General features: G+C 72.6%; 47 protein-coding genes (1 of these 47 only partly in view). 22 read left to right on the forward strand and 25 right to left on the reverse strand.

Annotated features, from left to right (window positions below):
• Window positions 1–555: 555 nt before the first annotated feature.
• From AB0F98_RS01820 to AB0F98_RS01840, 5 genes are all read left to right on the forward strand, one after another.
• Window positions 556–3,489, forward strand: a complete 2,934-nt coding sequence (locus AB0F98_RS01820) for a M36 family metallopeptidase (RefSeq protein ID WP_357727108.1) — start codon at window positions 556–558, stop codon at window positions 3,487–3,489.
• 160 nt (window positions 3,490–3,649) lie between these two features.
• Window positions 3,650–4,318 (forward strand): 50S ribosomal protein L11 methyltransferase, encoded by a 669-nt coding sequence (locus AB0F98_RS01825; protein ID WP_357727112.1) that lies wholly within the window; start codon window positions 3,650–3,652, stop codon window positions 4,316–4,318.
• Between the two features lie 177 nt (window positions 4,319–4,495).
• Window positions 4,496–5,431, forward strand: coding sequence for an ATP-binding cassette domain-containing protein (locus AB0F98_RS01830; protein WP_357727115.1), 936 nt, complete (start codon window positions 4,496–4,498; stop codon window positions 5,429–5,431).
• Window positions 5,428–6,225: an ABC transporter permease subunit gene (locus AB0F98_RS01835; RefSeq protein ID WP_357727118.1), complete on the forward strand. Its 798-nt coding sequence runs from the start codon at window positions 5,428–5,430 to the stop codon at window positions 6,223–6,225. The genes AB0F98_RS01830 and AB0F98_RS01835 overlap by 4 nt, the downstream gene beginning before the upstream one ends.
• A 102-nt stretch (window positions 6,226–6,327) precedes the next feature.
• Window positions 6,328–7,185, forward strand: a complete 858-nt coding sequence (locus tag AB0F98_RS01840; protein ID WP_357727121.1) for a polysaccharide deacetylase family protein — start codon at window positions 6,328–6,330, stop codon at window positions 7,183–7,185.
• A gap of 19 nt (window positions 7,186–7,204) precedes the next feature.
• On the opposite strand, the gene AB0F98_RS01845 is transcribed toward AB0F98_RS01840, so the two are convergent.
• Genes AB0F98_RS01845 through bioD form a run of 3 tightly spaced genes read right to left on the reverse strand, consistent with a single transcriptional unit; the run spans window position 7,205 to window position 10,311 of the window.
• Window positions 7,205–7,882, reverse strand: coding sequence for a response regulator transcription factor (locus AB0F98_RS01845; protein WP_357727124.1), 678 nt, complete (start codon window positions 7,880–7,882; stop codon window positions 7,205–7,207).
• Entirely contained in the window at window positions 7,879–9,552 is a 1,674-nt protein-coding gene (locus AB0F98_RS01850; RefSeq protein ID WP_357727127.1) for a histidine kinase, read from the reverse strand. Before AB0F98_RS01850 ends, AB0F98_RS01845 begins: the two co-directional genes overlap by 4 nt.
• Window positions 9,553–9,606: 54 nt before the next feature.
• Complete coding sequence (gene bioD, locus AB0F98_RS01855) at window positions 9,607–10,311, reverse strand: dethiobiotin synthase (RefSeq protein WP_357728987.1); 705 nt, start codon at window positions 10,309–10,311, stop codon at window positions 9,607–9,609.
• Between the two features lie 472 nt (window positions 10,312–10,783).
• On the opposite strand from bioD, the gene AB0F98_RS01860 reads away from it, so the two are divergent.
• Window positions 10,784–11,272 (forward strand): GNAT family protein, encoded by a 489-nt coding sequence (locus tag AB0F98_RS01860; protein ID WP_357727130.1) that lies wholly within the window; start codon window positions 10,784–10,786, stop codon window positions 11,270–11,272.
• Between the two features lie 149 nt (window positions 11,273–11,421).
• The gene (locus tag AB0F98_RS01865; protein WP_357727133.1) at window positions 11,422–12,987 is read left to right on the forward strand and encodes an aldehyde dehydrogenase family protein; all 1,566 of its coding nucleotides are present in this window, start codon (window positions 11,422–11,424) and stop codon (window positions 12,985–12,987) included.
• A gap of 232 nt (window positions 12,988–13,219) precedes the next feature.
• On the opposite strand, the gene AB0F98_RS01870 is transcribed toward AB0F98_RS01865, so the two are convergent.
• Window positions 13,220–13,906, reverse strand: coding sequence for an amino acid-binding protein (locus AB0F98_RS01870; protein ID WP_357727136.1), 687 nt, complete (start codon window positions 13,904–13,906; stop codon window positions 13,220–13,222).
• Window positions 13,907–14,055: 149 nt separating this feature from the next.
• Here AB0F98_RS01870 and AB0F98_RS01875 point away from each other — a divergent pair, with 149 nt between their 5' ends.
• Complete coding sequence (locus AB0F98_RS01875; protein ID WP_357727139.1) at window positions 14,056–15,180, forward strand: phosphotransferase family protein; 1,125 nt, start codon at window positions 14,056–14,058, stop codon at window positions 15,178–15,180.
• Window positions 15,180–16,409 carry an acyl-CoA dehydrogenase family protein gene (locus AB0F98_RS01880; protein ID WP_357727142.1) on the forward strand — a complete coding sequence of 410 codons (1,230 nt, stop codon included), beginning with the start codon at window positions 15,180–15,182 and terminating at the stop codon, window positions 16,407–16,409. The genes AB0F98_RS01875 and AB0F98_RS01880 overlap by 1 nt, the downstream gene beginning before the upstream one ends.
• A gap of 156 nt (window positions 16,410–16,565) precedes the next feature.
• On the opposite strand, the gene AB0F98_RS01885 is transcribed toward AB0F98_RS01880, so the two are convergent.
• The 3 genes from AB0F98_RS01885 to AB0F98_RS01895 form a co-directional block, all read right to left on the reverse strand.
• Window positions 16,566–17,612 carry a LacI family DNA-binding transcriptional regulator gene (locus tag AB0F98_RS01885; protein ID WP_357727145.1) on the reverse strand — a complete coding sequence of 349 codons (1,047 nt, stop codon included), beginning with the start codon at window positions 17,610–17,612 and terminating at the stop codon, window positions 16,566–16,568.
• A gap of 249 nt (window positions 17,613–17,861) precedes the next feature.
• The gene (locus AB0F98_RS01890; protein ID WP_357727148.1) at window positions 17,862–19,151 is read right to left on the reverse strand and encodes an extracellular solute-binding protein; all 1,290 of its coding nucleotides are present in this window, start codon (window positions 19,149–19,151) and stop codon (window positions 17,862–17,864) included.
• A gap of 357 nt (window positions 19,152–19,508) precedes the next feature.
• Complete coding sequence (locus tag AB0F98_RS01895; protein ID WP_357727151.1) at window positions 19,509–20,054, reverse strand: plasmid pRiA4b ORF-3 family protein; 546 nt, start codon at window positions 20,052–20,054, stop codon at window positions 19,509–19,511.
• Window positions 20,055–20,203: 149 nt separating this feature from the next.
• Between AB0F98_RS01895 and AB0F98_RS01900 the strand changes: the two genes are divergently transcribed.
• The 6 genes from AB0F98_RS01900 (at window position 20,204) to AB0F98_RS01925 (ending at window position 29,012) form a co-directional block, all read left to right on the forward strand.
• Complete coding sequence (locus AB0F98_RS01900) at window positions 20,204–20,989, forward strand: pyrimidine reductase family protein (protein ID WP_357727154.1); 786 nt, start codon at window positions 20,204–20,206, stop codon at window positions 20,987–20,989.
• A 258-nt stretch (window positions 20,990–21,247) separates the two neighbouring features.
• The gene (locus AB0F98_RS01905) at window positions 21,248–22,999 is read left to right on the forward strand and encodes an ATP-binding protein (RefSeq protein ID WP_357727157.1); all 1,752 of its coding nucleotides are present in this window, start codon (window positions 21,248–21,250) and stop codon (window positions 22,997–22,999) included.
• An 8-nt stretch (window positions 23,000–23,007) separates the two neighbouring features.
• Window positions 23,008–24,156, forward strand: a complete 1,149-nt coding sequence (locus AB0F98_RS01910; protein WP_357727160.1) for an exonuclease SbcCD subunit D — start codon at window positions 23,008–23,010, stop codon at window positions 24,154–24,156.
• Complete coding sequence (locus tag AB0F98_RS01915) at window positions 24,156–26,630, forward strand: SMC family ATPase (RefSeq protein ID WP_357727163.1); 2,475 nt, start codon at window positions 24,156–24,158, stop codon at window positions 26,628–26,630. Before AB0F98_RS01910 ends, AB0F98_RS01915 begins: the two co-directional genes overlap by 1 nt.
• Window positions 26,627–27,601, forward strand: coding sequence for a hypothetical protein (locus AB0F98_RS01920; RefSeq protein WP_357727166.1), 975 nt, complete (start codon window positions 26,627–26,629; stop codon window positions 27,599–27,601). Before AB0F98_RS01915 ends, AB0F98_RS01920 begins: the two co-directional genes overlap by 4 nt.
• A 553-nt stretch (window positions 27,602–28,154) precedes the next feature.
• Window positions 28,155–29,012, forward strand: a complete 858-nt coding sequence (locus AB0F98_RS01925; protein ID WP_357727169.1) for a fused MFS/spermidine synthase — start codon at window positions 28,155–28,157, stop codon at window positions 29,010–29,012.
• A 201-nt stretch (window positions 29,013–29,213) separates the two neighbouring features.
• Here AB0F98_RS01925 and AB0F98_RS01930 read toward each other — a convergent pair whose 3' ends face one another.
• On the reverse strand, window positions 29,214–30,164 hold the full coding sequence (locus tag AB0F98_RS01930; RefSeq protein ID WP_357727172.1) for a CDP-alcohol phosphatidyltransferase family protein: 951 nt from the start codon (window positions 30,162–30,164) through the stop codon (window positions 29,214–29,216).
• A gap of 438 nt (window positions 30,165–30,602) precedes the next feature.
• On the opposite strand from AB0F98_RS01930, the gene AB0F98_RS01935 reads away from it, so the two are divergent.
• Window positions 30,603–34,115 (forward strand): CDP-glycerol glycerophosphotransferase family protein, encoded by a 3,513-nt coding sequence (locus AB0F98_RS01935; protein ID WP_357727175.1) that lies wholly within the window; start codon window positions 30,603–30,605, stop codon window positions 34,113–34,115.
• A gap of 151 nt (window positions 34,116–34,266) precedes the next feature.
• Complete coding sequence (locus tag AB0F98_RS01940; RefSeq protein ID WP_357728990.1) at window positions 34,267–35,184, forward strand: DNA-3-methyladenine glycosylase 2 family protein; 918 nt, start codon at window positions 34,267–34,269, stop codon at window positions 35,182–35,184.
• Between the two features lie 84 nt (window positions 35,185–35,268).
• Here the strand turns inward: AB0F98_RS01940 and AB0F98_RS01945 are convergent, their stop codons facing one another.
• A complete protein-coding gene (locus AB0F98_RS01945; RefSeq protein WP_357727178.1) occupies window positions 35,269–35,481 on the reverse strand; it encodes a hypothetical protein in 213 nt (70 codons plus the stop codon).
• A 136-nt stretch (window positions 35,482–35,617) separates the two neighbouring features.
• Between AB0F98_RS01945 and AB0F98_RS01950 the strand changes: the two genes are divergently transcribed.
• From AB0F98_RS01950 to AB0F98_RS01960, 3 genes are all read left to right on the forward strand, one after another.
• Window positions 35,618–36,730 carry an ATP-dependent DNA ligase gene (locus tag AB0F98_RS01950; RefSeq protein ID WP_357727181.1) on the forward strand — a complete coding sequence of 371 codons (1,113 nt, stop codon included), beginning with the start codon at window positions 35,618–35,620 and terminating at the stop codon, window positions 36,728–36,730.
• 69 nt (window positions 36,731–36,799) lie between these two features.
• A complete protein-coding gene (locus AB0F98_RS01955; RefSeq protein ID WP_357728993.1) occupies window positions 36,800–38,359 on the forward strand; it encodes an alpha/beta hydrolase in 1,560 nt (519 codons plus the stop codon).
• 172 nt (window positions 38,360–38,531) lie between these two features.
• The gene (locus tag AB0F98_RS01960) at window positions 38,532–38,984 is read left to right on the forward strand and encodes a GNAT family N-acetyltransferase (protein WP_357727184.1); all 453 of its coding nucleotides are present in this window, start codon (window positions 38,532–38,534) and stop codon (window positions 38,982–38,984) included.
• 108 nt (window positions 38,985–39,092) lie between these two features.
• Here the strand turns inward: AB0F98_RS01960 and AB0F98_RS01965 are convergent, their stop codons facing one another.
• From AB0F98_RS01965 to AB0F98_RS01980, 4 genes are read right to left on the reverse strand one after another with little or no spacing between them, the layout of a single operon-like run.
• Window positions 39,093–39,872 (reverse strand): ABC transporter ATP-binding protein, encoded by a 780-nt coding sequence (locus AB0F98_RS01965; RefSeq protein WP_357727187.1) that lies wholly within the window; start codon window positions 39,870–39,872, stop codon window positions 39,093–39,095.
• Window positions 39,869–40,864 carry an ABC transporter ATP-binding protein gene (locus tag AB0F98_RS01970; RefSeq protein WP_357727190.1) on the reverse strand — a complete coding sequence of 332 codons (996 nt, stop codon included), beginning with the start codon at window positions 40,862–40,864 and terminating at the stop codon, window positions 39,869–39,871. The genes AB0F98_RS01965 and AB0F98_RS01970 overlap by 4 nt, the downstream gene beginning before the upstream one ends.
• A gap of 1 nt (window position 40,865) precedes the next feature.
• Window positions 40,866–43,559: an FtsX-like permease family protein gene (locus tag AB0F98_RS01975; RefSeq protein ID WP_357727193.1), complete on the reverse strand. Its 2,694-nt coding sequence runs from the start codon at window positions 43,557–43,559 to the stop codon at window positions 40,866–40,868.
• Window positions 43,556–46,762 (reverse strand): FtsX-like permease family protein, encoded by a 3,207-nt coding sequence (locus tag AB0F98_RS01980; RefSeq protein ID WP_357727196.1) that lies wholly within the window; start codon window positions 46,760–46,762, stop codon window positions 43,556–43,558. The genes AB0F98_RS01975 and AB0F98_RS01980 overlap by 4 nt, the downstream gene beginning before the upstream one ends.
• A 544-nt stretch (window positions 46,763–47,306) precedes the next feature.
• On the opposite strand from AB0F98_RS01980, the gene AB0F98_RS01985 reads away from it, so the two are divergent.
• Both AB0F98_RS01985 and AB0F98_RS01990 read left to right on the forward strand, forming a co-directional pair.
• On the forward strand, window positions 47,307–47,510 hold the full coding sequence (locus AB0F98_RS01985; RefSeq protein WP_357727199.1) for a hypothetical protein: 204 nt from the start codon (window positions 47,307–47,309) through the stop codon (window positions 47,508–47,510).
• Window positions 47,507–47,989, forward strand: a complete 483-nt coding sequence (locus AB0F98_RS01990; protein WP_357727202.1) for a hypothetical protein — start codon at window positions 47,507–47,509, stop codon at window positions 47,987–47,989. Before AB0F98_RS01985 ends, AB0F98_RS01990 begins: the two co-directional genes overlap by 4 nt.
• 108 nt (window positions 47,990–48,097) lie before the next feature.
• Here AB0F98_RS01990 and AB0F98_RS01995 read toward each other — a convergent pair whose 3' ends face one another.
• From AB0F98_RS01995 to AB0F98_RS02050, 12 genes are all read right to left on the reverse strand, one after another.
• Window positions 48,098–48,274 (reverse strand): hypothetical protein, encoded by a 177-nt coding sequence (locus tag AB0F98_RS01995; protein ID WP_357727204.1) that lies wholly within the window; start codon window positions 48,272–48,274, stop codon window positions 48,098–48,100.
• Window positions 48,275–48,282: 8 nt separating this feature from the next.
• Window positions 48,283–48,522, reverse strand: a complete 240-nt coding sequence (locus AB0F98_RS02000) for a hypothetical protein (protein WP_357727207.1) — start codon at window positions 48,520–48,522, stop codon at window positions 48,283–48,285.
• Window positions 48,519–49,226 carry a hypothetical protein gene (locus AB0F98_RS02005; protein ID WP_357727210.1) on the reverse strand — a complete coding sequence of 236 codons (708 nt, stop codon included), beginning with the start codon at window positions 49,224–49,226 and terminating at the stop codon, window positions 48,519–48,521. Before AB0F98_RS02005 ends, AB0F98_RS02000 begins: the two co-directional genes overlap by 4 nt.
• The gene (locus AB0F98_RS02010) at window positions 49,223–49,513 is read right to left on the reverse strand and encodes a hypothetical protein (protein WP_357727213.1); all 291 of its coding nucleotides are present in this window, start codon (window positions 49,511–49,513) and stop codon (window positions 49,223–49,225) included. The genes AB0F98_RS02005 and AB0F98_RS02010 overlap by 4 nt, the downstream gene beginning before the upstream one ends.
• Window positions 49,514–49,525: 12 nt before the next feature.
• On the reverse strand, window positions 49,526–53,530 hold the full coding sequence (locus AB0F98_RS02015) for a hypothetical protein (RefSeq protein WP_357727216.1): 4,005 nt from the start codon (window positions 53,528–53,530) through the stop codon (window positions 49,526–49,528).
• Window positions 53,531–53,535: 5 nt separating this feature from the next.
• A complete protein-coding gene (locus AB0F98_RS02020; protein WP_357727219.1) occupies window positions 53,536–54,582 on the reverse strand; it encodes a hypothetical protein in 1,047 nt (348 codons plus the stop codon).
• Complete coding sequence (locus AB0F98_RS02025) at window positions 54,582–54,998, reverse strand: HK97 gp10 family phage protein (protein ID WP_357727222.1); 417 nt, start codon at window positions 54,996–54,998, stop codon at window positions 54,582–54,584. Before AB0F98_RS02025 ends, AB0F98_RS02020 begins: the two co-directional genes overlap by 1 nt.
• Window positions 54,999–55,081: 83 nt before the next feature.
• Window positions 55,082–55,480 (reverse strand): hypothetical protein, encoded by a 399-nt coding sequence (locus AB0F98_RS02030; protein ID WP_357727225.1) that lies wholly within the window; start codon window positions 55,478–55,480, stop codon window positions 55,082–55,084.
• Window positions 55,480–55,887, reverse strand: a complete 408-nt coding sequence (locus AB0F98_RS02035) for a hypothetical protein (protein WP_357727228.1) — start codon at window positions 55,885–55,887, stop codon at window positions 55,480–55,482. Before AB0F98_RS02035 ends, AB0F98_RS02030 begins: the two co-directional genes overlap by 1 nt.
• Window positions 55,887–56,231 (reverse strand): hypothetical protein, encoded by a 345-nt coding sequence (locus tag AB0F98_RS02040; protein ID WP_357727231.1) that lies wholly within the window; start codon window positions 56,229–56,231, stop codon window positions 55,887–55,889. The genes AB0F98_RS02035 and AB0F98_RS02040 overlap by 1 nt, the downstream gene beginning before the upstream one ends.
• Entirely contained in the window at window positions 56,228–56,827 is a 600-nt protein-coding gene (locus tag AB0F98_RS02045) for a hypothetical protein (RefSeq protein WP_357727234.1), read from the reverse strand. Before AB0F98_RS02045 ends, AB0F98_RS02040 begins: the two co-directional genes overlap by 4 nt.
• Window positions 56,828–56,863: 36 nt before the next feature.
• A protein-coding gene (locus tag AB0F98_RS02050; RefSeq protein ID WP_357728996.1) for a phage portal protein crosses the window boundary here: on the reverse strand, window positions 56,864–57,671 show its 3' end. The gene runs 2,129 nt beyond the window's last position; the window shows 808 of its 2,937 coding nt (coding positions 2,130–2,937); the start codon falls outside the window, past its right edge; the stop codon is at window positions 56,864–56,866.

Consider the following 57,671-nt stretch of genomic DNA (forward strand, 5'->3'; position numbering starts at 1 on the left):
CACCGGGCCACCGGGCCACCGGGCCACCGGGCCACCGGGCCACCGGGCCACCGGGCCACCGGGCCACCGGGCCACCGGGCCACCGGGCCACCGGGCCACCGGGCCGATTATCACCATGAGGTTGATACCTCAGAGGCATATTTATGCCTCTGAGGTATCAACCTCATCGACGCGATGTCCGCCCACGGTGGCGGCTCGTCAGAGGCACGATCCGCCCGCCGCGTCGGGCCCCACGCCGAGTCACTCGCGCGACGCCCGCCGCCGCCGCCGGACACCACCTCGCCAGCGCCGCCGGAGACCGGCCGAACAGCCGCCGGCGCCGTCGCCGTTCCGGCGGGCGCTCCCGCCGTCGCCGGCCGACGGACCGGGCACGGGCGCACCGGGGACAGGTTCACTGCACGGGAGCGCTGCCACCCGTAGGCCGGATGGGCTGAAAGGACCGACTAGCTGCCTCGGGCCTTGCCGGGCGGCACACCTCCTGGTATCCACAGATGCGCATGTTTCAGCATGCGCGGCCGGCGGGGTGCCGGCCATGTCGCTCCACGAGGAGGTCCCGTGCCACACCCGGAGTGGTCACCTTGGATGAGCCGGCGGCGCCGCCGGCTCGTCCCCGTCCTGGCGGCGACCGCAGTGGTCGCCGCGCTGCTGCCCACCGGCGTCAGCTCCGCCGCGCCGGCCGGCGGCGACGCCGCCGCGGAGCGCCGCTCCGGTCCCTTCACCGAGGGATACCAGCACGCCGACGTGGACAACCGCGCCGGCAGCGCCGCGCCCGACGCCCGCCAGCGCGGACTCGCCCGCAAGGCCGACCCGGACGTACGGTGGAACAAGCTGGGCACTCCGCACTCGCTCGGCCCCGGCGCCGCCCCGCTCGCCACCGGCCTGCCCGCCGAGCCGGAGGCCGCCGCCCGGGCGTACCTCGCCGACAACCGTGACCTGTTCGGGCTGGACGCCGCGGCGGTGGCCGACCTGGAGCGCGTGCTGGTCCGCCCGATCGGCAGCGGCGCGGTGGTCACCCTCCGGCAACGCTTCGGCGACCTTCCCGCCGGGTACGACGGCCTGGTCACGCTCGCCGTCAGCAAGGGCAAGGTGCTCTCGGTCAGCTCGTCGCTGTCCCGGGACGCCGCGGCGCCCACCCCGGCCACCCTCAGCGAGGAGCAGGCGTACAAGGCCGCGCTCGCCGACGCCGGCCTGGACGCCTCGGCGGTGGCCAGCCACAGCGTCCGCACGGTCGCGGTGCCGACGCCTTTGGAGGGCCCGCGCAGCGCGTACGAGGTGACGCTCATCGGGTCGGACTCCGACCACCCGGCGGCGTTCACCACCTACATCGACGGCATCACCGGGAAGGTGCTGGTCCGGGAGGACCTGGTCGACTTCGACTCGGAGAACCCCAGCTGGGCGGTCTTCCCGGCCACCCCGCCGCGCAACCTCGGCCCGGGGCAGGACCCGCGGGTGCGCTGGTGCGCCGACCCGGCGCCGGGCTGCAAGGCGTCCTACCGTGACCCGGCCACCGGCAACGCGTGGGACGTCGACGCGGCAACCGACACGCCGACGTTCACCTCGCGCGGCAACTCGGCCAACACGGTGGTCTCCTGGGGCGCCGGCAACCCGATGGTGCCCGCCACGACCAGCCCGGAGCGGCGGTACGAGTACCCGTTCACCGACCAGTGGCACCAGGCGAAGTGCAACCCGGAGGTGTTCACCTCGGCTCAGCGCAACGACACCGACGCCGCGATCGGCAACCTCTTCGCCATGCACAACCGGATGCACGACTGGGCGTACCAGCTGGGCTTCACCGAGTCGGCGTGGAACCTGCAGGCGGTCAACCTGACCCCGGAGGGTCTGGGCGGCGACGCCGAGCAGGGCCGGGCCCAGCAGGGCGCGCTGAGCGGCAACCGCAACAACGCCAACCAGGGCACCCCGCGCGACGGCCTGCCGCCGACCACAAACATGTACCTGTGGCAGCCGCAGGCCGGCGGTCCGTACCCGCCCTGCGTCGACGGCGACTACGACATGACCGTGATCGGTCACGAGTACACCCACGCCATCAGCAACCGGATGATCGCCGGCCCGGACAGCGGGATCGGCGGACACCAGGGTGGATCGATGGGCGAGTCGTGGAGCGACCTGCTGGCGACCGAGTTCCTGTTCCAGCACGGCCTCCGCGCGCCCGGCGAGACGCCGTTCATCGTCGGCGGATACGTCACCGGCAACCTGGTGAGCGGCATCCGCAACTACGACCTCAGCCGCAGCCCGCTGAACTACTCCGACGTGGGCTACAACACCGGCGGCCCGGCCGTGCACGCCGACGGGGAGATCTGGGGTGCCACCAACTACCGGGTCCGCTCCGCGATGGTCAAGCGGTACGGCCTCGGCACGCCGAAGCTCCAGCTGGAGTGCGCGCAGGGCAAGGTGCCCGCGGACCGCTGCCCGGGCAACCGACGCTGGTCGCAGCTGGTCTTCGACTCGTTCCTGCTTCAGGCGGCGAGCCAGGTGAGCATGCTCGACATGCGCGACAACATGCTCACCGCCGACCTGCTGCGCTTCGACGGGGCGAACCAGGACCTGATCTGGGCCGAGTTCGCCCGCTCCGGCATGGGCCGGGACGCCGTCACCAACGGCGCCTCCGACACCGACCCCACGCCGAGCTTCGCCTCGCCGTCCGGCGGCAACGCGACGTTCACGCTGCGTCCGCGTGGGGAGAGCGCCGACGCGCCGATCCGGCTCTACGTCGGGGAGTACGAGGCACGGGCCACGCCGATCGCGGACACCGACCCGGCGACCCCGCTGGGGAACACCGTCGAGTTGGTGGCCGGCACGTACGACCTGATCGCGGTGGCGCCCGGCTTCGGGCACCAGCGGATGCGCGTGACCGCCAAGGCCGGCCACAAGGCGCAACACCTCGACCTGAAGCTCGACCGCAACCTCGCGTCCACGACGTCCGGCGCCACGGTCAGCGGTGACGGAGTCAACCTCGACCGGATCGCCGACGACACCGAGGCGACGAACTGGGCCTCGCTCGACGGGGTGGCCGGCAAGCAGGTCACCGTGGCGCTGCCCGGCGACAAGCCGCACGTGGTGAAGCGGGTGAACGTCAGCGCCATGCTGCGCCCGGGCATCAGCGGGGACGCCGACGCCGGCAGCCAGAACGCGCTCAGCTCGCTGCGCTCGTTCGCGGTGCTGGCCTGCAACGCGAAGAAGGCCGACTGCACGAACTCGGCGAACTTCAAGCGCGTCTACACGAGCAAGAACGACGCGTTCCCGGGCGGGGCGTACCGGGCGTACACCCGGGACATCAACCTCCGCGAGTTCCGGGTGCCCACCACCCTCGCCACCCATCTGCGGCTGGAGGTCCTGGCGAGCCAGTGCACGGGCGGGCCGGCATACGCCGGTGAGCAGGACAACGACCCGGCGACCACGACCGACTGCGCGACCGCGAGCCCGGCGCGCGACCAGGTCCGGATCGCCGAGTTCCAGGTGTTCTCGAAGTGACCGCCGCCGGGGCCGGCGCCACGCGCCGGCCCCGGCCAACCACACCAACCCGTCGGCCCCGCCCCGGTCAGGGCGGGGCCGATCGGGTGCCGCCCGTCCGTCAGGGGCTTCCCTGGCCGTCCCGGACGGCAGTCGTCGTCGGTGAGGCAGAATCGGGCGGGTGTCCGAGCTCAACAGCACCTTCGTCCGGCTGCACGCGCGTTTAACCCCGGTGCCGTTCGTTCCCGAGGTGCGGCTGCACCAGGCGGACGAGCCGATCGGGCTCTGGGAGCTGACCGAGGGTGAGTTCCGCAGCGACCAGCCGCCGCCCTTCTGGGCCTTCGCCTGGGCCGGCGGGCAGGCGCTCGCCCGCTACGTGACCGACCATCCCGAGCTGGTCGCCGGCCGCCGGGTGCTCGACCTCGCGTCCGGCTCCGGGCTGGTCGCGATCGCCGCCGCGCGGGCGGGCGCGACCGCCGTCCGCGCGGTCGAGGTGGACGAACTGGCGGTCGCGGCGGTCGCGCTCAACGCCGAAGCCAATGCGGTCCGCGTCGACGCCGAGTTCGGCGACATCCTCGACGGCGACGCCGGAGGGGCGGAGGTGGTGCTCGCCGGTGACGTCTTCTACAGCGAGGCGATGGCCCGGCGGATGCTGCGGTTCCTGCTCCGCGCCGCCCGGGCCGGGGCGCGGGTGCTGGTCGGCGACCCCGGGCGGGCGTTCCTGCCTCGCGACCGCTTCGACGAGCTCGCCGCGTACGACGTCCCGGTGCCACCGGCGCTGGAGAGCGTCTCGGTCAAGCGCACTACGGTGTGGGAGCTGCGGCCCGGCCTGCCGAAGACCGAGGGCTAGCCTGCACCCGACTTCCGGCCAGCGGCCACCGGCGCGGGACCGGCGACTCGCGGCGATTCGCTGCGGGGAGCCGGGTAGTCGGGTAGTCGGGCGGCATCGCCTGCCTGACGAAAGTCAGGTGCGGGTGGTGCCGTTCGGGCGCGGCTGACCGAGCACCCGAACGCCTAGCGTCGGCGCATGATCACATTACGTGGGTTGACGAAGCGGTTCGGGCGTACCACCGCCGTCGACGCCCTGACCGTCGACATCGCACCCGGCCGGGTCACCGGGTTCCTCGGACCGAACGGTGCCGGCAAGTCCACCACCATGCGGATGATCCTCGGACTCGACCGGCCCACCGCCGGTCAGGCGCTGATCGGCGGGTGCGCGTACCGGGACCTCCGGCACCCGCTGTTCGAGGTCGGTGCGTTGCTGGACGCCAAGGCCATCCACCCGGCACGCTCCGGGCGGGCGCACCTGCTGGCCATGGCGCGCAGCAACGGCATCCCGGCGCGCCGGGTCGACGAGGTGCTCGCCACCGTCGGGTTGGACGACCGCGCGGCCGCCAAGCCCGGGCGTACCCTCTCGCTCGGCATGGGCCAGCGGCTCGGCATCGCCGCCGCGCTGCTCGGCGACCCGCCGGTGCTGATGTTCGACGAGCCGGTCAACGGGCTCGACCCGGACGGGGTGCGCTGGGTACGGCAGCTCATGCGCCTCCTCGCCGAGCAGGGACGGACGGTCTTCGTCTCCAGCCACCTCATGACCGAGATGCAGCTCACCGCCGACCAGTTGGTCGTGATCGGGCGCGGACGGTTGCTCGCCGACGCGCCGATCGACGAGGTCATCGCGGGAAGCGCGGGCGCGGTGCGCGTACGAAGCCCGCAGCCGGAAGGCCTGGCCACGCTGGCCGACCGGCTCACGGCGGCCGGCGCCACCGTCGAAGCGGCCGGGCCCGCCGAACTGACCGTCACCGGCTCCACCGTCGATCGGGTCGGCGACCTGGCGTACGAGTTGGGCGTGCGGCTGCACGAACTGAGCCCGCACGGCGCGTCACTGGAGCGGGCGTTCATGGAACTGACCGCCGACAGCGTCGAGTACGCCGGCGTCCCCAGCACGGCAGGAGAGACCCGATGACCGCCACCCGGATCCGTCCCACCGCCCGCTCGGCCGGGTTCGGCGGCACCGTCGCCGCCGAGTGGACCAAACTCTGGTCGGTACGCAGCACCTGGTGGACGCTGCTCGGCGCGGTGCTGGTGACCGCGGCGACCGCCGGACAGCTGGCCATCTACGCGGCCAACGCGAACACCAACGACGATCCGGCCGACGATCGCGGGATCGTCACCGTCGGCAGCATCGTCATCGGCTCGATGGAGCTCACCCAGTACGCCGTGCTCGCGCTCGGACTGCTCGTCGTCACCAGCGAGTTCACCAGCGGGACCATCCGTACGACGTTGCAGTGCACGCCGTCGCGCGGCCGCGTACTGCTGGCGAAGGCCGTGGTGACCGCGGCGGTGACCTTCCCGTTCGGCCTGCTGCTCGGCGGGGTCGGCGCGCTGGTGGCCGGGCCGGTGCTCGGCGAATGGGGCAGCGCTCCGGTGGCGGGCACCCTGCGCGACCTGCTGGCGGTCTCCGCCTACCTGGCGCTGGTCGGGGTGCTGGCCCTCGGGCTGGGCGCGGCGCTACGCAGCGCGGTGCTCAGCCTGATCGTGCTCGTCGCCACCCTGATGATCGTGCCGCTGTCGCTTCAGGAGCCGGACATCACCCTCCTCAACCGGATCGCGGACGGCTTCCCCGGCGTCGCGGGTGGGCACTTCATGGCAGGCGACACCGAGCCCTACCGGGCAGCGTGGGGGTTGCTGCTGCTGGCCGGCTGGGCGGCCGCCGCGCTCGTGCTCGGCCGGGCCGCGCTGCGCCGCCGCGACGCCTGACCCGGCGGACCGGCCGGGTCGCGCTGGGCCGCCTGCGGACGGGCCGGAAAACCGGTTTCGCGCGGACGGCAACCTTTTGGTTCGTGAGTACCGTTCAACCGCGTGTCGTCACACCGCGTTCGTCGCTTCCTCGCCGCCCTCTCGTTACTGGCGCTCTCCGCATCGACCGCCTGCGCGGACGGGGCTCGGCCCGCCGCCGGCAGCCCGCCGGCCTCCGGTGGGCCGAGCCAGTCCGCCTCGCCGTCGCCCGCGACAACGCGCTCCGGTCCGCCCACGACCCCGTCCGCCCCGCCCGCACCCAAGACGTTGGCCTGGTACCTCGCCCAGGTGCCGGACTTCCCCCCGGCGCCGCCGCCGCAGCGGGTGCCGCCGACCCCGGGCCCGTCGGTTCCTCTCTGGTTCCGGGTGCCCACCGACCAGAAGGTCGCCTTCATCACCATCGACGACGGCGCGCTGGCCCGCCCACCCGCGGTGATCGACTTCATCCGGGAGGCGCACATCCCGGTCACGATGTTCCTGAACTCGCCCGCCGCGGCCGCGCACCCCGACTACTTCAAGCAGATCGAGGCGGCGGGCGGGGTGATCGAGAATCACACGATCACGCACACGTCGCTGCCCGGCCGGTCGTACGCCTACCAGAAGCACGAGATCTGCGGAGCGGCCGACAAGCTGGAGCAACTGTTCGGCAAGCGGCCGACGCTGTTCCGCCCGCCGTTCGGCAGCCGCGACGCGAACACCCTGAAGGCCGCCCGCGACTGCGGGATGATCGCGGCCCTGCACTGGCGCGAGACCGTCGACAAGGGGAAGGTGCGTTACCAGACCCCGACGAAGGTGGTGAAGCCCGGCGACATCCTGCTGATGCACTTCCGGCCGGCGCTCATGGACGACCTGCTCGGAGCGCTGCGGGCGATCTACAAGTCCGGGCTCACCCCGGCGTTGCTGACGGACTACATCCAGTAGCGGACCCGGCCGCCGCCGCTCACTGCCCGACGAGCCCCGCCTCGTAGGCGATGATCGCGGCCTGCACCCGGTTGCGTACCTCGAGTCGGGTGAAGATGCTGGTCAGGTACGTCTTCACCGTCCCCTCGACCAGGTGGAGCCGACGGGCGATCTCCGCGTTGGACAGGCCGGCCCCGACCAGTCCCAGCACCTCCCGCTCCCGCTCGGTGAGCGCGGCGGTCCGGTCCCGGGCGGCCGGACGCCGGGCCAACCGCCCGCCGCCCAGCTCGATCACCCGGCGCGCCACCCGCGGCGACAGGTACGCCCCGCCGTCGGCGACCGCGTGCACCCCGGCGATCAGCTCGCGCGGGTCACCGGCCTTCAGCAGGAAGCCGCTCGCCCCGTGCCCGAGCGCCCGGGCGATGTGGTCGTCCTCGCCGAACGTGGTGAGCATGACCGCCGCCGTCTGCGGCACCAGGCGGCGGATCTCCGCTGCCGCGCTCAGCCCGTCCAGCTTCGGCATCCGGATGTCCAGCAGGACGACGTGGGGCCGGTGCGCGCGGACCAGCTCGACGGCGACGCGGCCGTCACCCGCCTCGGCGACCACCTCGATGCTCGGGTCGGTGGCCAGGATCGCCCGTACGCCGGCGCGGATCATCGCCTCGTCGTCGGCGAGCACCACCCGGACCGGTGTCGCCCCGGTCACGTCAGTTGTCACTGGTCGATCCGCTCCTTGCTGGCCAGCCGATTCCCGGCGAAGCAGAGCCGCCAGGTCGGCTGGGCGAGAGGAAAGTTTCCGTCCGTGTAGTACTCGCACCCGTCCCGGTCGGCGCCGGTCGGCCGGTCGAGCTGCCGGTGCGGCAGCCCCGGCAGGTCGGTGCGCGACGCACCCACCCGCAACTCGTCGAACGTCGCCTGGTCGAGCACCGTACCGGCCGTCGCCACCGGGTAGTAGACGAGCGAGAGCACCAGCGCGAAACCGGCCGGAGCGCCCAGCGCCGCAAGCAGACTGCGCCGGACCCGCCGGCGGGCGGCCTGGAGCCGCCGCTCCGCGTCGGCCGGCGCCTCCGCCGGCCGCGCACGGCCCGGCGCGAGGCCGTCGCCGTCGGTCGGCCACGTCGACGGGGGCATCCGGCCCGCCACGTCGACGGGGTCACCGGCCGGCTCCGGACCTTGCCCGTCCCGCGGCCGCACAGGCAGCCGGGCCCGCACTGCGAAGCCACCGTCGTCGCGGGGACCGGCGTCGAGCGTGCCGCCGGCGAGGCGTACCCGCTCGGCGAGCGCCAGCAGGCCGCTGCCGTGCGACGGCGGACCGGACAGCGGGCCGGCCGGTGGCGGGGCGTTGACCACGGTCACCTCGATCCGGTCACCCGCCCGGGCGAGGCTGACCGTCACCGCTGCGCCCGGCGCGTACCGGGCCGCGTTCGTCAGCGCCTCGCGGACCACCCGGTGCGCGGCGTGGCCGACCACCGTCGGCAGCTCATCCGCGTCGAACTCGGCGTCCAGCCGTACCGCGATCCCCGCCTCGCGTGCGCCGTCGACCAGCTCGGCGACGTTCTCGTCGGCGGGCCGGGTGCCGGCGCCCTCCTCCCGGAGCAACCCGATGATCTCGTGCAGCCGCTCCGTCGCGGTGGCGACGCTGGCCCGCAGCTCGCCCGCCGCGACCCGGTGCCGGTCGTCGAGGTCCGTCGCGACCTCCAGGGTGGCCGCGCGCAGCGCGATCAGGCTGAGATGGTGACCCAGCGAGTCGTGCATCTCCTGCGCGATACGGGCCCGCTCCCGCAGCCGGATCCGCTCGGCCGCGCCGCGCTCCTCCCGGGCCGCCGCCTCCGCGTGCCGGCGACCGGCCTCCACCAGCTCCTGCTGCTGCCGCCGGTACCGACCGACCAGCCACGGGAAGACCCCGGCGAAGAGCAGCACCGAGGCGAGCAGGAACCAGGTCGCGGCCGCGGTGCCGAGCAACGCCAGGTTCAGCACCGTGCCGCCCGCCGCGATCAGCGCGAAGACGACGGCGGCCGGAGCGGCGGCGGCGCTACGCCGGCCGACGAGGTAACTGAACACCGGGATGGCGAAGACGAAGTTGCCGTCGACCAGCGAACCGAGCACCACCAGGACCAGGGCGGCCAGCGGTCGACGCCGGCTCACGGCCACCGCCGTCGCGAGCATCAGCAGCTTGACCGCCAGCAACGGCAGCTCGTACCGGGGATGGGGCGGTGTGGCGCCGGCGTAACCGACCGGTGCGGCGAGCACCACGAAGAGCAGCACGTCGCGCAGGACGGCAGTCCACCCCGCCACCGCGTGCCGGGCCGTACGCTCCCATGGTCGGGGCCGGTGGCCCGGCGGGCCGCCTTCCCCGCGGCGGTCCCGGACACCTCGCCAGCTGGTCACGGCGGCCAGGCTACCCACCGCCGACCTGCCCGGACACCGACGAAAGTCAAGTGTTCAGCCGATCTCCTCGGCCCAGGCACGCCAGTCGTCCAGCACCCCGTGCAGCGCCGGGGTGAGCCAGCCCGGCGCCGACCGCCGGAACACGCCCGGGTCCATCGCGCCGGCACCGGCCGGCAGCGCGCCGAGCAGCTTCGGCACCAGATCGCTGAGGTTCGTCCAGTGGACCAGCTCGGGCGCGGTGGGCCACGCGCCGACGACCACGCCGGCCGGCACCGCACGGCGGTCCAACGCCTCCAGGGTGAGCGCGCTGTGGTTGAGCGTCCCCAGCCCGGCCCGGGCCACCACCACCGCCGGTGCGCCCAGCGAGACGGCCAGGTCCGCCACCGTCCACGGCTCGCCCGACGGGCGCAGCCCCATCGGTACGAGCAGCCCGCCGGCCCCCTCAACGAGCACCAGGTCGTGTTTCTCGGCCTCCTCGCGGACCGCGTCGACGGCCGTGTACAGCTCCAGCGGCTCCAGCTCGGCCACCCGGGCGGCGGTGAGCGGAGCGAGCGGATCCGGGTAGCTCGCCAGCGTCCGTCCGGTGAGCGGGGCAGCCAGCCGCTGCACCGCGTCCACGTCACCGGGCCCCCCGGGAGCCGTACCCGACTGACCAGGCTTGACGACCGCCACCCGCAGGCCTGCGGCCTGGGCCGCGGCGGTGATCGCCGCGGTCACCACCGTCTTACCCACCCCGGTGTCGGTGCCGGTCACCACCACCGGTCCCTGCCACGGCTCGGTCTCCTGGCTCACCGGGCACACCCCACGCTGACGTCCGGACCGGCGACACCGAGCCGTTGCGGTGCGGGGACCGTCCGCTCGGCGCGACGGTCGCGCGCCTCCAGCAAGTCCGCCACCGTCACCCCCGTCGCCTCGTACGCGGTCGCCGCCGACCGCCTCCGCCGGGCGAAGTTACCACCCACCGGGTCCCGCCCCACGGATCCACTCGGCCCGTCCGGGGCGACGATCACGCCGAGCGACCGGGCGTTACTCAGGGCGGAAGCCTTGTAGGGTGGCGATGCCAGAGAATCCCCGGCGGTCCGCAGTGGACCGCCCACACGACGACCGCGCGCCGGCGCGGCACCGGAGGGCGGACGCCGCTGCCGCCGCTGCCGGGCGGCCGGCTGACGACCCACGTGAAGCATGGCGAGATCGGGGGCTGAGTCCGGTGCCGGAGCTGCAGGGGCGAACGGTGACACTGCGGCCGGCCACGGCCGCGGACGTGCCGGCACTGGCCGAGATCCGGGCCACGCCGGAGGTCCGGCGCTGGTGGCGCGGCAGCGACGACCTCACCGCCGCGGTCGAGGCCGACATCGCCGACGAGACGACGACCGTCTACACCGTTCGTCGAGACGAGCGGGTGGTCGGCGCCATCCAGTGGTACGCCGAGGAGGATCCGGACTACCGGCACGCCAGCCTCGACATCTTCCTCGCGCCGGACGTGCACGGTCTCGGGCTGGGCCCTGACGCGATCCGTACGCTGGTGCGCCACCTCGTCGAGGCGTACGGCCACCACCGGTTCACCATCGACCCGGCCGCGCGGAACACCCAGGCGATCCGTGGTTACGCCAAGGTCGGCTTCCGCCCGGTGGGCGTGCTGCGCCGGTACGAGCGCGGCGAGGACGGACGTTGGCACGACGGCCTGCTGATGGAGCTGCTCGCCGACGAGCTGGCCCACTGACGACCCGTTCCCGCGGAATCTCGGACGGGACGGTCCGTCCTGGCATACGGGCGTACGGTTGCTGGCCCGCCTCGGAACGCGCGACAGTACGCGACACCAGCGGTGCCATCGACGCCGCCGCTCCCCTGGACAACCCTGAGGAGAACGCGATGGCACTACGACTCGCCGAGGGCACCGCCTGGCCGGACACCCTCGCCCGTGCGGTGGCCGCCGTCCCCGAGGCGTTCGGCGCCGAGGTCGACGGTGTGCGCAGCCTGCACAACCTGATCGAGGGCGAGTGGCGCGGCGTCGGCGCACCCACCCCGGTCCGGACCCCGGTGGACAACACGGTCCTGATCAACCTGGCCAGGCTGGACGCGGAGAGCGCGCGGGCCGCCGTGAGCCATGCCGCCGCCGCGCACCAGACCTGGGCGCAGACGCCGCTCGCCGAGCGGAAGGCCCGGGTCGTCGAGGCGCTGGACGCGCTCGGCGCGCACCGTGACCTGCTGGCCCTGCTGCTGGTCTGGGAGATCGGCAAGCCGTGGCGGCTCGCGTGCGCCGACGTCGACCGGGCGCTGGACGGTGTCCGCTGGTACGTCGGTGAGATCGACCGGATGCTCGCCGGTGGCCGGGAGGCGCTGCCCGGGCCGGTCAGCAACATCGCCTCGTGGAACTACCCGATGAGCGTGCTCGTGCACGCCGAGCTCGTGCAACTGCTGGCCGGCAACGCGGTCATCGCGAAGACCCCGTCGCAGGGCGGCGCGGTCTGCCTCACCGTGGCGCACGCGCTGATGCGCCGGGCCGGGCTGCCCGCGACGCTGCTCTCCGGCGGCGGCGAGGAACTCTCCGAGGTCCTGGTGCGGGCACCGGAGATCGGCGCGGTCGCGTTCGTCGGCGGACGGTCCAACGGCGGGAAGGTGGCCGCCGCGCTGCTCGACTCCGACAAGCGCCACTTCATCGAGCAGGAAGGGTTGAACGCCTGGGGGATCTGGAACTTCTCCCAGTGGGACCTGCTGGCCGGGCACCTGAAGAAGGGCTTCGAGTACGGCAAGCAGCGCTGCACGGCGTACCCCCGGTTCGTGGTGCAGCGCGACCTGGTCGACGAGTTCCTCGACATGTACCTGCCGGTGGTCCGCTCGGTCCGGTTCGGGCATCCTCTCGCGGTCGAGGAGGACTGGCGGCCCGGTGACGCGCTGCCCGAACTGGACTTCGGGCCGTTGATCAGCGCCGGCAAGGCCGATGAGCTGCGCCGCAAGGTGGACGAGTCGGTACGGGGCGGGGCCGTGCCGCTGCACCGGGGCAAGCTGGACGGCGCGCCGTTCCTGGCCGGACAGGACACCTCCGCGTACGTGGCGCCGGCGGTGCTGCTGGCCCCGCCCGGCCGGTCGCGGCTCATGCACGCCGAGCCGTTCGGGCCGGTCGACACGATCGTCGTGGTCGACACCACCGACGAGTTGCTGGCCCAGATGAACGCGTCCAACGGTGCCCTGGTCGCCTCGCTCGCCTGCGACGACGAGGAGTTGGCCGGCAAACTCGCGGTCGATCTGCAGGCGTTCAAGGTGGGCATCAACAAGCCCCGCTCGCGTGGTGACCGGGAGGAGCCGTTCGGCGGCCGGGGCGCCTCCTGGAAGGGGGCGTTCGTCGGCGGCGACCTGCTCGTGCAGGCGGTCACGCAGGGCGGCGACGAGCGGCTGTACGGCAACTTCCCCGACCACAGCCGCTACCCCACGACCTGACCGGCCGGTGGCAGGGGCCCGTCGGCGATGGGCCCCTGCCGCTCCCGGCTGGTCGCGGCGGAGCCGTCCACCTCGGGTCCTTCGGAGCTGATGTCGCAAACGCACCAGGGTCTCGGCGCGTCGGCGCCGACCCTGATGTCGCGACCGATTCAGCTTCAACGCCTCCGGGAGCCAACCGTCGCACCAAGGCGACGAGCGAGCGCGGCCGGCGGCCGGCGGCCGACTCAGGCGATCACCGGGGCTGGCCGACCAGGTCGAGCCGGTCGCCGAGGATCACGGCGCTGGCGCGCACCAGCTGCGCCAACCGATCGACCTCGGTGGCGTGGAACGCGGCGGCGGTGAGCGGTTCGGTGTGCTCCCGCGCCACCACCAGCACCAGACCGGCCCGGCCGAACGGTGCGACCGCGTGGTGGGTGCCGCCGGGCGAGGACATCGAGCGGGCCCGCAACGGGGTCACCTCCGGCAGGGCGGGTGGTACGGGCGTACGCCAACTGGAGTGCTCCACGGTCGCCGCGCCGCCTCCGGAGCGGGACGCCCAGTCCAGTGGCACCAGCGCGACCACCGCCCAGTCGGCGGCGAGCAGCCCGGGAACCGCGTCGACCAGGGTGGCCAGCCCGTCGGCCGGGTTCGCCGCCACCTGGGTCAGCAGCTCGGCGTCCTGCCCGGTGGTGGTGGGCGCGCCGATCGCCCGCCACACCCCGTCCACCCGTACGCCGGGAATCGCCGCGAGCCCGGCGAGCAGCCGCTCGACGCGGGCCGCGCCCGGCCAGACGACGGTGAAGTCGTCGATGGCCCGCCCACCCAGCCGCTCCAGCACCACCACCTGGACGATGTCCGCTCCGGACACACCCAACGTGCGGGCCACCTGGCCGAGGGTGCCGGGACGATCCGGCAGGGTGACCCGTACTCGCAGCAACATGCTCGTCCCTCCGCTCGGCGGGCCGGCGGTGAACGGCCGGCAGGCTGACCTCAGCCTGGCCAATGCCCATTTCGTCCCTGTTGCCGCGGCATGTCCCCGACGCAAAACCCGACCTTGACAACGTGAGTGAGCTGCCATCAACTAATCGGATGACCGATCCGGCCGTCGATGCCTCCCGGCCGGGGGCCACCTCGGACTCCGCCGCGGGGGTCGCCCCCGCCGACCCGACCGGCAGCAGCCCCGCCCCGGCCGGTGTCGACCTCGACCGGCTCGCCGACTACCTGGCCCGCCACCGGCCCGACCTGGCCGCCGGCCCGCCGCGTGCCCGGCTGATCGCCGGCGGGAAGTCGAACCTCACCTACCTGCTGCACATCGGCGACCGCGAGCTCGTGCTGCGTCGTCCGCCGCTGGGGCACGTGCTGGCGACCGCCCACGACATGGCCCGGGAGTTCCGGGTGATCTCCGCGCTGGCGCCCACCGAGGTGCCGGTGCCGGGCGCGCTGCTGCACTGCCCCGATCCGGACGTGATCGGCGCGCCGTTCTACCTGATGGAGCGGGTCACCGGCGAGGTCTACCGGACCCGGGCGCAGACGGATCCGCTCGGCGGGCGGCGGCGCCGCGATCTCGCGATGGCCATGATGGACACCCTCGCCGCGCTGCACCGGGTCGAACCGGAGGCGGTCGGCCTGGCCGACTTCGGCCGCCCCGAGGGCTACCTGGAGCGGCAGGTGCGCCGCTGGGCCGGGCAGTTGGAGCGGTCCCGCAGCCGGCCGCTGCCGGGCGTCGACGAGCTGCGCGACCGGCTGGCGGCGACCGTACCGGCGAGCGCCAACGCCGGACGGATCGTGCACGGTGACTACCGGCTGGACAATCTCCTCGCCACCGTCGAGCCCGTGGCGGTCCGCGCCGTGCTCGACTGGGAGATGGCGACCCTCGGTGACCCTCTCGCGGACCTGGGGCTGTTGCTGACCTACTGGGACGTGCTGGGTGGCAGCGAGACGGCCGACGGCAACCCGGTCGCCGATGGTCTCGGCCCGCGGGCCGGTTTCCCGACCGGCGCGGAACTGATCGAGCGGTACGCCGACCGCAGCGGCGTCGACGTCGGCCCGCTGCACTGGCACGTCGCGCTGGGCTGTTTCAAGCTCGCGGTGATCTGCGAGGGCATCCACTACCGGCACACGCTCGGACAGACGCTCGGTGAGGGATTCGACCGGATCGGCGAGATGGTGGCGCCGCTGATCGCGTACGGGCTGACCGCCGCCGGGGAGCGCTGATGGATTTCGCGTACGACAGCCGCACCGAACACCTGCGGGCCGAGCTGACCGCGTTTCTGGAACAGCACGTCTACCCGGCCGAGGCGGTGCACGCCGCGCAGGTGGCCGAGGCGGGCGACCCGTGGGCGCGTCCGCCGGTCATGGCCGAGCTGAAGGCCGAGGCGCGCAAGCGCGGGCTGTGGAACCTCTTCCTGCCCGACCGGCGCTACGGCGCCGGGCTGACCAACCTCCAGTACGCGCCGCTGGCCGAGCTGACCGGGCGCAGCCCGCACCTGGCTCCCGAGGCGCTCAACTGCGCCGCGCCCGACACGGGCAACATGGAGCTGCTGGCCGAGTTCGGCTCCGAGCGGCAGCGGGAGCGCTGGCTGGGTCCGTTGCTGGAGGGGGAGATCCGCTCGGCGTTCTGCATGACCGAACCGGACGTCGCCTCGTCCGACGCTACCAACATCGCCACCCGGATCGTCCGGGACGGCGACCACTACGTCGTCAACGGTCGCAAGTGGTGGTCGTCGGGGGCGATGGATCCGCATTGCGCGGTCTTCATCGTGATGGGCAAGACCGACCCGGACGCCGACCGGCATCGGCAGCAGAGCATGGTGCTGGTTCCGCGGGACACTCCGGGCGTCTCCGTCCGGCGGGGCATGAGGGTGTTCGGCTACAGCGACGCGTCGCACGGCGGGCACGCCGAGATCGACTTCTCCGACGTACGGGTGCCGGTGGAGAACCTGGTCGGCGAGGAGGGCGGCGGCTTCGCCATCGCCCAGGCCCGGCTCGGTCCGGGGCGGATCCACCACTGCATGCGCCTGGTCGGCATGGCGGAGCGGGCCCTCGAACTGCTCTGCCGACGGGTCGGCGAGCGGATCGCGTTCGGCCGGCCCCTCGCCGAGCAGGGCGTGGTGCGGGAATGGATCGCCGAGTCCCGGGTCCGCATCGAGCAGGCTCGCCTGCTGGTGCTGAAGACCGCGTGGCTGATGGACACCGTCGGCAACAAGGGCGCCCACACCGAGATCCAGGCCATCAAGATCGCCACGCCGGCGATGGCCGAGTGGGTGATCGACAAGGCCATCCAGGCGTACGGTGCGGCCGGCGTCAGCCAGGACACGCCGCTGGCCGCCCTCTGGGCCGGCGCCCGGACCCTCCGTCTCGCCGACGGCCCCGACGAGGTGCACCGCGCCTCCCTGGCCAAACGTGAACTGCGCCGCTGGCCCCCCACCCCCACCCCGGCCTAACCCCCTCCCTCTCCCCCTCCCCCCTCCCCCGGCCCGCGCCCGGGCCGCCCTCCCCGTTGATCATGAAGTTATTGCACGTGTCGTCGGCGTGTCACGACAACAACTTCATGATCACCGCGGCGCCCGGAGGGCGGGGGGCGGAGGGTGAGGGTGGGGTTAGGCGGAGGTGCGGTGGACCAGTTGGGTGTCGAGCAGGACGTGCGGGGCGGGCAGGTCGTCGCCGCGGATGCGGGCGACCAGCAACCGGGCCATCTGCCGCCCCATCTCCTCCACCGGCTGGAAGACCGTGGTGAGCGGCGGGTCGGCCTGCCGGGCGATCGGGGCGTCGTCGAAGCCGACGACCGCCACGTCGTCCGGCACCCGGCGGCCCGCCTCGCGCAGCGCGCGCAGCGCGCCGAACGCCATCAGGTCGGACGCGACGAAGACGGCGTCGACGTCCGGCCGGACCTCCAGCAGCCGGCGCATGGCGGCCGCCCCGCTCTCCTCGCTGAAGTCGCCGTACGCGACGAGGTCGGTGTCGACCCCGCCGAGGGTCCCCGTGATCGCGTCGGTGTAGCCGGTCAGCCGGGCCAGGCCGGCGCCCATGTCCTGGGGACCGGCGATCGTGGCGATGCGCCGCCGCCCGCGCCCGGCGAGGTACTGCACGGCCTGCCGGGCGCCGCCCACGTTGTCCACGTCGACGAACCAGGCCGGCCGCGCGCCCGGTCGCAGCATCCGGGCCGGCCGGCCGCCGAGCACGCTGGGCAGACCCCGCTCCTCGAGCAGGCCGGGTAGCGGGTCGGCGTCGTGCAGGGAGAGCAGGAGTACGCCGTCGACGTGCTGGTTGGTGAGGTGGTGTTCGACCCGCTCACGTTCGACCGGTGACTGTGCCATGGCCAGCCAGAGCTGCATCGGCGTCTGCAGCAGCGCCGAGCTGATCCCGCGGACGATGGCCGCGAAGAACGGCTCGGTGAAGATGCGGTCCCCGGATTCGGAGACGACCAGCGCGACGGAGTCCGTACGCCGGGTGACCAGTGCCCGGGCCGCGCGGTTCGGCACGTACCCCAACTCGGCGATGGCCTGCTGCACCGCGGCCCGCGCCTCCGGGCTCACCTGGGGAGACCCGTTGACCACGCGGGAGACCGTCCCGCGGCCGACGCCGGCGCGGGCGGCGACCGCGTCCAGGGTCGGCCGTCCGAGCGACCGGGTGCGCTGCGTTGTCATCGTCTGCTCCTCCGGCGGAGGACGACACCGGTGCCCACCCTGGTCGGGGTGGGCACCGCGCCGTCCGTTGGTGGCTGGCCCCTGCCTATTGTGCGGCCAGACCGTTGCCGTGGGATGACCTCGGTGTGCACCAGGTGTCCGCACCCGGCCGTCGCAGATCACACCGAACCGTCTCGAACACCCCGGTACTGCTCGGCAGCCGCCAGGAGCGAGGCTGTGAAGCGGCCGCGTGGCGGCGACCGGACAGGGTCACCAGCCTCGGAAGGAGCCTTCCATCCTGGCCTCATTGACGAACTGTTTCCAGGCCTGCTGCTTGGTCGCCTCGCCGCTCTCGTACGCGCGCAGCGCCGGCTCCAGCGCGTTCTCCTTCACGGCCTGGTGCTTCGGCCCGAGGTGCAACGGTTGGATCCGCCTAACGCTCTCACCGAAGATCTTCCCGGTCGGCGCGTTGTTGAAGTACTTGTTGGTGTAGCCGGTGAAATCGGCGTTCTGCAGCGCGTCCAGGTTGGTCGGCAAGGGGCCCTTGAGCTTGAAGGCGGCGATCTGGCTGCTGGCGTTGGTCAGGTACTCGGCGAGCTTCGCCGCCTCTTTCGGGTACCGGCTCTGCGTCGGCACGCCGAGCCAGGAACCGCCCCAGTTGCCGGCGCCGCCGGGTACCGGTGCCACGTCCCACTTGCCGGCGTTCTTGGGTCCGGAGTTCTCCGCCACGACGCCGAGCATCCAGGAGGGGCAGAGCGTCGCGGCGAAGGTGCCCGTCTTGAAACCGCTGGACCACTCCGGCGACCAGGTGGCCGCCGCGGCGCTGATCTTCGCGTCCGCCATGGCGATCGCGGTGTTCCAGGCGGCCTTCACCGACGCGCTGGTCTCGACGACGATGTTGTCGCCGTCGTCGTAGAACAGGTCGCCGCCCTTCTGGTACATGACCGCGCTGGCCGCGGTGGTGACCGAGTCGAGCATCCCCTTGCCGGACGCCTCGCGGTACTTCTCGCCGGTCTCGATGAACCCCGGCCAGTCCCGCCAGAGTGCCGCGACCTTGTCCCGCCTGGTCGGCAGCCCGGCGGCCGCGAAGAGGTCCCGGCGGTAGCAGACCGCGAGGCTGCCGACGTCGGTGGGCAGGCCCATCAGGCGGCCGTTCGGGGTGACGCCCAGCTCGTACTTCCAGGCCAGGTAGTCGTTGCTGTGATCGGCGACCAGTCTGCGGAGGTCGACCCAGTTGTCCGGGTTGACCTTGAACTCGTTGAGGATGCCCTCCTCGAGCGCGACCACGTCCCCCGCGCCCTCGCCGGTGGCGATCGCCTGTACGAGCTTCGGCCGGTAGTCGTTGAGCTGGGCGGTCTTCCGCAGTTCGACCTTGATACCGGTGTCCTTCTCGTACTGCTTGACGATCTCGTCGTAGCCGAACTCACCGAAGGTGTCCACGACCAGCTTGGCGGGCTTCTCGCCGGCGGCGTCCTCGCCACATGCCACGAGACCGCTGAGCGCGGTGATCGCGGCCAGGGCGGCGGCCGTCAGCCGGACGCGCCGCATGGTGAGGCTCATCGGGACCCCTCTTTCGGTGGTGAGGCTGGGTATGGAGGGTGGCGGAACGGCATCTGGCCGCCGGGCCGGTGTGACGACCGACGCCGGCGGTCGCGAGAGGACCGGGCCACCAGGGTGGAGCGCTCCCAGCGAGAGTGCTGACGAGTTTCTGGTGTGTCAATACTCGGATGGGAGCGTTCCAACAAACGTTACCGTGCCCGGTGAGGCCGGCTGCTCAGTGCCCGCGGGCGGCCAGGAACCGGTCCCGGATCCACGGCCCTCCATCCGGGAGGCCGCCGTGGCTTCGACGGCCCGAGTGTCAGCAGAAGCGGCGCGGCAGCGTGCCAGGAGGCCACCGCGGCTTCGACGGCCCGAGTGTCAGCAGAAGCGGCGCAGCAGCGTGCCGGCACGCCCGGCGTCGAAGGCCACCGGGTCGAACGACTCCCCCGCCCACTCCCGCATCGACGCGTGCTCGGGGTGCGCCGGGTCGGCCAGCGCGGCGAGCAGCAGTTGGTAGCCGGCGACACCCCCGATGCCCTCCGGTGGGCACGCCCGCTCCCCGTCGACGCAGGCCGGGTAACGCTCCTCCGGATCGGCGGTCAGCGCGTCCTCGATGACGACGTCGTGCTCCCACCAGTCACCGAAGTCGTAGGTGTACTGGAACCGGCTGCCCTTGCCGAGCACCTCGTCCAGGCGTACGTCCAGCTCGTCATCGAGCGCCAGCTCGCCGTCCGGGTCGGGTTCGCCGTACTGGAGGCCGTCGATCTCGAACGAGTGCAGACGGCAGTCACGCCACCCCATCGAGTGCTGGATCACCCGGTGCAGCCGGTCCAGGGTGTAGCCGGCCGGCACGAGCACCCGGCGCCAGACCGGCGGACGGACCCCGGTCAGAGAAATCCTCAGCTGGAAGATCTGGCGCGACATGCTGTCCCCTCCTCGTCGGCATAGGCTGCGAGCATGATCTGCCGAGCGTGCCGAGCGAGACGGCACGACGACTGTCCGGGGCGGAACTGGTGCGACTGCCAGCACCGTACCCCTCGACCCACCCCTCCGGTCAGCGGTCCGGCCAGCGAATGAGCGTCGGAATCCCGATCGGTCGAATCTGGCCGGTACCCCCGGCGGAGTCGCTCACCGACGCCATGCTGACCGAGCTCTACGCGCGGGCCGACCGGCCACACCTGCGGGTGAACTTCGTGTCGAGCCTCGATGGCGCGGTGAGCGTGGACGGCTACTCGGCCGGCCTCTCCGGGGAGCCGGACAAGCGCGTCTTCGGCCTGCTCCGGATGCTCTGCGACGCGCTGGTGGTGGCCGCCGGCACGCTGCGCCACGAGGGCTACCGGGCGCTACGGCTGGACGAGCGCCGGCGGGCCTGGCGGCGGGAGCAGGGCCTGCCCGAGTACCCGACGCTGGTTGTCGTCTCCAACTCGCTCGACCTCGACCCCACCCAGGCCGCGTTCGCCGACGCGCCGGTACGGCCGTTGGTGCTCACGCGCGCCGAGGCCGCGCCGCCACCGGGGCTGACCGAGGTGGCCGAACTCGTCCCCTGCGGCACCGACCGGGTGGACCTCGCCGCGGGCCTCGCCGAGCTGCGCCGGCGCGGCCTGGGCCAGTTGCTCTGCGAGGGCGGTCCGCAACTGTTCGGCGCGCTCACCGCCGCCGACCTGGTCGACGAGCTCTGCCTCACCGTCGCTCCGCTGCTGGCCGGCGCGGGCCCCGGCCGGATCACCGCCGGCCTTCCCAGTCCGCCCCGGCGGCTGCCGCTGCGGCACGCGCTCGCCGCCGAGGACGGCACCCTCCTCCTGCGCTACGCCCGCGACCGCCACCCACCAGCCGACGCTCCGCCCCCTGCCCCTCGGTGACAGCGGTCGATCGATCATGAGGTTGGCGACGCTTCCGGAGATCGAAGCCGCCGCCAATCTCATGATCACCTGACTGGCGCGGGCCGGAGCGGCGACGGTGAGCGGCGGGCACGGATCGTGGTGCCGCCGTGACGCTGCGCTGGGCGAAGCGCGGACCGGCGTGGCGTCCGCCGCGTCGCGTGGCAACCTGTCGTACTCCTCGGGCAGGATGCACCACGTGTGTGCCGACCGCGATGACCGACCGAGCGGAGTTGCCCGATGAGCGATGACGGGTTCGACGCCCCGGTCGAGGGGGTCGGCCGGGTGCTCGGCACCGCCGACGCGACCCCTCTGCAGTTCTGGACGGCCGTCTCCCCCGGCAGCTACCTCCAGCTCGACGACGTGGTGGTGACCCGGCGGGAGCTGCCCGACCGTGAGCCGGTGACCATCGCCGGCGTGGTCACCCAGGTACGGGCCCGCCACGAGGGCGCGCAGTTCGACTCCGACGTCTTCGCCATCGCCGACGGCACCCTCCCCGCCCAGGTGCAGGAAGCCGCCGAGGTGACCACCACCCGGGTCGATCCGGAGTTCTACGTGCCGCCGACCCCGGGCGCGGTGGTGCACCGGGCCGAGGGCGACGCCCGGGCCCGCGCGCTGCACTTCGACCGGATGGAGCGCCGCATCCCGATGGGGATGGGCCGCGACGGCGTGCCGGTCTACCTCAACGCCGACTTCCTCGACGGCACCCGCGGCGCGCACGTCTCGATCTCCGGCATCTCCGGTGTGGCCACCAAGACGAGCTTCGCCACCTTCCTGCTCTACTCGGTCTTCCGCTCGGGGGTGCTGGGCGGTGACGCGGTCAACGCCAAGGCGCTCATCTTCAACGTCAAGGGCGAGGACCTGCTCTTCCTCGACCACCCCAACGCCCGGCTGGACGACGACACCCGGGCGGCCTACGCGCGGCTCGGCCTCGACGCCGGCGCCTTTCCCGACGTACGCGTGTACGCCCCGCCGCGGGTCGGCGACTCCTCCGGCACGCCCGACGTGAGCAGCCGGCTCACCGGGGTCGACAGCTTCTACTGGACGCTCAGCGAGTTCTGCGCCGACCGGCTCCTGCCGTACGTCTTCGCCGACGCCGACGACGAACGCCAGCAGTACACGATGGTGGTCCACTCGGTCACCGCCCACCTGGCCCGCTACGCCCAGCCCGCCGACGGCGGGGTGAGCATCGACGGGGTTCGCCTCGGCGGCTACGCCGACCTGGTCGACCACATCGTCGAGCAACTCAACGACGACGAGACCCGCTCGGAGTGGGCCGGCAGCGCCGTCGGCCTGGGCACCGTCAACGCCTTCGCCCGCCGCCTCATCGGCAGCAAGAAGGACCTTGGCCGGCTGATCCGGGGCGACCTCGCCACCCGCCGCCCACACAGCATCAACACTGCGGAGAGCGCCCAGGTCACCGTCGTCGACCTGCACAACCTGCCCGACCGGGCGCAGCGGTTCGTGGTCGGCGTGACGCTGCGGAGCGAGTTCGAGCGCAAGGAGAAGGCCGGCACCGCCAAGCCGCTGCTCTTCGTGGTGCTCGACGAGCTCAACAAGTACGCCCCCCGCGAGGGCTCGTCGCCGATCAAGGAGGTGCTGCTCGACATCGCCGAGCGGGGCCGGTCGCTCGGCGTGGTCCTGGTCGGCGCCCAGCAGACGGCGAGCGAGGTGGAACGGCGGATCGTCACCAACTCGGCGATCCGGGTGGTCGGCCGGCTCGACCCGGCCGAGGCGTCCCGCCCCGAGTACGGCTTCCTGCCCCCGGCCCAGCGGCAGCGCGCGCTGCTCGCCAAGCCCGGCACCATGTTCGTCAACCAGCCGGACATCCCGGTGCCGCTCTGCCTGGAGTTCCCGTTCCCGGCCTGGGCGACCCGGGTCAGCGAGGCGGGTCGGGCACCGTCGCAGACACTGCGCTCGATCACCCAGAGCGCGGATCCGTTCGCGGTGGTGGGCTCGGCCGGCGGCACCGACGACGACATCCCGTTCTAGGGGGCCTGGTGAAGATCCTGCACACCTCGGACTGGCACGTCGGCAAGGTCCTCAAGGGGCGGTCGCGGGCCGAGGAGCACAAGTCGGTGCTGGCCGGCGTGATCGACATCGCCCGTGCGGAGCAGCCCGATCTCGTCATCGTCGCCGGCGACCTCTACGACACGGCCGCACCGACGCCGGAGGCCACCCGCCTGGTGACCCGGGCGCTGACCGCGCTGCGCCGCACCGGCGCGGACGTGGTCGCCATCGGCGGCAACCACGACAACGGCGCCGCGCTCGACGCGCTGCGTCCGTGGGCCGAGGCGGCCGGCATCACGCTGCGCGGCAGCGTCCGGGAGAACCCCGACGAGCACGTCATCGACGGCACCACCACCTCCGGGGATCGCTGGCGGCTGGCCGCGTTGCCGTTCCTCTCGCAGCGGTACGCGGTCCGCGCCGTCGAGATGTACGAACTCACCGCGGCCGAGGCCAACCAGACGTACGCCGACCACCTGCGCCGGGTGCTGGGCCGGCTCACCGAGAGCTTCACCGAGCCGGACCGGGTTCACCTGGTCACCGCGCACCTGACGGTCACCGGGGCCGCCGCCGGCGGTGGCGAGCGGGACGCGCACACCGTGCTCGGCTACGCGGTCCCCGCGACCGTCTTTCCGGCGACCGCGCACTACGTCGCGCTGGGGCACCTGCACCGCGCCCAGCGGATCGACGGTCCGTGCCCGGTCCGCTACTGCGGCAGCCCTCTCGCCGTGGACTTCGGCGAACAGGAGAACGTCCCCTCCGTGACGATCGTCGAGGTCACCGCCGGCACGGCCGCCCGGGTACGGGAGGTCCCCGTGACGGCGGCGGCGGCGCTGCGCACCGTGCGGGGCACCCTCGCCCAGCTCGCCGAGCTCGAGCAGCCGGACGCCTGGCTGCGGGTGTACGTACGCGAACAGCCCCGGGCCGGGCTGCGCGAGGAGGTGCAGGAGCTGCTGCCGCAGGCGCTGGAGATCCGCATCGACCCCGAGCTGGTGCCGGCGCCGGGCAGCGGCGCCCGGGTCGCCCAACGTTCCGGCCGCTCCCCACGGGAGTTGTTCGGCGACTACCTGAGCAGCCGCGGGCACGCCGACGACGGCGTTCAGGAGCTCTTCGACGAGCTACTCGAGGAGGTCGACCACTGATGCGACCGATCCGACTGGACATGGCGGGCTTCACCGTCTTCCGGGACGAGACCACCGTCGACTTCACCGACGCGGACTTCTTCGCGCTCGTCGGCCCGACCGGCTCCGGCAAGTCGACGGTGCTGGACGCGATCTGTTTCGCCCTATACGGCACCGTGCCGCGCTGGGGTGGCACGCGTGGCCTGGCCAACGCGCTCGCCCCGTCGACGGCCGAGGCCCGCGTACGCCTGGTGTTCGAGTCCGCCGGGGCCCGTTACGTGGCCACCCGCGTGGTGCGGCGGGACAGCCGGGGCAACGTGAAGACCGCGAACGCCGGGTTGCAGCTGATGCCACCCGGGTTCGACGTGACGAAGCTGGACACCGGGCTGGCCCCGGAGGACCTGGGCGAGGTCGTGGCCGGCACGCCGGCCGAGATGGACGACGCGGTGCTGGAAGCGGTCGGGCTGCCGTACGAGCAGTTCACCAGCTGCGTGGTGCTGCCGCAGGGGCAGTTCGCCGACTTCCTGCACGCCAGGCCGGCCACCCGCCAGCAGATCCTGGTCAACCTGCTCGACCTGGGCGTCTACGAGGCGGTGCAGAAACGCGCCACCGCCCGGGCCGCGCAGGCCGAGGCGAAGCTGGAGGCGGTCGACCAGCTGCTGGCCGGGCTCACCGACGTGGACGACGACACGCTCGGCCGGGCCACCGCCCAGGTCGACCGGATGCGCGAGCTGGCCGAGGCGGTGGCCGCGGCCGTACCCGAGTTGGAGGCGGCCCGGGCCTCGGCGCGGGAGGCGACGGCGGCGCTCGACGCGCTCGACGGCGAGCTGAGCGTGCTCGGCGCGGTCCGGGCACCGGACGGGGTGGCTGAGGTGGCCCGGGCGGTCACGGCCGCGCGCGCCGACGCCGAGGCGGCCGTCGACGCCGTGTCGCTCGCCGAGGAGCGCGAGGAGAAGCTCCGCGGGGAGCTGGCCGCCGCCGGTGACGAGAGCGCGCTGCGGGTGCGCCTGACCGCGTACGCGGAGCGGGAGAAGCTGACTGGGCAGGCCGAGACGGTACGCGCGGCGTTGGCCGCGGCCGACGCCGAGCATGACGCGGCCGTGCGGGCGCTGGCCGAGGCGCGGGCGGCGGCGGAACGGGCGGAGGAGGAGCTGGCCGCGGCGTTCCTGGCCCACGAGGAGGCGAAGGCCACCGACCAGGCGATGGCGTTGCGGGCGCACCTGGTCGGCGGGGCGTCCTGCCCGGTCTGTGAGCAGGTGGTCGCGGATGTGCCGGCGGTGCCCGCCGGTTCGGCGGTGGCCCGCGCGGTGGAGGCGGGCAAGGCGGCGCGGGCGGCGAGTGAGGCGGCGAAGCGGGTCGTGCAGGAGCGCGACGCGGCGGCACGCGAGCTGGATCGGGCGCTGGTACAGGCCCGGGCCGGGCAGGAGCACCTGGACGCCCGGCTCGCCGAACTGGACGGGCAGCTCGCCGGGGCCGCCAGCGCGGAGGCGCTGCGGGAGCAGCTGGCCGAGCACGCCCGGCTCCGGCGGGCGCTGGACGAGGCGGGCGCCGCGGTTCGGGCCGGGCGGGAGGCGGCTCGCCGGGCGCGTGGCGCCGTGGACTCGGCCGAGGAGCGGCTGCGGGCGGCCTGGCGACGTTTCGACGGCACACGGGACGGGCTGGCACGCTTCGGCCCGCCGGCCGCCGACCGGGACGACGTGGCCGGGGCGTGGGCGGTGCTGACCGAGTGGGCCGGCGCGGAGGCGCGGCGGCGTACGGCGGAGCGGGCGGGGCTGGCGGCGGCGGTCACCGAGGCGGAGGCGGCGGCGACCGCGGTGACTGAGCGGATCGACGGTGTGCTGGCCGGCGGCGGCCTGCCCGCCGCCGAAGATCCGGTTCGGGTCGCCGCGGTCGCCGTCGAGCGGGCCGAGGCGGACCGGCGCCGGTTGCTGGAGCGCCGCGAGCAGGCCGCTGAGCTGCGCGAGCAGCGGGCCGGACACGAGCGACAGGCTCAGGTCGCGCGGGCCCTCGCCGGGCACCTGCGGGCCAACAACTTCGAGCGGTGGCTGCTGGCCGAGGCGCTGGATCTGTTGGTCGACGGTGCGTCGGGGATCCTGCGGGAACTCTCCGGCGGCCAGTACGACCTGGTCCACGACAAGGGTGAGTTCTTCGTCGTCGACCACTACGACGCCGGGCTGCGCCGGGGCGTACGCACGCTCTCCGGCGGCGAGACGTTCCAGGCGTCACTGGCGTTGGCGCTGGCGCTCTCCGAGCAGCTCGCCGGCCTCTCCACCACTGCCGCGAGCCTGGAGTCGATCGTGCTGGACGAGGGCTTCGGCACTCTCGACGCGGCGACCCTCGACACGGTCGCCGCCACCTTGGAGAACCTGGCCGCCAAGGGCGACCGGATGGTCGGGGTGGTCACCCACGTGCCGGCGCTGGCCGAGCGGATACCGGTGCGGTTCGAGGTCCGCAAGGACGCCCGCTCCGCCCGGGTGGAACGGACCGGCCGGTGACCTCGCCCGGCGGTCGGTTCTACGTCGACACGTGGGACCCGTCGTACGGCGCTTCCTTCGAGGCCTCGGCGACGGGTCCGGCCGCACCGAGCAGTGCCCAGGTCGAGACGGACGCGGAGCTGCCGGCGGTGGACTGGCGGGCGATCGACGTCCGCGCCGGGGTACGCGCGCCCGACGTGGTGCTGCTCGTCGACGGGGTACGTCGCATCGATGCCAGCCTCTGGACGGCCGAGGCCGACGGTGGTTCCTTTCCGGGCGTGGCGGCGTCGTACGCGGCAGGTGTGGTCCGGTGCGACCTGGAGCGGGGGGCGGCGCAGCTGGCGGGTACCCGGGTCGGTCGGGGCCTGTTCACGGCGAGCCCGTCGGCGGAGGATGTGGTGGCCGGTTCGATCCGGTACGCGGTCCACCGGGTCAGCGGCACCGGGGAGCTGGCCAAGCTGCCGGCGGCCGTGCAGGCGCCGTTGACCGCGCTCGAGGTGGCGGTCTCCGACGCGGCCCGCAGCGACGGGGATCTGCTGGTGGTCGACGGGCCGCTGCGCAGCCGCCGTAACCTGCCGCGCACCCTCGGCTACATCAAGACGCAGCACAGCCAGTACCTCGACGCCCGGCTGACCGCGGTGGTGACCGGCCTGGCCGCCGGGCAGCGCTCGCCGGTGTTCCGCGTCGGCACCGCGTGGGGCGGTTGGTCCTGGTATCTGCGCCTGCCGGTCATGGCCGGCGCCCCGTGGGCGGGCATCGTCCGGGTGGAGTGCTCACCCGATCTCGAGATCTCCGAGGCGATCGAGCTGGCCGACCTCTCCCTGGTCACGCTCCCCCGGTTCGCCTCGACGCCCTACAAGGATCCACGGGCACCGCAGAACCTGATCCCGATCGCGGGGCTGGAGCGTCGACTCCGCGCGCTGCTCGGCGACGCTCGGCTGTTGCATCGGGCGCTCACCGCCGCGGCCCGCACCGGCGCCACCCGCCGCTGACCCGTGCCCGCGCGGCTCGCATCGCCGGTCCCAGCCACAAGGACACGACTCGAAGTCCTAGCCCGGAGGCCACGCGGCCGGCGGCGACACCGCCACCGACGGTAATCGACTCCCCGCCACCGGGCACCACTGCGGAGCGTAATCGACAGCGCGACCACGGAATCCGCTCGAATCGCCGCCGATCCAGCATCACCGCCACCACCTGCCGCTTTGTCCGACCTGCCGCACGGGGCACCGAGCCCGCACCCCGCCCTTTGCTCTGCACCCCAATACGCACCAGCTACATCTGGTAACCGGCGCGTATCGGGGTGCAGAGCAAAGGATGCGCTGAGGGTCGGCCGGCAGAGTTCATCACTCTCCGTAGAGTCAGGCGCCAGTCAGCCGACTCGTGCGCGCCGTCGCGAGGAGGCGTCGTGGCAGGCGCCCCGACCACCGACGAGATGTGCCACGTCCGGCGAACGGCCCCGGCACGGTCCGCACGGAAGACGTCGCGGTCCCGGCCGGAGGCACCCGGCGGCAATCGAGGGCAGGAGGCGGCAGGGATACTGGTGCGGTGGGGCGAAAGCGGGCCGACGGCCGGGTGATCGAGCAGGTGCAGACCGGCCGGGCGGAGCTGGTCCCGGACCGGGACCGCGCCGGCTCGTGGACCCTACTGCTGGACGGGGCCCCGCAGTCACACGTCGACCTGACCGACCCCACCCACCTGGAGTTCGAGTACGTCCGCCGCCTGGCCACCGCCATCGACCTGGTGGCACCCGCCGGCGCCCCGCTGCGGATGCTCCACCTCGGCGGAGGGGCGCTCAGCCTCCCCCGGTACGTGTCCACGACCCGTCCGGGTTCGACGCAGCGGGTGGCCGAGGTGGACGGCCCTCTGGTGGAGCTGGTCCGCCGGGTGCTGCCTCTACCACCTGATCCCCGGCTGCGGGTGCGGGTGGCCGACGCGCGGGAGGTGCTCGCCGGCAGCCGGGACGGCAGCTACGACGTGATCGTCGCCGACGTCTTCGCGGGTGCCCGCACCCCGGCGCACCTGACGTCCGTCGAGTACGCGGCCGAGGTCGCCCGGGTGCTCGCGCCGGGCGGCTGGTACCTGGCCAACCTGGCCGACGGTCCGCCCCTGCGGCACGCCCGCCGGCAGGTCGCAACGGTCCGCTCGGTGCTTCCGCGGGCCGCCCTGATCGGTGACGCCGCGGTGCTGCGGGGCCGCCGGTACGGCAACCTGGTGCTGATTGCCGGGCGCATCGAGCCACCGGTGCCGGAGCTGACCCGCCGGGCCGCCGGCGACTGGTTCCCGGGGCGCGTCGTCGCCGGTGACGACCTCGACCGGTTCGCCGGCGGGGCGGCCATCGTCCGTGACGCCGACGCCACCGATTCAACCCCGCCACCAGCGGGCCTCTTCTCCACCGGCAGCTGACCAGCGAGGTCGCGGCCTCCGTGGCGCCCGGACGCTCCACGCCGGACGTTCGTCGGTGGAAATACTTCGTCCGTCATTGATCCGCTCGGGTCGCCGGCTAGCACCGGGCGCGCCGGAGGAACGAGGAGGGCACGTGGCGCACGAGAAGCGGACTCTCGTCGGGAGCGCGAGGCTGCGCAGTGAGGCGGCGCCGGTGCGCGGTCAGCGGGCGGCGTCGACGTTGCGCGGTGCCGGCACCGGCGCCGCCTCCGCGAGGCCGTCGTGCCGGTCGGCCACGACCTCGCCACCCTCCAGGTAGCCGTCGTAGCGGGCGAACGACTTGGTCAGTAGCCACAGCTTGTAGATGAGAGCGAACTCGAAGACCAGAAGGAGGACGCCCGCGACGATCGAGACGGGAAGCACGGCCCCGGTGAGGGGCCCGATGATGAAGACCGCCATCTGGAACTCGATGCCACTCATCAGGTGCACCCGGACGCGGGCGCGGATGAGCAGGTCGCGCAGGCGGGCGAAGCCGGAGAAGCGGCTGCGGAAGTCGCGCTCCAGGGCCATGTCGGGGCGCTGGATGACGGCGGCGGTGCTGGGGTGGGCCTTATCCAGCGTCTCCTCGTCGTACTCCGCCGCGAACATCGCCGTCAGGTCGGGCGCGGCCTCGATCCGCTCCGCGAGGCTGCGGCGCATCTCGGTCTTGACCTTCGACAGCTGCAGCGCGTTGAGGTAGCGGAACATGTCCAGGAAGACGATGCCGCCGCCCACGACCAGGAAGGTGGCGTCACCGGTCCGCTCGTACTGGCCGCCCATCAAAGCGACGGTGCAGATCAGCACCCGTACGCGGTCGAGGATGTAGTCGAGCCAGGCTCCGAAGAGCGAGCCGGTGCCGTTGAGCCGGGCGACCTTGCCGTCCATGCAGTCGACCACGAAGCTCAGGTGGAAGATCAACGCTCCCACTATCAGCCAGCCGGGGGTCGCCGCGGCGAACGCGGCCGCCGCACCGAGGCCGAGCACGAGCGCGGCGACGGTGAGCCGGTTGGGAGTCACCGACGGGAACCGGGCGACGAGCCAGACCAGCCGGGACGCGAGCGGGTCGACGAGGAAGACCGTCCACCATGAATCGCGCGCCTTGTACGTCCTGGCCCGCACCTCTGCGACAGTCAACCCGCCACCCATGGCCCCGCCTCCGTCCCCGTGCCGGCCAAAATTCAGCAGCAGGTTACCGCAGATACTCCTGAGCGCTAACACACGATCACCCCGGATGACAGTTGGGCGGATTGACCGGTGTCGCCGCCTTCGCTCCGGTCCGTGTACATCCCGACGGGCACCCGGGGACCTACCCGTTGGCCGATGTACCGGCAGTTCACGAGGTGTTAGCGTTCGGTTCGTCGGCACCGACCGCCGGGTGCAACCGTGGGCTCGGCGGCTTTTGTGTCTCTGACTCTGGTCCCGACGCAGGACGATCCGCGACGCCGTCGAGGGCCGTCGCATGTCAAGTGGAGAGTATGGCGTAATGGGCAATTTCGGGCGCGTGGGGGCAACGGGGACGGGGTGCCACCTCAGAATGTGGCAGCGTTCCTCGAGGCGCACGGAGGCCGGGGCGTGACCGGCGGGGCGCTGCTCAGCGTCGTCGTACCCGCCCACGACGTCGACGCGTTCCTCGCTGACTGTCTCAACTCGATCGCCGGGCAGACGTACCGCAATCTCGAGGTGATCGTCGTCGACGACGGTTCGGTCGACCGGACGGGCGTGATCGCGGCGGACTTCGCGGCCCGCGATTCCCGGTTCCGCGTCATCCGGCAAGAGGAGGCCGGGCCCGGGAGCGCCCGGAACACCGGGATCCGGGCCGCCACCGGCACGTACCTCGCCTTCGTCGACGGCGACGACGTGCTCCCTCCGTACGCGTACACCCTCGCGATCGCCTGCCTGGAACGCACCGGTTCCGACTTCGTCTGCGGCGACGTACGGCAGTTCACCTCTCGGGGCGCCACCCGGTCACCGATGCACGCCAAGATCTTCCCCGAGACCAAGCTGCGCACGCACGTCTCGAAGCACCGGGCCCTGCTCAAGGACCGGACGGTCTGGAACAAGGTCTACCGGCGACGCTTCTGGGACGAGCACGGCCTGGTCTTCCCCGAGGGCGTGGTCTTCGAGGACGTGCCGGTGGCGGTGCTCGCACACGCCATGGCCTCCACGGTCGACGTGCTCAACGTCCCCGTCTACTACTGGCGCCGCCGCGAGGCCGGCGAGGCGTCGATCACCCAGCGGACGACCGACTGGACGACCGTGGCGGACCGGTTGAGCGCCGTCGACCGGGTCAGCCGGTTCCTCGCCGACCACGGCCAGAAGGGGATCAAGCGCTCGTACGACGCAAACGCCCTGGTCGACGACCTGGCGCTGGTGCTGCGCGCGCTGCCCGACGCCGACGACGCGTTCCGTCAGGCCTTCCTCGACCGCGCCAACGACTTCCTGGACCGCGTCGACCCGGCGGTGCTGAAGAGCCTGCCCGCGAAGTACCGGGTGCAGTGGCACCTGGTGCGCAAGCGGATGATGCCGGAGCTGGTCGAAGTGGTCCTGGCCACCCGTGGCGGCATGCCGGCGCCCGTGACGGTACGCGGGCTCCGCCGCTACGCGGTGCTTCCGTTCCTCGACGACCCGAAGGTCGGCGTGCCCCGCACGCTCTACCAGCTGCCCGACGCGCACGCACGCGGCAAGCTGCACGACATCACCTGGCGCGATGGCCGGATCCTGCTGCGCGGGCACGCGTACGTCGACGGTGTCAGCTCGGCGCGGCCGTGGAGTTCGGGCCGGCTGCTCTGGCTCCGGGAGGAGCGGAGCCGGCGCGCGGTCATGTTGCGCGCCCGCCCGCGACGGTGCCCCGACGCCACGGTCGACTCCAAGCACGGCGACTGCAGCTACGACTGGTCCGGGTTCGAGTCGGCGTTCGACCCGGCGGTCCTCAAGAAGGACGGCGCCTGGGTCGAAGGGAGCTGGCGCCTCGCGGCCGGTGTCATCGGCCGCACCGGCCTCCGCAAGACCCAGGTCAAGCTGGATGTGGAGCCCGTCTCGGCGTGGCTCACCCCGCACTACGTCGACGACAACGTGCGGATCGTGCCGATGGCCACCGGCAAGGGGGTCTCGCTGCGCGTCGAGAAGGTGCGGGCCCGCGTCACCGCCTGCGCCATCCGCGACGAGGCGCTGGAGATCAGCGGCGAGATCCTGGGCCCGTCCCCGGTGGCGGGCCGCGTCCGCCTGAGCCGCGCCCCGGGGGTGCCCGAGCACTGGGTGCCGGCCACCTTTGGCGACCAGTCCGGCGGGTGGACGTCGTTCCGGGCCGTCGTACCCCTGACGGACCTGTTCCCGGACGCCACCGGCCGCGCCTGGACGCCACCGCCCGGCGCCATGATGGACCGCTGGCGCGTCGAGATCGCCCTCTACAGCGGGGGCAAGCAGGTCGTCCATCTCATCGCGCCGGAGGACCTGCCCCAGGCCCGGACGCGTTACCGGGGGCGCGACGTGTACATCCGCACGACCGCGGCCGGCTACGTGTGGCTGTGCGCCCGGGCGACCGCCCCGGTCGTCACCGACGTCACCTTCACCGACGACGGGGTCCTCGTGCTGACCGGCGACCACGACGGATCGCGGGGCGAGCCGGAGATGATGCTCCGGCTGCGCGGCACCGGCGAACGCTGCCGAATCCCGGTCACCTGGCAGGGCGACACCTGGCGGGCGGAGTTCGCGCCGAGGGCCCTGCCACTGTTCGGTGGCCGGGTCGAGCTGCGGCCGGGCATGTGGGACGTGCTGTGCCAGCTCGACGGCGACGAGTCCCCCGCCCTCACCAACCTGACCTTCGCCCAGTCGGTGCTCCGCCGGCTGCCGGTCACCGCAGACATCGATGGGCGACGCTTCGCCGTCGAGGCCACCGGGGCCGAGAGCGGCGCCCTCGACGCCGGCTCGATGCTGCTCCCTGAGGAGCAGGGCGCCTTCCACCGCAAGCGGCTCCGGGAGCACTATCAGGCCACCCGGGTCCTCCCGAGGCGGGACGCGGTGCTGTTCGACAGTTTCAGCGGTCGGCAGTACTCGGACAGCCCGCGGGCGGTCCACGAGGAGATGATCGCGCGCGGGCTGGGCCCGGCCGAGCACCTCTGGGTCGTGCGCGACGGTCAGGTCAGCCTGCCGCCGACCGCCCGCGCCGTCCGGCACGGCGGGCGGGACTGGTACGAGGCGTTGGCGTCCTGCCGCTACATCGTCACCAACACCCACCTGCCCGACTGGTTCGAGCGCGCGCCCGGGCAGACCGTCGCGCAGTTGTGGCACGGCACCCCGCTCAAGCGCATCGGGTTCGACGTGACCGAGGTGCGGCACGCCGACCGCGACTACCTGAGCCGAGTGGCGAAGGAGGTGCCCAACTGGTCCTTCCTTGTCTCGCCCAACCGGTTCAGCACACCGATCCTGCGCCGGGCCTTCCGTTTCGACGGCGAAATCCTCGAATCGGGCTACCCCCGCAACGACGTCCTCTACCGCGACCAGGAGTCCGTGGCCGCGCGGGTACGGCAGCGGCTGGGGCTGCCGGCGGACAAGAAGGTGGTCCTCTACGCGCCCACCTGGCGTGACGACGAGTTCCACAGCATGGGTCGCTACAAGATGACGATGCTGCTCGACCTGGCCGACGCCCGACGGCAACTGGGCGACGACCACGTCCTGCTCGTGCGGCGCCACCCCAACGTGGTCGACGAGATCCCGGGCACCGGCGACGGCTTCGTCTGGGACGTGTCCCGCTACCCCGACGTCGCGGACCTGCTGGCCGTCACCGACATCCTCGTCACCGACTACTCGTCGCTGATGTTCGACTACGCCAACACCGGGCGGCCGATCCTGTTCTTCACCTATGATCTGGAGCACTACCGGGACAAGCTGCGCGGCTTCTACTTCGACTTCGAGTCGGAGGCGCCCGGGCCGCTGCTCGCCACCTCCGCCGAGGTGGTCCACGCGATCCGGTTCGCCGAATCGAACGCCTACGACTATCGCCAGCGGTATGCGGCCTTCGTCGAGCGATTCTGCGACCTCGACGACGGCAAGGCGAGCACCCGTGTCATCGAACGGCTGTTGAGCTGACCGGTCCGACGTGTAGGCGGCCGGTCGGGCGGACCCACGCACGGGACGCCCGGCCGGAGCGCGGCGACCCGGCGACGAGGTGTCGCCGGTCGCCACCGGCCCGGGCGGTGCTCCGGGCCGGCTTCGCCTGTGCCAGGGTGGGCGGGTGACCGTGACCAGCAACGAGCCGAGGGCACGTCGGCTGCTGCGCCCGCCGGCCGGCTACCGGCTCGCGGCGTCCGTCCGGGCACTGACCTTCAGCCCGTACGACCCGTGCGCCCGGATCGCGGCGGGCACGTTCTGGTGGGCCACCCGCACCCCCGAGGGGCCGGCCACCCTCGCCCTGCGCCCCGAGGCCGGCGAACTGCTGGCCGAGGGGCACGGGCCGGGCGCCGAGTGGGTGGTGGAGCGGGCCGACGCGATCGCGGGCCTCCGCGACGACCTGGCCGGTTTCGCCGAACTCGCGGCGGCGCATCCGCTGGTGGCCCGGCTCGCCCGGGAACACCGGGGACTGCGGATGCCCGCCACCGGGCTGGTCTTCCCCCGGGTGCTCCGCGCGGTGTTCGAGCAGAAGGTCACCGGCAAGGAGGCCTACCGCGCCTACTCCGCGACGGTCCGCCACTTCCGCGAACCCGCACCCGGACCGATGCCACTGCTGCTGCCGCCGGAGCCGGCCGCGATCGCCGCCACCCCGTACTGGGTCTTCCACCCGTTCGGCGTCGAGCAGCGCCGGGCCGAGACGCTGCGCCGCGCCGCCGCCGTCGCGGACCGGTTGGAGCGGTGCGTGGACTCCGTCGAGGCGACCCGCCGGTTGACCGCCGTGACCGGGATCGGTGCGTGGACCGCGGCCGAGGTGGTTCGGGTGGCGTACGGCGACCCGGACGCGGTCAGCGTCGGTGACTATCACGTGCCGAACACCGTCGCGTGGGCCCTCGCCGGTGAGCCCCGAGCCGACGACGCACGGATGCTCGCTCTGCTGGAGCCGTTCCGCGGTCACCGGGGGCGGGTGTGCGTACTGCTGGAGGCGGCCGGCATCCAGGCGCCGAAATACGGCCCGAGGGCGCCGATCCGCTCGTTCGCCCGCTTCTGATCGCCGCTAGCCGCCGCCACCGCCGGACTCCGCGCGCACCCGCCGGAGGCGGCTCGGTCGGGTGCGGCGGTAGGGCGGGCCGCCTCAGGCGGCCTCGCGGAGATCGGCGAGGGTGAGGGGCGTACGCCGACGCAGCAACTCCTCCAACTCGCTGATCGAGCCGACCTCGCCGAGCACGTTCTTGCCACCGCCGAACTGACGCGGGTAGCGGTGCACCAGCCGGTAGCGGTAGCGGCCGCGAATCAGCTCGACACTGACCCGGTACCGCCCGCAGCAGGCGCAACTCCACTCCGGCACCCCGCGAAAGTAGCTCTGACCTGCGGTTTTGTGATTCGCCCGCGGTGTGACGAGGGGGACGGCGGCGGACACCACACGCACCGCCCGGCGGTGATGTGCCTCACGGTTGTCGGTGCCGTCTGGTTGACTGGTCGCCGTGGAGCTGCCCATCAACCCGCCGGTCGAGCCGATGCTCGCCAAGAGCGTCCCGCGGATCCCCACCGCGCCCGGGATGACGTACGAGCCGAAGTGGGACGGCTTCCGGTGCATCATCTTCCGGGATGGCGACGAGGTGGAGTTGTCCAGCCGGGGCGGCAAGTCGATGACCCGCTACTTCCCGGAGGTCGTCGAGCAGGCCCGACGGCAGCTGCCGGAGCGCTGCGCCGTCGACGGCGAACTCATCGTGATCCGCCGGGACGGCCCGGGTGGGCAGCCGAGGCTCGACTTCGAGCTGCTGGGCCAGCGCATCCATCCGGCCGCGTCCCGGGTGAAGCTGCTCGCCGAGACGACCCCGGCCGACTTCGTCGCGTTCGACCTGCTGGCGATCGGCGACGAGGCGCTGCTCGACCAGCCCTACCCCCGGCGTCGGGCCCGGCTGGAGGCGGCGCTGGCCGACGTGCGCCCGCCGGTGCACGTCACCCAGGTCACCACCGACCCGGACACGGCACACCGCTGGTTCGACGTCTTCGAGGGCGCCGGGCTGGACGGGCTGATCGTCAAGCCGGCCGACCTGCCGTACGAGCCGGGCAAGCGACTGATGTTCAAGGTCAAGCACGCGCGCACCGCCGACGTGGTGGTGGCCGGCTTCCGCTGGCACAAGTCCGGCCCGGTGGTGGGCTCACTGCTGCTCGGCCTCTACGACGACGGCGTGCTGCACCACGTCGGGGTCAGCGCGTCCTTCACCATGGCCCGCCGCAAGGAGCTGCTCGACGAGTTGGCGCCCTACCGGGACACCGGCGGCGAGCACCCGTGGGTGCACGGCGACCACGAGCGCGGGCAGCGTATCCCCGGCGGGGTGAGCCGGTGGACCGGCACCAAGAACCTCGAGTGGGAGCCGCTCCGGCCGGAGCTGGTGCTCGAGGTCGGCTACGACGCGATGGAGGGCGACCGGTTCCGGCACACCGCCCAGTTCGTCCGCTGGCGGCCCGACCGCGATCCCCGGTCCTGCCGCTACGACCAGCTCGACCGCCCGGTGCGGTTCGACGTCGACCAGGTGCTCCGCGGCGACCCGACGGCCACCGCGACGCCGGCCACCTCCGGCCCGGCGTAGCCTGGCCGCGAGACGATCACGGAGGGCCGACTCGTGTACCGCACCACCGACCGGCTCCGCCGGGTCCGCCTGGTTCTCGCCGGACTCGCCGCCGTCGTACTGCTCACCGCCGGCTGCACGCTGCCGACGTTCGCGCCGCGCGTCGAGTCCGCGGGGGAGCCCTCCGGCGCGGTCGCTGCGCCCGGCACCGCGCCGACCTGGCGGGCCTGTCCGGAGGTCGCCGATCAGCTCGTCGGGCGCGGCGCGCCCGACATGCGCTACGAGTGCACCCGGATCGCGGTGCCGCGCAACTGGGGCACCCGCGGCGGCGCCACCGCGGGCCCGGGCACCGGCGAGACGTTCGAGATCGCCCTGCTGCGCGCCCGCTCGAGCAAACAGCGCGACCGGATCGGCTCGCTGGTCATCAACCCGGGTGGCCCGGGCGGGTCCGGGGTCGACACCGCCGTCTTCCTGTCCTTCGGACCGGCGTTCGGCGGGCTGCCCTCGGCGGTGACCGAGCGTTTCGACATCGTCGGTTTCGACCCGCGTGGGGTTCAGCGTTCCAGCCCGGTCGAGTGCATCTCCGACGGTGACCTCGATGCGAGCTTCGGCTACGACCCCGACCCGCGCGCCCAGGAGTCGTTCGAAGGCTTCGTGACGCTGAACCAGAAGATCGGTCAGGGCTGCGGCGCGAAGTACGGCGACCAGTTGCCGCTCTACGGCACCGAGCAGGCGGCCCGTGACATGGACGCGGTGCGGGCCGCGGTCGGCGACGACAAGCTCACCTACCTCGGCTACTCGTACGGCACCCTGCTCGGCGCCACGTACGCCCAACTCTTTCCGCAACGCGTGCGGGCGCTGGTGCTCGACGGGGCGGTCGACCCGAGGCAGGGTCTGGTGGCCGGCTCGGAGAGCCAGGCGAAAGGCTTCGAGCGGGCGTTCACGAACTTCACCCGGTGGTGCGCGGCGAACGCCGGGCGCTGCCCGATCGCCCCGGATGCCCGGGCGGCCGTGACCTCCGCGATCGACAAGGCGCGGGTCTCGCCGGTGCGTGGCGCCGACGGGCGGGAGGCGACCGCGGGTTGGGTCTTCTACGCGGTCATCTCCTCCCTCTACACCGAACAGGGCTGGCAGGAGCTGGCCCGCGCCATCGACCGGCTCGAGGGCGGTGATCCGAAGGACGTGTTCCGCCTGGCCGACTCGTACGCCGGCCGCGACAGCGACGGTCACTACTCGAACCTGTTCGACGCCAACCTGGCGGTCAACTGCGCCGACGAGGACGAGAAGCCGAGCGTGACGCAGATCCGCCAGTTGCAGTCGCAGTGGCGGGAGAAGTACCCGCTGTTCGGGCCGGCGCTGGCGGTGGGCCTGCTCGGCTGCGCCGAGTGGCCGGGCGGGCGGGACCCGTACCCGACCGGTGCGGCCACCGGGGCGCCGCCGATCGTGGTGGTGGGCACCACGGGCGATCCCGCCACCCCCTATGAGCAGACCGGTGCGCTCGCCTCGATGCTCGGGGTCGGCCGGGTGCTGACCTGGGAGGGTGAGGGGCACACGGCCTACCCGCAGACGCCCTGCATCACCGACGCGGTGGACGGCTACCTGATCGACCTGGCGGTGCCCCGCGAAGGGCTGCGCTGCCCGGCCCGCTGACCCGACGGCGCGACGGCGCGACGGCGCGACGGCGCGACGGGACATGGTCCAGATGTCCGGGGCGTTCGACTGCAGCCACCATCGCGCATCTCAGGTTGATCATGTGTGACGGGGTGGGGTGGCCGGGCGGCCCGCCCGGAGTGAGCCATGATCGCCGTGCGAGGCTCACCGCATGGCTGACGTGATCTTCCGGGAGGCGGCACAGGCCGACCTGCCCGCCGTGCTCGCCCTGCTCTCCGACGACGTGCTCGGCAAGGCGCGCGACTTCGTCGAGGTCGACGCCGCATACGAGAAGGCGTTCGCCGACATCACGGCCGACCGACGGAACCAGTTCATCGTCGCGGACGCCGACGGCGAACTGGTCGGCTGCTTCCAGGTCACCTACATTCCGGGCCTCAGCCGGCACGGTGCCGAGCGGGCACTGATCGAGGCGGTACGGATCCGTTCCGACCAGCGCGGCCAGGGGCTGGGCCGGCGGATGATGACCTGGGCGATCGACCAGGCTCGGGAGCGTGGCTGCGCCTTGATGCAGCTCACCACCGACAAGTCCCGCCACGACGCGCACCGCTTCTACCTGAACCTCGGGTTCGTCGCGAGCCACGAGGGCATGAAGCTGGCCCTCTGAGCGCGCCCGCAAGGCCACCACGTGGCCGAGCGCTTCGCACACGGCGTGGTTGTGGTGCCCGCACCAGCCCGAACATCACAGCCACGCCGTCGACCACGTACGTGACGATCAGCCCTCGACCAGCCGGCCGTCGCGGAGGGTCAGGGCCCGGTCGGCCAGCTCGATCAGGTTGAGGTCGTGGGTGGCGACCAGGATGGTGGTGCCGCGCGCCTGCACCACCGCCCGGAGCAGGTCCATGATCGATCGGCCGGTCTCCGAGTCGAGCTGACCGGTGGGCTCATCGGCGATCAGCAGGTCGGGGTCGTTGGCGAGCGCGCGGGCCACCGCGACCCGCTGCTGCTGCCCGCCGGAGAGCTCGTACGGCCGCTGCGCCGCGTGCCCACCGAGCCCGACCAGTTCGAGCAGCATGGCGACCCGCTCCTCCCGCTCGGCGGCCGGCACCTTCGCCAGCCGCAGCGGCACACCGACGTTCTCGGCGGCGGAGAGGATCGGCACCAGACCGAAAGTCTGGAAGATGAAGCCGACAGTGCCGCGCCGCAGCCGGAGCAGTTCCTTCTCCCCCGCGGCCGTCACATCGTGACCGGCCACCACCACCCGGCCGCTGTCCGGTCGGTCCAGGCCACCGATCATGTTGAGCAGGGTGGTCTTCCCGGCGCCGGAGCGGCCGCGGACGGCGAGCAGCTCGCCCCGCACCGCGGTGAACGACACGTCGCGGACCGCGTGCACGGCATGCTCGCCACGACCGAAGGTCCGGCTGACTCCCTCGACCCGGACCACCTCTTCGACGGCCCGCGTGGCGGTCGTGCCGAGCAGACCACTCGCCGCCGTGCCGTCCCGGCCGTCCGCCGAGCCGACCACCCGACCGGCCGTCCCGTCCCACCCGTTCATGCCTCCGCCTTTCCTTCGCCACGGGACTGCTCGCCCGGCCGCACCTCCACGTGGTCCGGCTCCAGGTTGAGCCGGACCCGGTCCCGCAACTCCAGCGCCTCCACGAACGCGGCCGGCAGCTGCATCCGGCCGGTCCGGTCGAGCACCGCGTACTCCTCGCTCACCAGCTCGGTGCTGCCGTCCGCGCCGACGCGGGCGGTCCGGCGCACCTCCGAGGCGGTCCGACCGTCGCGGATCGCGACGGTCCGCCGGACCTGGGTGGCGACCGCCTGGTCGTGGGTGACCACGACGACGGTGACGCCCAGCTCGGCGTTGATGGTGCGCAGCGCCGCGAAGACATCCGCGCCGGTGGCCTCGTCCAGCTCGCCGGTCGGCTCGTCGGCGAAGAGCACCTCCGGGTCGTTCGCCACCGCCACGGCCACCGCGCAGCGCTGCTGCTCGCCGCCGCTGAGCTGGCCGGGCCGCCGATCCGCGCAGTAGCCGACGCCGACCATCTCCAGCAGCTGCCGGGCCCGCTCACGTCGCGCCCGGCCACCACGGCGGCCGGCCAGCTGCATCGGCAGCTCGACGTTCTCCAACGCGGTCAGGTACGGCATCAGGTTGCGTCCGGTCTGCTGCCAGACGAAGCCGACCGTCTTGCGCCGGTAGCTCAACCGCCGCTTCACGGAGAGGTTGAGCAGGTCGTATCCGGCCACCCTGGCGATACCGGCGGTCGGGGTGTCCAGACCGGAGAGGATGTTGAGCAGGGTGGACTTTCCGGAGCCGGAGGCACCGACGATGGCCACCAGTTCACCCCGGTCGATGACCAGGTCGAGCCCCTGGAGGGCGACCACCTCCACACCTTCGGTCTTGAAGATGCGGACCAGCCCGTCGCAGACGATGTGTCCACGCAGCCGGTCACGGCCGCCGGCCCGCTCGGCCGCGCGCTGCGCGGCCCGCTTCTGAAGGTCGGCCAGGTCCGGCACGACCGGTGTCGCCGCGGTAGCGGTCATCTCAGCTCTCCTCTCCGAGCCGGAGCACCTCACCGAGGCGCAGCCGGCGGTTGTTCAGGGCCTCTATGGCGACCGCGAAGCCAAGGGCGAGCGCCCCGAGCGCGACGACCGCGACCACCAGGCCCGGTTCGAACGCCACCCGGACGGGCATGCCGCTGGTGAAGGCGGACAGACCGAGCAGCGGCGTGAGCAGCAGCGGCAGCAGCGCACCCACGAAAGCGCCGGTGAACACCGCGACGCCGACGAGCGGCGTCAGCTCGACCAGGAGCAGGCCCCGCCACTGCCGGCGGGACAGGCCGAGCGTACGCAGCCGGGACAGCACCTGCCCGCGGGCGCGGGCGCCGGCCAGCACGGTGAACGCGATGGCGAGCAGCCCCAGCACGGTGCCACCGGCCGCCCCGGAGGCGAAGCCGAACGCCAGCAGGCCGTTGGCCCCGCCCTCGCCGACCTGTTGACGGCTCGCCGCCCAGGTCTGCACCTCCGCGCCACGCGGACGCTCGCCGCCCGACACGACGCCACCCCGCTGGTAGCGCCGTTGCCCCTCGTCGCCGGTGCGGCGCAGCGCCTCGGTGTCCAGACCGTCGCCGGCCACCACGAAACCCGTCGGCACCGCGACCGTGGGCCGGTCCGGCAACGCCTGCAGCGGCAGCACGACGAACCGCTCGGTTCCCGGCGTCACCAGCGGAAAGCTCTCCGTCGTGTCGGCCACCCGGAACTCGTACCGCTGGCCCTGCAGGGACAGGAACGCCGACCCGTCCAGCCCGGCCCGGGCGAGGTCGGTCGCGACGGCCGGTGAGACCAGCGCGGGCAGCGGCCCGTCACCCGCTTCGGCGAGCATCGCCGGAGGTATCGACAGCTCCCGGCCGGCCGCCCCACCGACCCGGGCCAGGGCCGGGGCGTCGACCGCCAGCACGCTCACCTGGTTGATTCCGGCGTCGAGGCCGGCCTTGCTACGCGCCGGTCGCTGCCCTGGTTCGGTCGCCAACGCCGCCACCGCCCGCACGCCGCTCAGGCCGCTCAGGGCGTCCGCCGTATCGGGGGCCAGCCGATCCCCGGTGACCAGGGCGTCGCCGGGAATCCGCTCGCTCGCGGCCCGGTCCCGGCTGGCTTCGATCCCCGAGGAGACGACCGCGCAGAAGCCCGCGGTGGCGATCGCCAGCACGACCACCACCAGCGGTGCGGACACCACGGCGCGGCCGGCGCGGGCGGTGCCGAGGAAGGCGACGCTGCCCCGGGCGCGCGCCGCGAGCCGGCTGACCAGCTGCAGCGGCCACGGGTACGCGCGCAGCGCCAGCACCGCCACCGCCGCCGCCAGCAGGACCGGCACCGCCACCAGCAGCGGGTCCACCTCGCCCAGAGTCAGGCCACGTCGGCGCAGCAGCACCACCGCGAGCCCGGCGAGGACCAGCAGCGACGCCTCCAGGGTGAGCCGCCGTGCGGACGGGCGCAGCCGGACCAGGTCGCGGCGACCGATGCCGCCCGACGTGGCGAGGGCGGCGACGGGCAGGGCCAGGGCGATCAACACGGTCGCCGCCACGGCGTACGGGACAGTGGAGCCGGGTGCGCCGGGCACGAGCGTCCCCAGCAGCCAACCGACGGCCGCGGCCGGGACGGTCACCAGCAGCGATTCGGCGAAGGTCCGCCGGGCCACCGTGGTCGATCCGCCGCCACGTGCACGCAGCAGGGCGAACTCGCCGCGGCGACGGCGCGCGGCCAGTCCGGCGGCGAGGAGCACCAGACCGGCCAGCGTGGCGAGCACGCCGGCGGCGATCACCGCGAGCAGCGTACGGGCCGAGGCGAGCGCGTCCCGGAACTCCCGCAGTGGCACGTCCACCCCCTGCACGACCTTCAGACCGGTCGGCGCGGTCTGCTCCAGGCGCTGCAGCTCGTCGATCGTGAGGTCCAGCTGTTCGGCGTCGACCGCGTCGCCGTCGACCCGGTACCGCCAGCTGTGCGTGAGCCACACCCCGTCGGCCGCCCGGTGATCCAACGCGCTGATGGTGGTCAACCCGACGGCGATGAACGGCTGGCCGTCGCCCAGTGGCTCGGCCGCCCGGAGCAGCTGCGGCAGGCTGTCCCAGACCCCGTCGGACGGGTCGTTCGGAGCGAAGATCCCCACCACGACCACCGAGACGCTGGGAACCTTGCTCTCCGGCAGGGCGAGCCGCAGCTTGCTGCCGACGCGCAGGTCCAGCTTCCGGGCGGTGTCCGCGCTGAGCGCGATCTGGGTCGGCTCGTCGCGGGCCACGTCGTCCGCCGGCCAGCGCCCGTCGACCATCTTGGCCGCTTCCGGCACCGCGGGCATGGCCCGCAGGCCGAGGTCGACCAGGAGGTTGTTCCGCTTCAGGTCCGGTCCGGTCAACCGGCCGACCGGGCCGTCGGCGACGTACCAACGCTCGGACACCGCGTGCCCGACCTGGTCCGGCATCGTCTCCTGGAGGACGTCCAGTCTGTTCTGCCCGGCGCTCGCGTTGGACGGGACCGAGCTTCCGGCGTCCGACCCGATCGTGTACGTGATGTCGCGTCGCGCCGGCAACTGCTGGGCCATGTGCTCCCGCAGCCCTTGCTCGGTGAGCCGGTTCGTGATCCGGGGCACGCCGCTGATCAGCAGCGTGATGACCAATGTCAGGACTCCGAGGAGCAGGAACTGCCCCCCGTACGCCCGGATGCGGCGGACGACCGCGCCGATGCTCACCGTTCTCCCCCGATCCGCAGCTGTGCCGCAGACACCCGCTGCCGGATGCCGACGGCGATGAAGGTGCTGGCGGCGAGCGCCGCCAGCAGCAGGCCTACCGCGGTCAGGCCGATCGGCAGCCACGGCAGCGTGAAGACCGCCTCGGGCATCGGCCGGCCGGCGGCCGGCGTGAGGATGACCAGGGGCGCCATGGTGGCGCCGACCGCCGCGCCGAGCAGCAGCCCCACCCCGACGCCGATACCGGCCAGGAAGGTCTGTTCGGCGAGCAACGCCCGGGCCAGCAGCCGGGGGGTCGCGCCGAGCGTGTTCAGCACCGTGTACTCGGACAGCCGGCGTCGGGCGGTGGCCCAGACGTCGACCAGGAGACCGACCAGGGCGAGCAGCACGGAGCCCAACGCCGCGGCGAGCAGGCCGACGTGGGCGCCCCGCCAGTACGGGTCCTGCTCCGCCGCCTCCGCCACCTGTCGGCGGTCGAGGACGGTGACCACGGACAGGCCGGCGGCGGCCCGGGCCGTGGCCGCCTCCTCGCCGGCGGCCGAACCGACCCACCATTCCACAGTCGGCCGGACGGTTCCGCGGTCCCGGATCAGCCAGTCGACCGCCGCCGGGAGATCCAGCAGCACCCCGTCACCGGCTGTTCCGGGAAGCGCGTCCACCTCGCCGACGAGCTTCACCGGCAGCGTGGCGCCGGACAGCGGCAGGTCCACCGTGTCGCCGATGTGCAAACTCAGCTCGTCCCGGACCCGCGGGGTCATGAGGGCCGGTACCGGCGTGTTCTCGCCATCGGGCACCACGGCGAACCGCGATGCGGGCTGGAACGCGAACTGCCCGCCCGGAAGGGTGATCGCCGACCGGTCGGCGGCGACGCTGGTACCCGTCGTGTCGGCCCGTTGCGGCAGATCGCTCTCCGGGACGCGGAGCACCCAGGTGTCAGTGAGGCTGGCCGGCTCCGCCGATCCGTCCGCACCGATCAGCCGCAGGTCGGATATCCGCAGCCGGTAGATGGTCCCGGCCGTATCCCCGCCGTCGGCCTCGAACCCGGCCAGCCGCAGCGGTACGCCGACGTCAGGCAGTTCGACGTCGAACCGCACGGCGTGGCCGTCACTGGTGCCGGTCGCCGCCGGCAGTCGCCAGGCATTTCCGTTCGCGCTGGTCACCAGGATCGAAACGGCGACCTGGAGGCTGCGCTCCGCTCGATCGACGGGGGTGCTGACGACACCGGTGATCTTCTTGGTGCCGGCGGGCAGGTCGAGCCCGGCCGCGGTGCCGCGCGCGTCGACCATCCGTTGGTAGAGCCGCGGCACCGGTTCGTCGGCCAACCGGTCGTTGAACCGCACCGTGCCGGCCGCGGCGGCCGTGTCGAGGCTGAGCACGGTGACCGGGAGGTTGGCCCGGCCGATCCGCACCTCGTCCCGCCAGGCCGGCAGGGCCTGCTCGACGCCGGGCAGCGCCGCGAGCTGACCGGCCCGGTCCGCCGGGGCGACGCCGTTGCGCTCGGTCAGGCGCAGGTCGGCACCGACCGTGTGGTCGGCCTGGTCGACCTGGGAGCGTTCGCCGGTGGCCACCAGCGACCAGGCGAGCGTGCTGCCGCCGACGGCGAGCGCGAGCAGCAGCACCGGGCCGGCGTGTGGGCGCCGACCGGCCTGCCACATGCCGAACATGGTCGCGGTCCATGGCCGGCGGTCCACGAACCGCTCGGCGAACCGGGTGGCCGGCGGCAGCAGCCGCAGCGCCACGACCGCCCCGGCGAGCACGCCCAGCGTCGGTGCCGCGACCAGCAGCGGGTCGATGCCGAGCTGGCCGCCGGCCCCGGCCAGCGGGGAGGCGTACTGGTGCAACTGCACCCAGGCGAGCACGGCGAGGGCGACCAGCACCAGGTCGACGCTGGCGCGTTGGACGGCGGCGCTCCGCTTCGGGCGGGAACGGGCGGCCATGTCGGCCACGTACGTGCCGGCGCCGCGCAGGGTGGGAGCGACCATCGCCACCAGACAACCCACGGCGGCTGCCGCGGCGGCCGCCCAGAGCAGCCCGCTGGTGCCGGAGGCGACGCTTGTTTCCGAGCCGACCGGCCGCAGGTGCCGCAACGCCTCCCCGGCGGCCAGCGGGCCGAGCAGGGCGGCCGGGGCGACCACCAGGGTCGCCTCCCGGGCGGCGAGTCCGGCGAGCTGCCGGCGCGCCGCGCCGCGAGCGCGTAGCAGGGCGTTCTGTGCTCGGCGATCCTCGTGCAGCAGTGCGGCGACCAGCACCAACGCGTACCCGCCGAGCACCACGATGAGCAGCAGCGGTGTGGTGAGTGCGGATCGGCCCACCAGGTCGGCCCGGCTGATCCGGTCCAGCAGTTGGTCGATCCGGGTCACGGTCTGCGCGGACGCGCCGAGGTCCGCCGCTGCCGGCAGGTCGGCCGCGACGTCGGCGGCGGCCTGTCGGACCGTGGACACCCGGGACGGCTCGACGGTGGTGAGGTCCGGCTCCACCATCCAGGAGGCGGAGACGGAGCCCGGGAAGGTCGCCTCGAAGTCCTTGGGGTCGAGCACGAAGGGGCCGTACGACGTGCCCGAGGTGGCGGCCGCGTCGTCGCTGGCGGCACCGGTGCCGACGCCGGGCGCGAGTCGCCAGTACGGGTCTCCCGGGTCGTGGGGCCGCCAGGTGCCGACGAGAACCACCGCCTCGTTCCGCTCCGTCCGGCGGTCCCGCAGCGGCACCCGCTCGCCCGGTTCGAGCCCGAGCGCCGCGGCGACCTTCTCCGGCAGCGTCACCTGCGTGGGCCGCGCACCCGGCGCCGGCCACGCGCCGGCGACCAGGTCTGCGTGCCCGGCCAGGTTCTCCAGCGTCGACAGGTTGGCGAAGACCGGGTCCCCGCCGGGGCGGACCGCCGGGCCGAGATCGCCGGTCAGCTCCCGGCCGGTGCCGTACCGGGCGGCGGCGACGGTGACCTGCGCATCCCCGAGACCGTGGGCGAACTCGTCGCGGACCTTCCGGTCCCGGGTCGCGAACTCGTCGGCGTCGGCCCCGCCCGACCCGCTGACCAGCAGGCTCCGCTCTTCCGCCGACGCGGCCGCCACCAGCGCACGCTGCCCCGCGTCCACCGCTCGGCGGTTGTACTCGGAGAGACCGGTCACGAGCGCCACCGCGACCAGCGCCGCGATCAACGCGGCCGCCAGCAGCCCCCGCGCCTCTCGGGCCCGCCTCCACACCAACTTCATCCGATGCCCTCCCCTGGCCCCTGGGCCGAATCGACCAGGAAGAGCGGTCACGGCACGGAAAAGGTTCCGCCCGTTACATGATCGTTACCCTTGGCGCTCGTCCGCGGTCATCGGGGGCGGTCGCGGTCGCGTGAGGGCTGCACCCGTTTGGGTTCGCCCGGCATTTTCGGGGTGTCGCACCCCTTAGCGCTATGCGGCGGGGGTGTTTTACCAGGTGGAGGGCATCCCGACATGGAGCGTAGGCAGGCAGGTTATCCGGCGGATTCAACGCTCATCCGGAGGTACTCATGCGCGCTTTCCTCGCCGACGTGTGGTGGGGGTTCTGCAACCCCGGCCAGGCCATCCGAGACGCGTTCAGGAAGAACAACTAGCCCTATAAATGCGCCCCGGGCGCGGCGATTCCAGCGCCCGCCCGGGACGACTTGACCGGACACCGGAGGTCCGACCCATGGAACAGCGTACTGACCGTGCCCCGACAGAGCACCCCCGCTGGTGTGGTCGCGGACCCATCTGCCGTGTCGACGGCATCCACCACAGCCGGCCCATGCCCGCCAACACCGCCGCGGCCACCGTGCCGATGCGGCTCTGGCTGGAGCAGACGTGGCGCCCGGCAGACGGCGCGCCGATGCTCGCCCTCGAGGTCACCGAGCAGGGCGAGGTCCGCTACCTGTACCTGCCGATGGAGCAGGGCCAGGTGCTGGCGTACCAGCTGCGGCGCCTGCTGGACCTGGCCAGGAGTGGCCGGTGAAGCGGGAGTTCCGCCCGAAGCGGTGGGAGCAGCACAACCGGCGGCCGGCCCGGGTGTCGCTGGGCAGCCGCTCGAAGCGGCAGCGGTACACCAAGGACGCCATGGACCACGCCGCCGAGCTGTCCATGGACGTCGGCGTCATGATGGGCCGCCGGTTCGGCGAGCGTGACCTGTACCAGGCGCTGGTGGAGATGTGCGACGACCCGGAAGCCCTCGCCGAGTGGGTGCGGAAGCAGGCAGCCAAGGGCGAGGAGGAGGAAGAGGAACGCCGCTGGTGGTCCGACGACAACGTCACCGAGTTGGCCCGGGAGGCGGGCGTGCTCGGTGACGCTGAGGACAAGGCGCTGTGGGACTCGGTGCCACCGAAGGACATCGACGGCGAGTCGGTGGTGGTCGAGATCGAGCAGTGGCTACGCGAACGCGACCGGTGGATCGACAACCTCCGGGAGCACGGGGACCTGCCCGACGACGAGCAGTAGGTCAGCGACCTCGAGGCGGGGCCGGTGGGCGTGTGCCTGCCGGCCCCGTCGGCCGTGTGGTGCGGGTCGGCTTCGGCTTCGGCGTCGGGGACGGCTTCGGTCTCTTGGTCACGGCGCAGGCCGGTTCGGGACGGCGTACACGACACCCAGCGCGGCGAGCGTGGCCACGGCGACGCCCACCCACTCGCTGGCGGTGACGGTGTTGTCGGCCAGGGCGGTACCCAGCGCGGTCAGTCCGGCGACGGCGGCGCCCACTACGGCCTTGGCGTACGGGTTGACCTTCACGGTTCCTCCTAGTTCATGATCTGGGGCAGGACGGCCATACCGAGCGACGCGAGGGACAGCAGCACCGCGGCGGCGGGCAGGGGCCACTGCCGGGACTCCAGCGACCGGATTCGGGTTTCGTGGTCGCGGATGTCGTCGGCGTGGCCGATGTTCTGGTTGACCAGCTGGTTGACGGTGTCGCGGAGCAGCACCACCTGGTCGTAGATGTCCCGGGAGGTGATCTGCACCGGGCCGAGCGGGTCGCTCACGTCGTCAGCCTCGCCGCCAGCTCGTCGGCGAGCTCGTCGCGGACCTGGCCGATGCGCTCGTCGACCCCGGCGAGAATCGCCGCGGTGTCCACCGATCCGCCGCCAGCCGTGATCGTGGCGGCGAGCTGCTCGACGACACCGCGCAGCGCGGCGAGCTCGGTACGCACCCCCGCCAACTGGGCCAACTGGCTGTTGCGCGCCTGCAGGACGTAGTAGTTCGTCGAGGTGAGGATGCCCGCGACGGTGGTCGTGTCGCCCGAGTAGGCCACCTCACCGCCGGTACGAAGCTTGACCTTGTCGCTGAGCTGCATGTCGTCCTCCAAGAGTCCCCACGGGCGTCGGTCCTGCTCGGCCGCCCGGGTCTGATCGATGCTGATGTGGAAGTGCTTGTCGTGCGGGTTGTCGCCGTCGTACGGCTCGGACCGCCAGCCGCGCAGCCGGTGGTAGAGGCGCCGCTCGTAGATGACGTAGCGGGCCGACGGGTGCCGCCTGATGGCGGCGAACACGGTGGCGAAGTCCAGGCCGTCTTCGTCGACGTCGATCGCGTCCACGCTGCCGCGCTCGTTCGGGTTGTGATCGCTCTTGCTGGCCTGATGCCGGGCATCCCCGATCCAGCCGTCCGACGCCCGGTCCCGGCCCGGCCACCGCTCGTTGATCTCCGCCCGCAGCACCTCGAGGGCCGGCGCCAGGTAGTAGCCGCTCATTCGACTGCGATCCAGTTCACCGGCACCTCGATGGTGCTCGTCGCCGTCAGTGCCACGTTGAACGTCACCGACGTCGCCGATACGGCGAACACTCGCAGCGTCGCCCCGATCGTCGTGCCGGACGTGCTGGCGATCGTCCCGACCACCACCGGAGTGGCGGAGAACGCTGGCGAGAACGGGACGGTGACACTGGCGTTGTTCGCCCCGCTGATCGCCACGGTGACGGTGCCCGACTGCCGGCCCCGGATCCGCTCCGGGGTCAGCCTCATACCCGACGCAAGGGGCATCTCATCTCCTTCTCACAGTGCGGCGGCCGCTGGCTGCCACACGTCGACTTCGGTTCCGGCCGACCAGGTCTTCGTGATGCCGTTGACGCCGCGCGCAGACAACGTGACCGTCTGCGGGTTGGTCACGACGAAGTTGTCCACAAACAGGGTCACTGGCAGGGTGTTCGTGTTCCCCGACTCCAGCCGGGACAGGATCCCCACCTGCGTGCCCGCGGCCAGCGCGGTGTCGTTGGCGATGACCTGCCAGCTCGGTTCCTCCGCCGACGCCGGAATCCACGCCTTCGCGTGCAACGACGTGCCGTACATGGCGGCACTGACCCGCCACCACGCCCCCGACGTGTGCGTCCCCACCGAGGTGGTGGAAGTGAGCGCCGACAGGCTGCCGCCGACCCGCTTGAACCACGCCAGCGTCGCCGCCCCACCGGGTGCGACCAGCAGTTGCGCGGCGTAGTAGTTGGAGGTGTCAGCCTCACGCACCACCGCCCACACCGAGATGCCCCCGCCGGCCGGCATGACCGGGATCTGAATGTCGAACACGTGCGTGAAGTTTCTGGACCCGCCGGGGGCGATGTACGACTGCCTCAGCGTGCTCACGTTCGTGTGGATGTGCCGCCCGGAGCCACCCGCCACCGCGTAGTCCGATGCTGTGCCCACCGTCGTCCAGGACTGTCCCGTGTCGGCCGTCCCCCACCCGTTGGAGGTGGAGCGCGTGAACGTGTCAACGATCGCCGGTGCGATGCCGGACCCGGTGACCGAGAAGTGCCAGCACATGAACCGGACCGGCAGCACGTTGGTGTTCGGCGGATCCAGGGTGGACCGGAGACCGACCTGTCCGGGGGTGAGCAGCGGCGCGGTGTCGACGACCGACACGGTCCACGCCGACGGTTCGTCGGTCCCGTCCCGCCACACCTTCATCCGGATCAGGTCGCCGACCGCAGACGAGCGCACCCGGAACACTCGGTTCGCGGCGTGCGTCAGGCCGGGGATGTCGAACGCCGTAGTCAGCGGCGTGTCCACGCCACCCTGCCTGCGGACGATCCGCGCCCGCACGGTCTGCGTGGTGGAGAACTCCACCTCCGTGTAGTAGTAGGTTCCGCCGATGTCGTTCGGATCGATGCGCAGCATCGGGGAGCACTCTTGGTTGCCGCCGGTCGCGAGCTTGTTGGAGGCGACCAGCGCCAACACCTCGACGTCGAGCAGCGACACCGGCAGACGCGTCCGCCTGGTCTCGTTGATGACCTCCACGTCATGCCACGCCCCGCCCGACGCGACCCCGTACTGTGCGCCCGTCCCCCCGGACACTGCCCACGTCAAGCCGGTGGTCGGGTCCGTGCCCCACCCGCCGGACACCGTCCGGTCGAACCCGTCCGAGCCGCGCAGCCCGTCGGAAACCACCCGCTCTGCGCCCACACGGATGTCGAGCGGGAAGTCTCCCGGGTCCTGGGTCCACGCACCGTTGTCGAGGGACGAACCCAGCAGTAGCGATGTGCCGGACAGGCCAGTCGCGAGAGCCGACCCGTCCGCGGCCACCCGCCGGTCGCCGTCCACGGTCGCCACATCCCACGGGGACGACGGCGACGCGTTCCAGGTGATCGACCAGTCGTAGCCGTCGATCGTCTCCGTGTAGCCCTGCACCACCACACCGGCAGGGCCGGGCGGCAGCCACACCGGCAGACCACCGATCGCCGCCGTGTCACCGGCGTCGGCCAGCACCACCTGCCGCGTGAGCGCCTGGTCGTCGGCGAGCGTGCCGGCGAGGTTGAGCCGGATACGCGGGTACCGGGCTTCATCGACGGTGCCCAGGTGCAGCAGCCAGCCAGCGAGGTCGGGCAGCTGGTGGTCGCCCGCCACGTTGATCGTCTCCGACGTGCTGTACCTGCCGACACCGGTAGGCGGATCCAGGACTGACAGCGGCCCGTCGAGCTGCACGGCCTGCGACGACGCCCCATCCGGCCTTGTCACGGTGATGTCGTTGCTGGTCGCGTCGTCGTCGTCGGTCGGCTCGAACGGCGCCGACAGGTGCGTGTAGTCCAGCTCGATCGGCGTCTGGTTGTACAGGCTGCTGCGGGTCCGGTAATGCAGACCGCGATGCCCGCGAGCGTCGAGCAGGATCCCACCATCTGCGGCTGCGGCGTCGCGCAGAGCGTCGAGCAGCGGCACGATGGGCTGCGGCCCACACACGGTGGTGTCGTCCGGTGCGCCCCAGAACGTGATCGGAATGCCCGCTTCGCCGCACACGCGGGCGATCCGCTCGCCGGCCTTCTCGCCGGTGTACGCGGTGCTGATCGCGGCGAAGTCCGCCGACAGCAAGATCGGGCTGTCGTTGACGGCCAGGTGTGACAGCAGCGCGTCCTGGAGGTCGCTGTTTCCGACCACCTCAACCCGGGTCGGGTATCCGAGCGTGCCTGTGTACGTCCACGACGCGTTCGAGAAAGTGCTGTCGCCGGCGTTGGCCACCCACGGATGCAATGTGACGGTGCCGCCCGACACGGACCACTCGACGTACATGATCAGCCAGTCGGTGGGCGGGTGGTTGGCGTTGTTGAAGTTGTGATCGGAGACGACATCCCCGCTGCCGTCGTAGCCGATCCACCGGTAGCCGCCGCCGGACATCTGGAAGTCCCACCGGGCCACCGTGCCCCCAGACCAGTACACCCGCAGGTAGGTCTGGTCCCCGCCGGCCGGCATCTCCGCGAGCTTGAGGAACGCGAGCAGCGAATGCTCCTGCGACCCAGGCCGCGGTGTCACCGTCGTCGTGATGGACGACGACGCGGTCAGCTTCGCCACGGACCGGCTGCCCGGTAGCCGCCCCTGTTCCTCGCCGTAGGTGACGCCCGTCGAGGTGGCGGTGGTGGGTCTCTGCGTCGCCGGGGTCGGCCGGGTCGCGTCCGTGCCTTCCTCGAGGGGCAGGTACCCGGCGGGGTCGACGGCTGTCAGGGTGCGGCGCAGCGGAGACGTTACGGCGGTGCTCTGGCTGAGACGGCGGGTGATCCCGGCCGCGTCGACCGGCACCCACTGATCGGTGCCCGCAGCGTTCCACCTGCTCGGCCAGGACGACACCTCGCCGTAGAAGCGGGCGGCCCGGTCGATGGCCACGGCGCTGCCAGCCAGGGTCCACGTGCGGCCCTGCGCGTCGGTCAGCGCCGTCTGTCCCGGCTGCATCTGGGTGAAGTCAGGCGAGCACACGAGGGTGCCGCCGATGCGCAGTTCGAAGCCGTACAGCTCGCCGGCGGCCGGCTGGTCGGTGAGTCCACCGAACGAGCCGAGCTCGATGCCCGCGTTCGGCGACGCCGCCACCGACGTGGCACCAGCGGGGCTGGCGTCCGTGCCGAGCTGCACCCACGGCCCGGCCAGCGAGGGCGCGGTGTAGAACCGCACCACACCAGTCGCGCGCGTGAGAGTCACCCGCAGCGCCAGCGGGCCCCCATCGGGCGACACCACCGGCTCCGACGCCCGGCGGGTGATCCGAGACGCGAGCGTGCCATCCGGCGACCAGAGCAGCGCCGGCACCCCGACGCCGTCCACGTCGATAGCCCAACCGCGCTCAGTGCCGGTCGCCCAATACTTGCCGACCAACTCGAACACGCTGCCCGTCGCCCAGCGGACCAGCCGCACCCAGATCCGGATGTCCAGGTCACCGGCGGCGTTGAGGCTCGTGTGGGCCGGGGTGGTCACCGCCGACGGGGTCTTCGCCGGGCCCGTCAACGCGACCGCGCCGGCGGCGCCGAGGTCACCGACCCGCACCCGGATCGGCGTGTTCCGCCCCAGCAGCCCGTAGTAGGGGCTGTTCGGGTTACGCGGCGAATACCGGCCCCCCTTGTTGTTGAGGACCAGGTTGCACTGCGTCAGGTCCGGTTCCCGGCCCTCGTTCGGGCGGCCGCGGGTGATGGTGATCCCGCCGCCGGAGTCGGCGACGGAGTGCCGGACGTGGCCGGCGTCGAGCACGTTGACCCAGCCGAGCGTGTCACCCAGGTACAGGTCGACCTCGGTGGCCACCTGGTCGTCGGGGAATGCCACGGCAGTCAGCTCCTCAGCACCGCGACGGGGTCACCGCCGCGCACCTTGATGGCGCCGCGCAGAAGCTCCAGCAGCAGGTCGTCGACAGCGCGCCCGCTGGACTGCATGACCAGCGTCGACCCGCCCCCGCGCGACGCGGACGGGGACGAGACGCGCTCACCCGCTTGCAGCACCGCGAGGACGTTCTCACCGGGCCGCCCAGGCACCGTGCCGCCGGAGTGGAACGTGGGCAGCCGCGGGGCGCTGATGCTCCGTCCGCCGAGGCCAGGCACCCAGTCAGGCACCGACCACGACAGCCGGCCGATGGTGTTGTTCCACGCCTTAGACACCAGGTTGAATCCGGCCTTGAAGGGCGCGGAGATGAACCCGCCGACCTTGCTGAACGCGGACTTCAGCTTGCCTGGCAGGCCGGTCAGCCAGTCGAATACCTTCGACGAGGTTTTCTTGATCCAGTCCCAGGATGCCTTCACCGGGTCACCGATCTTGGACCAGATCGCCTTCCACAGATCTTGGAACCATGTCGTCTTGGTGGCGATCAGCACGACGATGGCGATCAGCGCCACGATGGCGATCACCACCAGCCCGATCGGGTTGGCGCTCATCGCCGCGTTGAGCAGCCACTGCGCGCCGGCCCAGATCTTCGATCCGGCAGCGGCCACGTTCTGCGCGGCGGCAGTGGCGAGGGTGCCTACCTTCGTCTTCCCCAGCCACTCCACGGCTGACTTCGTCGCGGGCACCAGGAAGTTCGTCATACCGCTGGCGAGGTCACCGATACCGAAGCCGAGCAGCAGCAGCGACTCGAAGCCGAGGCCCTCGCTGGTGGCCTGCTTGACGCCTGCGAAACCGTCCTGGAGACCGGTCAGCGTGTCGCGGAAACCCATCGCCCTCGTGTCGACCGTGTCACTGGCCTCGCCCACCCGGTCGAAGCTGCTGGCCGACTCCGACACCTCACGGGACATGTCCCGTGAGGCCTGGCCGACCTCGTCAAAGGCGCTCTTCAGCTTGGACGCGTCGCCGGCGAAGGTGAGGGTTACCTGCTGCTTGCTGGACATCAGTCGACCTCCACCCCTGCGGATTTGGCGACTCGCAGCAGCCCCTGCTCCAGCACCCGCTGGATCTCGTCACGCTGGCGGTAGAACGACGGGTACACGTACCGGCCGTCCTTCTTGAACGTCCGGTACGCGGGGCGGCCCCGCTTACGTCCCTCGCCGCCGTAGTCGAGCCACGGCACGTACGGCACCCGAGCGGACCCAGACGACACACGAGCCGCGGTGCGGGTCGACTTCGCCTTCACCGTGCGCGCCGCCCGGCCCGAACGCTTCGGCATCGACGACTTGGCGCCCTTCACCACCAGCTCGGCGGCCTCGTTGCCAGCCAGACGGATCGCCTTCGGCAGGTCGTTGTCGAGCTTGCGCAGGTTCCGGGAGAACTGCGCCAGCCCGTCGATGCGAATCGCTTCAGCTACCACGGCCGACTCCCCCCTTCGCCTTCAGTGCTTCCAGTTCTTCCCGCTGCGCCTTACGCGCGTAGTACGCCTGCCAGGCGACGAACTCAGCGTTCGGCATCTCCGCCGTCATCCGGGCCACCGTCATCCCCAGCTCCTGCGCCAGGAAGTGCGCGAAACTCGGCGTCCGGGTTGGCCTCGAACTCCCTCACCGCCTCTTTGACCGAGTCGGGCAGCATCCCCGACAGCTGAGCGATCCGGCGGGACACCGCCTCCAGCTCGCTGGCCGGGGCAGCCTCGCCCCACCGCTTCACCTCGGAGACGCTGAGTTTCGGGTCCACCAGACCGATGGCGATGAGCGTGCGATCCCGCAACGCCAGGTCGTCGATCTTCCCGACGTCCATCGCCTCGGACCTGTTGAGCCCGCGCACCCGCACAGTGCCGATGCCGGGCACCTCCACGTCGTCCTCGGGCAGACGCGGAGCGAACAGGGCTGCCTTGTCCATCACGCGGCCTGCGCGGTGGTGTCGACGTCGTCGGACAGCTGCATCTCGCACGTCCACGTGACCATGTCGGCCACCGGGGAGGTCTCCACGTACTGCGTGACCACCACGTCGACCTTGTCCTGAGGCTTGCCAGCCCCGGCGCCCTCGGTCTGCCGGATCAGCTCAACCGTGGCCCCGATCAGCGGGTCGATGACCGCCCGCGGGCCGGTTGAGGCGGTGTTGTCGTAGATGCCGCCCATGGTGGCCGTGCCGCCCTTGAGCCCGCCCGTGAAGACGTGCGAGTTCTTGCCGTAGGTGGTCACGTCGTGCGAGTCCGCCGTCTTGGTGATCTCGCTGGTGTTGGTGTACGCCGACAGGTCGTCCCCGTCGAGCGAGATGAACGTGTTCTTGCCGTGGACGAACGCCATCAGTGGCTCCTGACCGTGATCTCGAGTACGTACTGGTCCCCGCCGTTGGTGGCGATCAGCGCCGGCTCGGCGGAGTCGGGGAACGTGTTGCCGCCCCGCAGCGCGTCGGCCAGGGCAGTGAAGTGCTCATCCATCCACTCGGACGCCTTGCGTTCGTCCTGCGCCAGGAAGACGACGACGGTCCAGGTGGGCCGCCACACCAGCCCGTCCTGCAACTCCAGCGACGGCATGACCGGCCACGCGTCGCCCATCTTCGGAGTCCGCGGCCGGTACTCGTAGCCGGTGACGTCGTCGACCGTGTCCAGGGTTGCCTTGATGGCGGCTCGGTCGGTGGCGAGGCTCATCCCACCACCAGCTTCCGGTGGGGTGCCTCGAGGCGCCGGACCTCCGGGTCGCGGCCGGGCAGCACCGTCGAGTCCCCGCCCTCGGCGTCGCCCTGGAGCACCGCGAGGGGGAGTTGCCGCATCGCCAGGTTCCGCTGCACACGGCGCAGCAGCGCCTGCCGCAGGTCGTCCGGGTAGACGGCCCGGACGCGGCAGACGGCCCGCTGGGCCGCGGCCTCGGCGTCCAGGGCGTCCTGGATTTCTTCGTCGGTGAACGAGGTCCCGCCGAGGTAGGCGACCACCGCGGGGACGTCCGGCATGGCGGTGCCCGCGGTGGTGGCCAGAGCGTACGCAGCGAAGTCGGCAGCCCCGTACGCTCCGGCGACTGCGCGGGCGATGTACCGGCCGGACGTGCCAGCCTCGTACAGCACCCGGTAGACGCCGGCCGACACCCGCTCGACCGTCGGGGTGGCCGTCGAGCCGGCGGGGAGGGTGACCGTCACGGTCGGCGCGGTGTCGACGTGGAGCCCGTCCACGTCGGTGACGGAGACGGCAATCTCCCACACGCCACCGATCGGCAGCAGCACCGAGTCAGGCGACAAGGCCTGTACCCCCATGACGGTCACCTCCCCTCGAGGCTCGGTTCGGACGGATCAGACGGACGGGTCGAAGACGACCTGACGGACGCCGTTGATGTCGAGGTTGGCCAGGGCGATGTCGCCGTAGATGCCGATGGTCACGTGCGACAGCTGCGGGATGTTCGCCGTCTGCACGGTCGCCCCGAAGTTCCAGTCCAGCCGCTCCGGCGCCGACGCCCAGCCCCGGACCTTCGCCGGGTCGAACAGCCACGAGTTGACCGGGGCGGTCTGCCCGCCCGAGCCGAGCGCCCACGCCGGGACGGCCGTGGTGCCCGCGATGTTCAGCGTGGAGAACAGCGACGCCGCGGTGCCGTTGGCATTCTGCGGGTTGATCATCGGGTACAGCGGCCGGCCGGACGCGTCCTTCACCCGGGCCAGCACCTCGAACAGGTCCTGGTGCACGGCGAAGGCGCGGAACCGGTTGCCGCCCCGCACGAACTGGAGACCCGCGATGGCCGCTTCCAGGTCGCTCGCGGTCACCCGGTCGTCGTCGTTGTCCGGCGTGGTCAGCGGGGTGCCGGTCAGCGTGATGTCCGCCGCCGCCGTGAGGGTGTTCAGGAAGGTGGCGACAGCCGCCTCCCGGTCCTCGTAGTACTCCCGCAGCATCTGGTCCCAGATGATGCCGGACAGCTGCGGGTTGCCGCCGCGCCGCGCGGCCTGGCGGGTGATCTCGACCTTGCCCCACACCTGCGTCGGGGTGATGGTCTGGTCCGTGACGGTCATCGCGCCGGCGGCGGGCTCGGTGCCCTCCGTGGCCGGACCGACGAGACCCGAGGAGCTGTTGTACTTCGGCACGTCGAACGAGCGCCCGTCGGTGGTGCCC

The organism is Micromonospora sp. NPDC023737, from assembly GCF_040639715.1.
Classification (GTDB): Bacteria; Actinomycetota; Actinomycetes; order Mycobacteriales; family Micromonosporaceae; genus Micromonospora.

Bases quoted from the DNA above. Each gene is read 5' to 3' on its own strand.
- AB0F98_RS01830 (WP_357727115.1), top strand. From the start codon at position 4,496: ATGATCACATTACGTGGGTTGACGAAGCGGTTCGGGCGTACCACCGCC.
- AB0F98_RS01835 (WP_357727118.1), top strand. From the start codon at position 5,428: ATGACCGCCACCCGGATCCGTCCCACCGCCCGCTCGGCCGGGTTCGGC.
- AB0F98_RS01865 (WP_357727133.1), top strand. From the start codon at position 11,422: ATGGCACTACGACTCGCCGAGGGCACCGCCTGGCCGGACACCCTCGCC.
- AB0F98_RS01870 (WP_357727136.1), bottom strand. From the start codon at position 13,906: ATGTTGCTGCGAGTACGGGTCACCCTGCCGGATCGTCCCGGCACCCTC.
- AB0F98_RS01875 (WP_357727139.1), top strand. From the start codon at position 14,056: ATGACCGATCCGGCCGTCGATGCCTCCCGGCCGGGGGCCACCTCGGAC.
- AB0F98_RS01880 (WP_357727142.1), top strand. From the start codon at position 15,180: ATGGATTTCGCGTACGACAGCCGCACCGAACACCTGCGGGCCGAGCTG.
- AB0F98_RS01885 (WP_357727145.1), bottom strand. From the start codon at position 17,612: ATGACAACGCAGCGCACCCGGTCGCTCGGACGGCCGACCCTGGACGCG.
- AB0F98_RS01890 (WP_357727148.1), bottom strand. From the start codon at position 19,151: ATGAGCCTCACCATGCGGCGCGTCCGGCTGACGGCCGCCGCCCTGGCC.
- AB0F98_RS01895 (WP_357727151.1), bottom strand. From the start codon at position 20,054: ATGTCGCGCCAGATCTTCCAGCTGAGGATTTCTCTGACCGGGGTCCGT.
- AB0F98_RS01900 (WP_357727154.1), top strand. From the start codon at position 20,204: ATGAGCGTCGGAATCCCGATCGGTCGAATCTGGCCGGTACCCCCGGCG.
- AB0F98_RS01905 (WP_357727157.1), top strand. From the start codon at position 21,248: ATGAGCGATGACGGGTTCGACGCCCCGGTCGAGGGGGTCGGCCGGGTG.
- AB0F98_RS01915 (WP_357727163.1), top strand. From the start codon at position 24,156: ATGCGACCGATCCGACTGGACATGGCGGGCTTCACCGTCTTCCGGGAC.
- AB0F98_RS01960 (WP_357727184.1), top strand. From the start codon at position 38,532: ATGGCTGACGTGATCTTCCGGGAGGCGGCACAGGCCGACCTGCCCGCC.
- AB0F98_RS01965 (WP_357727187.1), bottom strand. From the start codon at position 39,872: ATGAACGGGTGGGACGGGACGGCCGGTCGGGTGGTCGGCTCGGCGGAC.
- AB0F98_RS01970 (WP_357727190.1), bottom strand. From the start codon at position 40,864: ATGACCGCTACCGCGGCGACACCGGTCGTGCCGGACCTGGCCGACCTT.
- AB0F98_RS01980 (WP_357727196.1), bottom strand. From the start codon at position 46,762: ATGAAGTTGGTGTGGAGGCGGGCCCGAGAGGCGCGGGGGCTGCTGGCG.
- AB0F98_RS01985 (WP_357727199.1), top strand. From the start codon at position 47,307: ATGCCCGCCAACACCGCCGCGGCCACCGTGCCGATGCGGCTCTGGCTG.
- AB0F98_RS02005 (WP_357727210.1), bottom strand. From the start codon at position 49,226: ATGAGCGGCTACTACCTGGCGCCGGCCCTCGAGGTGCTGCGGGCGGAG.
- AB0F98_RS02010 (WP_357727213.1), bottom strand. From the start codon at position 49,513: ATGCCCCTTGCGTCGGGTATGAGGCTGACCCCGGAGCGGATCCGGGGC.
- AB0F98_RS02020 (WP_357727219.1), bottom strand. From the start codon at position 54,582: ATGTCCAGCAAGCAGCAGGTAACCCTCACCTTCGCCGGCGACGCGTCC.
- AB0F98_RS02030 (WP_357727225.1), bottom strand. From the start codon at position 55,480: ATGGACAAGGCAGCCCTGTTCGCTCCGCGTCTGCCCGAGGACGACGTG.
- AB0F98_RS02035 (WP_357727228.1), bottom strand. From the start codon at position 55,887: ATGGCGTTCGTCCACGGCAAGAACACGTTCATCTCGCTCGACGGGGAC.
- AB0F98_RS02040 (WP_357727231.1), bottom strand. From the start codon at position 56,231: ATGAGCCTCGCCACCGACCGAGCCGCCATCAAGGCAACCCTGGACACG.
- AB0F98_RS02045 (WP_357727234.1), bottom strand. From the start codon at position 56,827: ATGGGGGTACAGGCCTTGTCGCCTGACTCGGTGCTGCTGCCGATCGGT.